This is a genomic window from Pseudomonas sp. PI1 (genome assembly GCF_000812405.1).
Classification (GTDB): domain Bacteria; phylum Pseudomonadota; class Gammaproteobacteria; order Pseudomonadales; family Pseudomonadaceae; genus Pseudomonas; species Pseudomonas citronellolis.
Genome location: NZ_JWMC01000003.1, coordinates 52,417 through 99,744 on the forward strand (window position 1 = coordinate 52,417; position 47,328 = coordinate 99,744).

The window sequence follows — 47,328 nt, forward strand, 5'->3', positions numbered from 1 at the left end:
ATGTGACGGATGATGAAGGATTCATTGCGTTTCGAGTTGATCGGCATGTACGAGCGGCAGTAACGGTGATGAAATTTCAACGAGCCATCTCTCGTCTCAATAGGATCTGAGCTCGATCGCGTTGCCTTACCGATGCGGTATCCATCTCAAGGACGAGCTTGGCGTACTCGGCCACACCTTCGAAGTCACCGACAACCAGTAGCTGGTCTGCTAGCTGGAGGTTCATAGCTGCATCATCACAATCCACCTCGGGCCTGGTGACGAGTACGGGCTCTTCCACACGTACTTCCGCTTTCGCCAGTTCGATCACCCGTTCAGGCTCTGTAGGTGAAGTCTGAATCGGCGTAGCAGATACATGGGGAACCATGTTGATTTTCGGCTTTGCTGGAAGTGTTTCCTCCAGATGGTGGTTACTGCTATGCGCTTCTTCGCCAGCTGAAGCCTTCCCCGCGGCACTATTCAGTCGTCCGATCCATAGGGCGGCTATGGCACCGAGAAGAAGCACTGATCCGATGACGCCCAAAATCTGAGATTCCACGTTTCTATCCTCATTTTCCTTGTCCTAATAGTGTCTCGAGGGTGCCTCTTTTTCGGTCACGCTGGTGGCACACCTGAACATCTCCAAAATGCGCATCATCAGCCACAGGAGTAGTTCTATGCGTGACAACGACGATGCGTTTCAGACAATCGAGGCACCGGTAAACCTCAACGGAACGGTGAAGGTGCGTGTGCCCAGTCACTGCCACCCAGAAGAAGTGGAAAAGCTGGCGCTGGAGCAGTTCAAAGCTCGACTCAACCAGCCCGTGACTTTTGGTGAGTCTGGCTACTGCTCCTATGAATTCCGCGGAGAGGCATGGAGCACCAAAGGCCAGGCCCGGGTAGGGAGCCTTGAATTTGAGGTTCGCCATGACATGGCCTTGAACGTCTCTGGGGCCATGGTTGCTCTAGCACCTGCGGCAGGACAATTCGGGGCTGACAGGCTCCGAGCTCGACTCACAGCCTACGTATCCCGGGAAGCGGTCTACATCACGGGTCGTAAACCTGGTACCGACCTAGAGCATGTAATGGTGATGGTCGACATCCAGGACGGAGAACCGACGGTGAACGTGATGTCGCCAGACGGCGATGACCAGTTTGACGCTGACGGTAGCATGCCGATGGTCAGTGTGGGCTTCCCGGGTATGTGCTGGAACCTCAACTGAGGGGCACTCCCAACCCACTATTAGACCAAACCCTTGTTCTGTAGGTGAGTGAATTGGAAGTCTCCCGTCGACGCTTCGTGAAGATGTCGGCTGCAGCCAGCGCTGCAGCCGCCATTGGGTTTGGGGTGAAAACTCAGGAAGCAGCCGCGATGAGTGCCAGCATCGCCACTCTTCTTTTTATCGACCCCATCACCCTCGAGTACAAAATTTTCGGGCCATGCTGCCATTTCTGCCCAGACCATCTGATCGTCTCTCATTACCAGCCAGTAGCGTTGGTGGAAGTGATCAAAGGGGGTGGAGATACGGTACTCGGCCAACCCATTGGTGGCCCACTCAGTGTGGGCACGGACAACAACGATTACACATCGATGGCAGTCCGTATCTGGCAATTGCCGGACTGGGCGATCGACATCGCAATGGGCTATCAGTCGTGCAAGCTTTGTGGTGTTGATGCTGCTCGCACTACTAACTTTTCCCTGACCTCTAAATTCGACATGTGCGGTGCAGTGGCCAACCCTATCGTGTCAAAGGGCGTCAGTGCGTTCAATTCAGCCCTGCCGAACTGCTTCCCGAAGCTGCTCTACAGCACCGAGTTCGACCCGACTTGGAACACCGGATGTCGGGACATAGCAGCAGCAGAAGCCATTGCGGGAGTGATTTGCAATCCGCTCACTGGCTCATTCTCCATCCCTGGAATGGAGATCTGCATTGGACAATGGGGTGGTCTATATCCCCGGCAAATGGCTTCCCATAACGACAACGCGGCGATCGCTGCCGGAATTGCCGCATACCGAGCAATCCACCTCAGCGGCTTCACAATCGGCACCTTTCCCTTCAGCGCGGCCCTCTCTGTTGGGAAGCTGCAGCAAACTCAACCCTGGCCAACCGTCGGTTTCAAGGCCGGTAGCGCTCTCCTGGACACAGCCATGAGGCTATACCCCGTCTCCCTTGAGGAGCTGTATGCCTTCGTTTGGTGGACTCCTGTGGTCTGCTGCAAGGAGTACGAAGAGATCATGGGGGTTTGCTCCCCAACAATCTGCGGTTGAGCCGCTTCTGCCACATCCAGATATCCATAGATTGGTCTCAAGTGCCACATGAGGACCAATCTATGGACAGCTTCCAAATCACCACCTCTCCCCTTCTTCGCCAGTTCGCAACACGCCTCGACCCACGGACCATCCAGGTAACGACCAAGCTGGGCGTGGCAACGATTATTCGCGCTGATTTCGATCCAGTGTCCTTCCCAGCAGATGAAGATCTGCAGGAGGACTTTTTGCGCGATCTGATCAACCGGGCAAACCCTGGAGCTCTTGAGTTGCTCAATCAATCACTCGGCAAATGCCTTGGTGATCAAGCCAAGGCAATTCGACAAGTCTTGGGTTCTGGCACATCTGAAACCGGCCGAAATTGATCTCACGCATCCCGCGTCCACAGAACGGAGAAATTCCATGAATGAGCAACGGAACAAGGCCCTTCAGGCGGCACTGGGCCAGATCGAAAAACAATTCGGCAAGGGCGCTGTAATGCGCATGGGCGACCACGAGCGCCAGACCATTCCGGCAATCCCAACCGGCTCCATGGGGTTGGATATCGCCTTGGGCATCGGGGGCCTGCCGAAAGGTCGGATCGTAGAAATCTACGGCCCAGAATCCTCGGGCAAGACCACCCTGACCCTGTCGGTCATCGCCGAAGCCCAGCGGCAGGGCGCCACCTGCGCCTTCGTCGACGCCGAGCACGCGCTAGACCCGGATTACGCCGGCAAGCTGGGCGTCAACGTTGACGACCTGCTGGTCTCGCAGCCGGACACTGGCGAGCAGGCTCTGGAAATCACAGACATGCTGGTGCGCTCCAACGCGGTGGACGTGATCATCGTCGACTCCGTGGCGGCGCTGGTGCCCAAGGCCGAGATCGAAGGCGAGATGGGCGATGCCCACGTCGGCCTGCAGGCCCGCCTGATGTCCCAGGCGCTGCGCAAGATCACCGGCAACATCAAGAACGCCAACTGCCTGGTCATCTTCATCAACCAGATCCGCATGAAGATCGGCGTGATGTTTGGCAGCCCGGAAACCACCACCGGGGGTAACGCCCTGAAGTTCTACGCCTCTGTGCGCCTGGACATTCGTCGTACCGGATCGGTGAAAGATGGCGATGAGCAGATCGGGAACGAAACCCGGGTGAAGGTGGTGAAGAACAAAGTTTCTCCACCATTCCGCCAGGCTGAATTCCAAATCCTCTATGGGAAGGGTATCAACAAGCTCGGTGAGATTGTTGATCTTGGGGTAGCTGGTGGCTTGATCGAGAAGTCGGGGGCTTGGTACAGCTACGCAGGTCAGAAGATCGGCCAAGGCAAGGCGAATGCCTGCCAGTATCTGCAGGAGAATCCCGCGGTCAGCGATGAGATCGAGGCGAAGCTCCGCAGCCAGAAAATCACCGGTGTTGCGGTGATCACCGACTCTCCTGGTGATGACGATCAAGAGGTTGCATAAACCAACTGAAAAGGCCGCCAATTTGGGCGGCCTTCTGTTTTGTGATCAGTGATTCCCGATGCCGTACATCCGGTACATATGTCGGGCAAGCTCGGCCGGTTTACCCGAGAAGGATACAGCCCCAGTTTCCCTAGCAGCATCAGGCATCGAACGGGCCTGGCTGGACTCCGCATCCTGGGCCATAACGATCTTCGCCTTTCCTTTCAGATCACGAATTCCCGAGGCACCGTCATCCCCCATCCCGGTGAGGATGATCACTCCAAGCTTCCCTGCAATCGAACTGAACACAGACCGAATCACGCTGTTAATCGACGGGCTGTAGGTGTTTGGCTTGACCGGCCGGAGTTGGATCACCCCGCTTCGTACTTCAACTGTGGTGTCACGGGGGACAACGAAGATGGTACCGGCCTTAAGCTTGGCGCCATGCTCGGCCGCGACCACCTCCCACCGCGAGGTACATTCGCGTACCCGCTGGACATAGGTGTTGAATGCAGCTTCGGTGAGGTGCTGGACCAGGAAAATACTGACTGGCAACGTGGGTAACTCGCCAAGAAAATCACGGATAGCTTGAGGCCCGCCAGAGCTACAGCCGATCACCCAGGTGTCGTTCGCGTTTCGGGATTCAATCTCGGCTTTCCTCGCATCTAGGCTTTCTGCGAGGTCGGGGATGCTTCGCTTAAGCTCATCGACAAGCTTGTTGCACCAGGCCTGACGTTCTGCAGCGCTCATCGAATACAACTCACGTTCGTTGAGCACACAGACAGGCTCATCTCGTCCCAACATTTCGAGGACATCTTCTGAGTTGAGAATCGCCTCGTCGCTGAAGTCGACGATCAGTGCGTGAACGCCAGTCGCTGACAGGTCTCCATTCTCCACGTGGCTCATGTCATAGACCGTGAGTTCTCCGACAACTGGCGAGAGAACCTCTTGGATGAGAGCCACTTGGACGTTGCTAGTTGAAATGATACCGACTCTCATGCAGCGGACCCTTGCAATGCTTGTTCTGGGCGAACTTCTGCAATCGCGTTATCGAGCGCGATGCTGTCGCACGGCTTGTTCAGATAAACGTTTACGCCAGCTCGCAGGGCCTCGTCCTCGAGATTTGTGCGAGTGGTGAGCATGATGATTGGTACCTCATTGAATTCAGCCCGGGCTCGCAGTGCCTTTGTGAGTTCCAAGCCAGTCATTCGAGGCATTTCCATGTCCACCATGACGATTTCGGGGAGTCTCTCGAGAGGGAGCATGTCCATTGCGTCCTGACCGTCGCGGGCAGTAATGACCGTATACCCACGAGCCTCGAAGTGCTTCTGCAACAGCTTGCGATAACTCGTAGCGTCGTCAACGACGAGGCAGACCGGTTTTAGATCTCGTTTCACAGACTTGACACGGTTTTGCCGAACCTTGAAGCCGGTGTCTGTCCGCTTGAGGTTGAGCCTCACCAGCTCCATGACATCGATGACGAAGACCGGCGAACCGTCTTGCATCTCTGTCTCGCCAATGATCCCGCGCACTTTGGAAAGGATGCCGTCCAGCTTCCTGATGTGGATCTCGGGCATTGAATCAGTGCTGTCGACCTCAATACCAATAGCCATTTCGCCTTGTTGACACAGAATGACCAGGACCTCCTGGTCCAAATCGTGAGTGGAACGCATCTCAGGCATCGCAAGAAGGTCGGCCAGATGCACAACCTCGAAGGACTTTCCTTCGTGATGAAGTACCGCTTTCCCCTTCTCCAACCGCTGTTTTTCCAGATCGGCTCGGGAGCACTGGATGATCTGGTACATGGTGTAGCTGGGAATCGCAAACCATTGACTGCCCGTACGGCAGATGAGAGCTCGGTTCGAGCCGATAGTGAATGGCATTTCCAAAGTGAAGGTCGTACCCCAGCCTACCTTGCTCTCAATTACCAGCCGGCCGCCCATGCTTTCTACCGTCGTAGCGACAATGTCCATACCAACACCGCGGCCGGACAGCTGAGAGACTTTTGCTGCAGTAGAGAACCCATTGTGAGTGATGAGTCTCAGGAGATCCGATTCGGTCAGTTGATCATCCTGCCTGATGATGCCTTTCTCCAGTGCCTTAGCCTTGATCATCGCGGTATCGATGCCTTTGCCATCGTCCTTGACAGTGATGACGATGTTCTTAGCTCGTCGGCAGACGTTTACCTCCAAGCTGCCATGCGCGGATTTCCCTTGAGCAATCCGCTGTGCTTCAGGCTCGATACCATGGTCGAGAGCATTGTTGAGTAGGTGGACCAGTGGATCACGCACAGCATCGAGCATGACTTTGTCCACGATTACGTCGCCACCGGTGAAGACGGTGTCTACTTTCTTCCCTAGTTTTGAAGACTCACGCTCGATGAGATTGGTCAGGGCTGGACGAATGTTTTGGAACGGTACCAGGCGGCTATCGAGAAGATCTCGTTGCAGGCTGCTGATGAGCCCCGCCTGTTGACGGTAGGAGTCTTTGATCAGCTTGCCCTGTGCGAACATTTCCTCGACGTCTTGGATGGTCTGGGCCAGTTGAGCCCCCATGGTCACATTGAGAGCTGAAAGATCATTGAATCGCTCAAGCTGAAAATCACCTGCCGATTGATGGGCCAAGGCGGTTGGAACGGGTTGGTTTGTGTGAAGACGCAGGGCGCTGGTGAACTTCATGTGGTTCAACTGTTGCGCCTCGAGCTTCTCCCGAATGATGGTTACGATCATCATCAACTCGGCATGCAGCGCCTGTTGGCGATATCGGGCTGCGGTCAGCTCGCTGGACTGCTCGACTGCAGTGTCCAGTAGTCGCTGATCCACTTTGATTTTTTCCGAACCACCGCTTCGACGTTTGCTGCCGACACCGTGGATGGAGTCATGGGCTTTCGCCAGAATCTCGCGAATCACCGAGCTGCTGACAGGCTTGGTTGGGGCAGATTTAGAGGTTATGCCTTCGACCGAGTCGCGAAGAGTTCTGCTTTGCCGCTCTGGCTCATGGTGTACTTCCTGCTCTTGTGCAGTAACGGCAGAAATTGACGGTGGGACTTCAACGAGTTCGGGAATTGCTACAGGTGCCGGCACTGACTTGCCAGACTCTTCGGGGGTAGCTTCCGGGACGGCGGGCAAAGCTGGACTCTCGACCTCGACTGAGTCTTCCGGCTCCGAGGACACCACCAGACTGTCTTCCTGAGCGGGTTGAGCGTGAGCTGCCATACGGGCCGCGTGTCGTTTTGCACCACCTTTTCCTCGAGACCTGCGACGAGTCTTTTTGTGTCCTGACTCTTCCTCCGCCAAAGAGTTTTCCTCACCCTGAGGATGGACGATGCCTTGCTCGAACTCTTCAGTCTTAGGCGTTTCTTCTTCAAGCTCTGCGATAGATTGTGCTTCACAAGCTTCTAGGGTTTCGGCCCTGGCATCTTGGGTGGCCACCTTCTCTAGCTGGATATCTTGAAGGAGGACCTCGCCGGCTGTGCAGGGCTCTTGAGCAAGAAGGCCAAGATCCACTCGATTATGCTGGACTGCAGCTTCAACGCAACGGATCAGGGCCGAGGGAACTTCGTACCCGACAGCGCGACGCATCGCGCTAGTCATTTGATCCAATGCGACCAACACATACTCGACCAGCCTGGCGCAGTCATCTGATGCAGGAATGATGGACAGGGAAAGACTCTCGAAGAGGCTTTCCATGTAATGGGTAATCTCTCTGATCGAAGCTGCCTCTGCCATCGCTGCAGCGCCCTTCAGAGTATGCATCTGCCGCTTGATGGTGGTAACCAGGTCATGGTCATCCATCTGGCCCATCCAGCGGTCTACGTTCAGCTGAAGCTGAGGGAGAACTTCCTCGGCTTCTTCAATATAGAACTCAGCCATCTCCGGGTTGTATTCAATCGCCGGCGGGGCAGAAGGCTGCTGCGCATGCTTGGTGGTGGACTCTTGTACATCATCGCTTTCAGAGTTTCCCGGTTTAGCATGCGAAACTGGGTTCAAATTTTCCGGCTGATGACTTTCCTGCGGAGCATCCGGTTCCGGTTTAGCATGCGAAACTGGAGTGACCTGAGCGACCTCAACGTACTCAGCCTCTTCCGCTCCGCACCCCAATGCCTGGACAACCTCTAGCCAGGAGTGAAGTGCGGGAGTTTCAGTCTTCCAAGGGAAAGCTTGCTGGAAACGTTCAGCATCTGCCAGGAAATCCAGGAGGGCTTCTACATCACCCTGGAGCAGTTCGGCCTCATCACTTCTCAACTGGAACAGGCGAGTCTCTAGGGCTGCAAATGCACTTGCAAGCGGGAGGCAATCAGCACTGGACGAAATTCCATGAAGGGTATGAGCGACACGGCAAAACGCTTCGTTGACGTCTTTTCGCCCGCTTTTGAGATACGCACTCATTGCTGCGTATTGCTCGGTGAACTCCTGACGGAAGATATCGATCAGGACCGGATCGACGCCCTCGGGCATTTCCCGTTCTTGCTCATGGGCCAGTATCACTGCATCCGGCTCGGCAACGACTTGCTCGAGCTTGTTCTGGACTGCAGGCTGATGAGTTGCGTTAGTAGACGATGCCGGTATCTCTGGATGAGACGTGTATGCCAACTGCATTTCCGGATCAGCTTTAGCCATGAGTGCATCGGCCACATCTTTCACAAACAAGGAGACCTTGTTCCTGAGAGAGTATTCATCCATGCAGCGGAGGCACATCTCCACGCCGGAGCGCAGCAAGTCATGCTCCTCCGCATGGTCGAAATCCTCTTTGAGGGCTCGGTTTGTTACGCCTTTGCTGAAGGCAGCAACACCACTGGCGATCTTTCCGAACGACTCATGACCGTGCATACGGGCGGCCATGGAGAGGCGGTCTGCAGCCTTGTAGAGTTGCTCAATGGACGAACGACTACGCAGGTCGAGGCTCGTGAAGCTATCTTCGAAGACGCTCCTCAGCTCGAAAAGCTCGGTGAGGAACGGATCATCGTCTTCGCGTACCTCTTCCTGGGCTGCCTCAAATTTAATCAAAAGTTCGTTGGTGGTTACCGGAGCCACCTCCGTGAAATCTATCCCGAGTTCGCGGAGAGCTTCAGCTGCCTTCGTCAGGTTTTCGGGATCAGGTTCAAGTTTGGATTTGATGGCTTCGAGGTACATCTCAATCGCCACCAAGGCTTTCGCCAGCAGATCCAGCTCCGGGCTGTACGTGAGTTCCGCATTATCTAGGAGACCTACCATCCCAGAGCAGACTGCACCGAGCAAATCACCAACCTGTTCTGCTCCCGAAAACTTCAAGGCCGCAGCAGTATTGACGAGAGATGCAAGTCCGTCCTTCAGTTCATCCTGGCCAATGCCACTTTCTACGTGAACCGAAACGGAACGACGAGTCTTCACCACTTCGATCAAACATTCCGAGACGAGTGTGTCCAGAACGTCGGCACCGACACCCTCAATGTTCAGTGCCTTTGTCGCGTCATTTTCATTGATGAGATTGATGCGCTCGTCGAGGTAGAGGATGTAAGACTTCAGATCGTCTACCACCTCGGCAGCGATGGCAGAAATACCTTCCTTGCCAGCCACGAGTGCGATGGACTTATTGGCAACCCCTGCAAGCTCATCCTCGCCCACCATATAGAACACGTTCGCTACTGAACGCATCGCCGCGCTATATGCAGACAGCTGGACACTGAAGATGTCGTCAGAGCGTGCCCCCAGGGCCCGCCCCAGAGAGACCATGGCTGCATCCAGAAGAGGCTTCAGCTCCAGGACGACGTCAGCAATGGTTGTAGCCTCAGTAGATTCGAGCTTGCTCTGAAGCTTTGCCAACGAGTCGGTGTCGACTGACTTCCCGACATTGAACACCCTCAACGCGGCTTCGATGCTAGGCGTGCTTTTTGAACTTAGGCTCAGTACGTAGAGCAACGACTTGAAGCGATCGATACCCAGGACTTCCAGGGCGGCTTCTTCACCACCTAGACCGATTTTCTGAACCGCGACAGAGAGCATGCGGACCTGGGAGACGGTGTTACCGCCACTACGAAGGCCCCCGATGGCAAGTGCCTCGAGTAGACACTCACCAACCCACCAGAAATCGCCCACTTCCGGCTTATGAGAAACTTCCTGGAGTTCTCGGAGGACCTGGCGCATGTCCGCCAGCGCCCCTTTGTTCTGGGTCCCAATGTAGGAACTGAAGGCTGTCTGGAAGCGACGAGATGAGGTCGAGAAGACCTCCTGCTGCCGGGCATCGTCAACGTTATGAATCTTGCGGGGAGGATCAACAAACTCGAATGAGAGCATGCTAGGGGGGAGGCTGTCCTCGACAAGCAAGGGAACGCCCCTGACCTCACGGATTTCATTGATCTGCCTGGAGAGGATGCCAGGAGCATCAGGGGCTCCATCAATGACCATCTTGAGATAGTTTGGCAGCATGATCATGCCGGACATCATGGCGAGAATTGCGGGGGCCACCTTCTCCTCTTCGAGGAGTTTTTCTTGGACACTGGTGCAGACTACCCGCATTTCAACCGATAAAGCCGAGCCTCCGGGGCTATCGCAGACAGTCAGCGCAGAGTGAATCAACTCTACGTGTTCACTGACGTTGCGGAATGCATCGGCCATCGCCTTCTTCTGGTTGGCAAACCATTCAGCCTGTGCCCCTTGAGGAGGATTCTGTAGATCAGCATGTTTTTTGAAGTAGGTGTCGATAGACGCCTTGGCGATCTCGACGCTCTTGATGATCGGGGGCCGAATCCAGGAAAGATGTGCCGCGTGGACATTCTTGGGCATTGCTAAGCAACCCTTACAAAGAGATTGAGAAGGTGGTTAGGGAGTCGCTTCAACCCCAGCGGATTCCAGTTACCGTCCTCTGCGGGGCCGGTCAGTAAGTACCCCCCAATCGGCAACATGGCCGCCAGCTTCTGCAGTATTAGGTGCCGCGTTTCGACGCGGTAATAGATCAGCATGTTCTGGGTGATGATCACGTCAGGAGCGGTGAAGTTCACCGGACGCTCAGCAAGAATGTTGTGCTGCTCAAAGGTGACCATGTCTCGTATCCAGGCGTGAAACCGGACCTCATGCTGGCCTTGTGGTGCAGCGACATCGAGTCGTATCTCGGGGTGCCCGCGGTAGATCCCCTGCCGCGCTTTATCGATACATGGCTGGGACACATCGGTGCCATGCACATGAAATGCTGCATGTCCAGCGCGAAGCAATGTGCATGCGATGCTGTAGGGCTCTTCACCTGTTGAGCAACCGACTGACAAGACTCTGGGAGGTCTACGAATATCAGCACAGGCGTCACGGATAGCAGATAACGATGGGGGATATCGGAAAAACCGAGTTTCGTGATTGGTCGCCAGGTGCAGAATCTGGAATCTCTGCGCTTCCTCCAAACGCCCAGACACGAACAGCTTGAACAGGCTTTCGAGGGTCTCACCAGTTTCGCATGCGAAACTGGTAAGGGCCCTCGCAAAGGCAACACGCCGGTGCTCGTCAATTTCGATGGCAAAGCGCTCCTCGATGATCTTCATCCAAGAGTTGGCCATCCCCTCATCGAGAATCAGATCATCGACTGTATTCATGCGCGTTCGCGTTGCTTGCTGTAGAAGTCTTGAATGCCACTGTGCAGGTTCTGAGCTTGGCGATTCAGGTTGTTCATTGCAGATGCAGTCTGCTCGCTCGCAGCCGAGTTTTCGGAAGCGTAGTGACGAATAGAGCTCATCGTCTCGGATACCTCGGACGACTGAGAAATGAGGCTATTGGTCCGCTGATTGACGTCGTCAACACTCGTGGTGAGGCTCTCAGTAATGCTCTGAATGTCTTTCAGGGAAGCGAGCGCCGCATTGGAGCGGGTCAGCAGGCCCTGCATTTCGCTCAGTGATATGTCAACAGCGGTCTGGGTATCGCGAGCAGCTTCATTCATGTCCTTGAGCAGTTGCCCAATCTCGCTCACCACAGCTTTCGACTGGGTGCTGAGGTCCTGGACCGCTTCACCGCTCTTAGCCATCGCACGGGACAGCTCGGTATTGCCCTCGACTTGGTCCGATACCAGGTAGGCGTTGTAAGCAACCAGCTCGGACTTTGTCGCAACCTCTTTTACGAACTCACTGATCCTTTCCAGCATCTGGAACCGTTCGATCAGATGCTTGTTTCGATGCTGGATAGAGTTCAGGTGCTGGGTCTGGACCAAAATACCTTCGTGCACACCATTCACAGACTCACTGCCGGCGTGGACTTTGTTAGCCACGCTGTTGGCAACGCGCTGGGTATCACCCATGAGCTGCTGGATCAGATTGATGAAGGTATTCATGTCTGCGATCAGAGAGCTGATGTGCTCGATCGCCCGGAATTGCTCGTCACGATTGCGGTCAACATTGCGAGCTGTGGTGATGGTTTGTTCCGTCGCCGCAGCAAGCCCCATTACGGTCTGGCTGGTTTCGGTGAAAATCTCATGGAACCGCGCGAATACCTGGTTGAGCAGTTTCGCGATCTCTTTGGTGGAATCGCGATCATCTGTCAGGGTAAGGTCCAACTCTCCCCGCCCTACTCGCTCAATTTCAGTCAAAAGGAGACTCAGCTCCTTGGACCGTTCACGCTGACTACCCTCAATCGTGCTGCCGCGGGTTTCAACCGCCTGAGCCCGAGAAGCAGATACACGAGCCACCAAGAGGACACTCAGGATCGCGAGACCGATAGTTAGAGCACCCAGGACTGCCACGAGAGTTGGGTTGATGGCCCGTGCATCCGGCAAAGCCTTCACCGAAGCGATCAAGGTATCTGTCGAAGACGCGATCTTGTCCCGTGCCTGCCAGATTTCTTTAGCATGCGGAAGATTCTGGGCCGAGTTGGCGGAAAGGCCGCTTGCCTGGCTGATCAGGCTCTGAGCGGATTGAGCGCTTCGGTAGCTTTTGATCAACTCATCCATCATTGCCTTGTCACGAGGCAACGAATTCCCGAATGCGGTGAGCGCGCCTAAATACTTGCTAACCCCTGCCTCTGCGCCTTGCAGCCCGGTGGCATCGACCACTGTAGTAGCAGTGACTCCCGCTACGTCAGCTTCCAGCTCAGTGAGGGCCTGAGCCAGCTGGCTCTTCTGCTGGGAAGTAGCATTCAGCTTAGATAGCAGCGCTTCAGCCGAGCGGCCACTCTCAATCACTTTCACAACGGCCGTCTTCGCCTCCTTGGCGGATCGGCTGAAGGCTTCGGTCCCAGACTGTCCACTGATCAGTTTGGCGATCGAGGGGGCAATGCCATCCCAGGAAGCACTCAGGGACTCCAGGCTACGCAGTACCGATTCCGGTGCGCCGGGAATACCCTTGATTGGGTCTCCATTCCGAAGATGCATCAGGGCGCGCTCTACCTGACTTTCCGCCTCGACGAGCTGGCTTGCATATGCACCATCAGCCGCTGCTTTGTCTGCCAAGTAGATGGTTTGCATAGCGGCGGACTTCAGTTCGTAGGTTTCAGCCACATAGAAGGAATCAGCCCGAGTGTCTTTAAGGAAGCTGTATCCAGTCCATGCAGCCGCGCTGCCAGTTGCGATCAGCAGGACCGCGGTAAGGGGAACGAAGGAAAAATTGTTGCTCATGCGGTCCTGTCTCATGTGAGGTCAATCGTTTGCATTTTGGGATCGGCAATTAGCGCCTGAATGTCGATGACAGCCCACGTCCGGGCGTCGCCTGTTACGACTCCGACTAGGCAAGCACCTAACCCGGGTGGGATCTTCAAATTGGCATTTGGGGCGTCAGTGAGGTTGCCCGAAGGGATGAACCCAACCACTTGATCTACGATGACGCCTACGTCACCCACATCAGCTCCGCCCCGGACGATCAAAGCCACTGGGTTACTGTGTTCTGCCCTGGACATGGTCTGAGGGATCGAGAGGAACCGAGCTATGTTCACGAAAGGAATGATGTCTCCATCCAGCTTGGTTGCCCCGAGCAACCAGGGCTTCGTTCCGGGCACTTGCGTGGGACTAACAGGAACCTGAGTGATGGCGTTTACCGCCAATGAAGGGCTCAAGCAGTAGGTATCGCCGATCCGATACCCAATGCACTTGTAACGACCGCTGGAGATATCACTGCTCATCGATAATCGCTTCCATATCAATGAGTGCTTTCGCGATCTTGTCGCCTGTGAACGGCTTGGTCAGGTAGAGATCTGCGCCTGCCAAGAGCCCTTTCTGTATGTCGAAAGGTGAACTCGCACTGGAAAGCATGGCGATGGGTAGGTGCTTGAATTGAGTCGAAGCTCGTAGGATTGAGGCAAGCTTCAATCCGTCCAGGTTAGGCATTTCGATGTCGATGAAGCACGCATCAGGCCTAGCCTCGCGAATAACACGCAGGGCCTCGTACCCATCCTTTGCGAGGTGAACCTCGATATCAGCTTTCTGCAGAAAGCCGGCCCCCATCTTCCGCATTCCGGGGGAGTCGTCGACGATGCAGACAGATCGAATATTGGACATGGAACAACTCCTGATTCATGCCCTAATAATGTTCAGGAGGTGCCCTCTTCTGGACGTACCTGCCCTTACCGACCTCAAGCAGGTAAAAACTGGTCATATCTCAATGCACGGTTATGGTCCTCCCTTGTTTCTGGAGGACCTATGCGTAAGTCAAACCACCGGGCTGCATTCGCCAGTGATCCCAAATTTCTGGAGCGGATTGCAAGGCAGCTCCAAAGCGAGCCAACATCTACCCCGCCCTCCCCTGCTGATAAAAAGCCGAGCAAGGCCGTCCAGCGCCTCGAAAAAGTCCAAACCGCCAATATGGATGGGAGGAAAGACAGGATTAGCCTGGAATCTACATCCAGGGTACTGACCATTTGCTTCCCCGGGGCGAAGCTGGTCTCTCTCAACACCATGCTCCGCGTCCACGACGCCAAGGCCACCCGCCTGAAGAACACATGGCTGAAACGAGTGGAGGCCCTTCGATACACCTACAAGGCTGTTCTCGAGGAATGGATAGCCATTGCGACCTATCCTCTGTTGGTCGAGGAGGTATACATCACAGGTGAGAGCAGCTTGCTCGACCCAGAAAGTGTTACCGCGGCCTGCAAACCGGTTATTGATGCACTTGTTTCGAATGGGTTCTTGCCGGACGATGATCCATCCCACATTGCTCACCCCCTACCCTACACTTCCAGAGGCGAGTCTCCTGGCCTGGTGATCTGCTTACGTCCTGCAGGGCGGCCTTGGGGACTAATCGAAGATGCAACGATTCAGGTGGCCAGCTCATTAGGGCGTTGATTTTTGCGGCCAATCCGTTATCCCTCGTGTATCATGTTTCACGAACGCACGAGGGTTTCACGTGTATCAATCAGAGACCGGAATCAACCCCACAGAGTCCCATTGCCTGGGTATCAACCTAGTACCTGTTGAGCACCGAGACGTCGATGTTGATCTCATGCAGCCTGGCATCTGGCAAACCCGTCGGAACTTCACTCTTGCAGAGCTGGAAGAGCTAGGTGACAGCATGGTCAAGGCCGGGGGGAATGTAACCCCGGTGGTGCTATGTCCCCGGGCTCAGGGCGGCTACTTCATCATTTCCGGCGAACGACGTTGGCGCGCGGCGCAACTCAAGATGATCCCCCGCCTGCATTGTCGGATCGGGCACTACACGGATAACCAGGCCCGTTTCATTTCTGCTGTAGAGAACGTTCTCCGGGTGCAACTCAACCCGATCGAAGAAGCTCAAGCCTATGCAGACATACAAGAAACCGGTCTCTCCCACGAGCAAATAGGCAAGGAGCTGGGTAAAAGCAGGTCGCACGTCTCCAACTACCTGCGGTTGCTCACCTTGGACATCACTGCCAAGGACTTCCTGATCCACGGCAAACTCACGGCGACTCAGGCTCGCCCGCTGTGCTCACTCGACTCGAAAGGCATCCAACGTGAAGTCGCGACGAAAGCCGTAAGGCTGGGGTGGAGCGTTAAGAAGATCGAAGATGAGGTTGCCAAGCACCTCAACAAGCCTAAGCCAAAGGTCAACTTGCCCAAGCAAGACGCCGACATCGCACGTCTGACCCGGCTGGTATCCGATCACACGGGGTATCCCTGTGTGATTCAGAAGACACCGAGTGGCAATTGGCAGATGGGCTTTCTCATGACAGGTGACGATCAATTCGCAGGGCTTCTGGAGCGGCTAGGCATCAAAGTCGACGAGTGTTAGCCCCTACCCTCGAATTTGGGCACTCCGTTTCCATTATTACGACAGAAGCCATTGTTATGGCCCTGCCGAACCTTGCCGACCATCCTGCGGGTAGCCAGAGGCCGAAGGTATAATTTCGCATGCTAAACCGACCATTCCCGGTGCCAACTCTGCTGGCTATCGCTCTGACGGCAGTGTTAGCCGGTTGTACCTCCACCCATGAGCCGGTGGAGCTAGCTTCCATCGAGCCTCAATCCCAGTACGATCAACGTATCCAGGATGGTCTCGGTAGCCAGAAGTACACCGAATCGCAGATTCTCTACATGCGCCGCCTGAACGAGTTCAAGGATCAGATTGATTCGCTCGAAAAGCAAAAGCAGGCCTTGGAGGCGTCGCTTTCTACAACAGCCTACGAACAGGATCTAGGCTCGGGTAAAGCTCCCTCAACTGAGTCGAGCCGGATTGAAGAGTTCCAAGCGGCAACCCAGGCCTCACAGGCCCGGGTTGCTGAAGAGAATTCAAAGGCGGCCATACGCCAGTCCATCATTGAGAATGACCGTGACCGCGCATTACTCGAGGCTGAGAATCGAGCAATGGCTGAGATTGAGCAGTTGAAAGCTGCTGATGCAGCCAAGCAGGCCGATCTGGCGAAACTGAAAGCTCAGCTTGCGGAACAAAAGGCGGAAAGCTCCCGCACTCTTGAGAAGCAACGCTTTGCAATGGCGGTAGCTAACGCGGACGCTGAACGGCGAGCAGCAAATGCGGTTGTTGAAATCAATAACCAGATTAGTGAGCTGAAAGGGCAACTCTCCCAGCTTGAGACGAAATTGGCAGCGGCTCAGAAAGAGCATGAACGATTGGCTGATCTCTCCCGTCAGCTGCAGACACCTGTGGCGGTAACAGCAGCAATTACGGATCAGCCTTCGCCTGAGATCGGGAGCTTAACAGAGAGCCGAATCGCCGAAATCAAAGCACGACTCGCGCGTGAGAAAACTGAAATCACCGCCAAAGCCCGGACAGAGGTAGCGGCCTTGACGGCCGGCGCTGAAATCAAAAAGGCTACAGTCGTGGCCCCGGTCGTCACTGGTCGAGCGGTCTACGCAGGCTCCTATGGTGAAAAGCCAACCACCTACGCCAAGGTTGACGACAAGCCGGTCAAACAAGATGCGAAGCCTCTGGCTATCGCATCCAAGCAGGCACCAGTAGTAACTGTGGCCAAGTTCGAGCCTAAGATATCTCCGGTTGTGATTCAGAGGGGCTCAGATGCTGGTAGCGCGGTGCTTGCCGGCGGCCCTGTGACATCTTCAGTACAGTCCCCAGCACCGATCGTAGTATCCCCAAAGTCACGTGTGATCTACGACGTCCTCTACGTTTATAAGGATGAAGGTAGCTGGCAGAAGTTCCAGCGCTACCTGGAAGCTTACGGGATCAAGGATTTCGAACCGGTACACAAAGGGAGCACGTACTACCTTTACATGGGGCGCTTTTACGACAAGCTCGCTGCAGCGAAGCGCGTCGAGTATTTAAACCGCACGACCAATACCAATCATGCGACCGTGCACCCGCAAGAGGTGCCGATGTAACGCCGGTTTAGCATGCGAAACTCAGTGAGAAGGGGCGAGGGGATTCGCCCCTTTTTGTTTTTAGATTTCGCAATGCGGTCGCCGCCATGAAAAAAAGCTGCAAAGCAGGTGTTTTGACTTGAAATGGACTGCAATGCGGTTAGAGTGGACTCCATTGCAGACAAGGAGCCTCACATGGCCGCAATCCCGTTCAAGAAGAGAAAACTGCTCGCCGACGTCCATGCTGTTACTAACCAGAAGGGCGGCGTAGGCAAAACGACGATCGATTTCCATTGGCTGGTTTACTTGGTAGAGCAGGGATACCGCGTGCTGGGTATCGACCTGGACAGCCAAGGCAACTTCTCCAGTCGACTCGCGCCTGATTCCCGCAATGGAGGGCTCCGCAGCGCGCATCTCTTCAAAGAAGAACTGCCTGATCTCAAGCCCCTCCAGACGGCACTCGGCGCCGACTTGATTTATGCCCTGAACAAAGACGATGAGTTGAGTTCAGTAGAGCAGATTGGCTTGTCGGCGGTAGGTCCCTTTGCCAAGCACATCCAAAAGTTGGCAGAGGATTACGATTACATCGTAATCGACACCCCACCTACCAATGGGGTGCGGATGATTGCGGCATCTGTGGTATCGGATCACATCTTTGTACCTGTGGAGCTGGCGGCGTTCGCTGTAGATGGCGTGATTTCTCTAATCGAGACGTTCGATATGGTCGGGCCGTTGTTCGGCACTCAGATCACTCCTACTGGGATCATCTGCAACAAATACAACACTCGCGTGAACGCTCACCGCGAGTCGTTGGAGGACCTGCGAAAAGTAGTTGGTCCCAAAATTCTTCAAAACAGTCTCTCGATCCGAGGGGCAATTGATACCGCGCTGCGCCAATGCAAGCCCGTTTGGAGCATGCGAACCAATGGTGCTGAGCGTGAGACCGGCGTAGAAATGATCAGGCTGATGGAGGAAATGGCGCACCGAGCAGGCGTAGAAATCACGCCTGTGGTGATCGCACCGAAGGTGCCTCGGAAGAAAAAGCCGGTAAAGAAAAAGAGCCAATCGCGCGCTAAGAAAGTGGGGGCAATCTAATGGCTAAGACATTAGACCTAGGGAGTTTGACTCGACTGAATGACCTGATGGACCTTGGCCGGGCCGCACAGGAGAATCAGATTATTCTCCTCAGCGTAGATCAGATCGAAGTCAAACCTCAGGTGAGGAAAGACTTCAAGGAGATCGAGGAACTGGCAGCTAGCTACGATGACGAAGGGCAGCAAACCCCCATCATCGTTGGTCCGATGAATCCTGAAACTCAGAAGTACCCCTTGAAGAAAGGCGGTCGTCGCTATGCCGCTGCGGTACTTCGCCCAGGCTTTAAGCTGAAAGCTATCGTTGACGGCAAGAAACGCACGCCGGCCAAGGAGATCCTCTCGCAGCTGATCGAAAACGAGCAGCGGCAAAATCTCAACCCCTATGAGGTTGGTCAAGCCTTGGCTGAAGCCAAAGCTGAAGCTAAGGCTGCTGGGGAGCCCCTGTCCAACCAGGACTTGGCTACCTACATGGGGAAAAGCGAGACCTACATCTCCATTCATTTGGGACTCGCAGACCTTCCCGAGGAACTGGTTGACCTGATCAAAGGAGGCATTACGAGCGACAGCGAAGTCTTACGGGAAATGAAGCAACTGAAGAACCTTCAGCCCGAGACGTTCACTGCATTCATTGAAAGGGCAAAAGCGGAAGGCTCCATCAGCAGGCAGCAAGTACGTGATGCGGTCAGAGCAGCAAAAGGCAAGACAGTGCCCACGAAAGCTCCTCCGGCACAAGAACCGCAAACTGAACACCAAGCTGGAAAAGTCGGGCATCCAGCTCAAGATGGGGTAGGGAAGGGTGGTAATTCTTCTCAGGCGAACCCTCCTGGTCAGACCGACCAGTCCCCAGTTTCGCATGCTAAACCCGAGGGGCAGTCAAAAGCCCAGGGCCAGGGCGAGACAAATACGCCAGCAGTTGTAACCACCCCTTCGCAGGAACAGGGGCCGGCCGCTGCGCCGAATAGTTCTTCGAAGAAGAATGGTAAGGGATACATACCGATTACTGCGGAGCGTCAGGTAATCGGTATCAAGGTTGCACTGGACAGTGCGGTAGCGTCCGGGTATTTGATGAATGATCGCGTCAGCGAAGATCCTTCCAAGGCATGGTGCATGCTGATGATCGGCGGATCACAACAGCCCAAGCAGATAAAGGTGGATCAGATCGATATCGTCAGCGTCGCAGCGATGGAGACCGATGGCTGAACTAAATCTTCAGTAGGGGAATAGGGCGCTTCAAGCAATTGAGGCGCCCTTTTTCATTTTGGGACACGGCGTACTTGAATGGCGGGGTAGGGCGACCTATCGTGAAGGCGTTTTCTCGTGATCTCCCGCTGTTGGTGAACTCACTGATAGCTGATCACAACCCGCCCCCGCCTTTGAATTCAAGGGTTGTGGTGGGAGATTGGTTCAGTGACTGTATTCAGTCGCCGTTCTGATCATCTCGCTTCAAGGTGAACCTGGTGCTTTTCACTTGGTTCATCGTTTTGCGATGTTCCAGGTGCATTGCATCTTGATCATCGTGATCTACCTGCTTCACGTTCTTTAACAAGTCAGTGTCGCGTGAGTTCGTAAAGGACTTCACTCTGCGATTTTGCGTTTTGGTGTGAACACGCCCATTCGCCAATTTTGCTGAGCTGGTTGCTGCGTTGTGGTGACATTCGCTCGGTTTGGTGTTTGGTGTGTGCCCCCTTGGCCTCATCATTCGCTATTCCGTCGCAGAGTGTTTTCTAAGCAAATCTCACTCGACCCCTAGGGCGATCCACATCGCCTTCGGGAGGGTAGTGGTCGTCTCAATTCACATTGAGGACCACGACATGAAATATGCACTCACCTTTGCCTTTGCGCTTTCTGCTGCTCTCTTCCTTTTTCAGGGAGATGATGCGCGAAACACAATGACGAAGGTCCAACACGACAGATGTGCTTCCTTTGAAGCTGCTGGAGTTGAATGCTGATCTCGTGCCCTATGACTTAGTCAAGGGCACCCCTAATACAACCTTTGCAGGCTGTATTAGAGGTGCCCTAGACAGATGAGACGAAAGGCCCGGCGCAGCGATGCACCGGGCCTTTCTGCATTTGTAGACTTCATGTCCTTGATTTCAGCTGGGGGCCTCCTTAGCGTTGGAGGTGATCTTTCCCCCAGCTTTCGCATGCGAAATTCCGCACGGATGTCTGGAGAAGATTCCAGTCCCAGAATTCTGGAGCTGGGTTCTTTAAAAACTCGCGCTCGCGCAATTCCCACCCTTAGGGCAAGCCATCCCTAAGGGGACGTGGCTGCCTTGCAATTGGAGGTAGCTATGGATCGTCAAGACGACAATCGTCCGAAACTGTCTGAGGAAGTCCTGGAGCTGGTGAAGAGCAACGGCGGTTGGCTTAACGTGATCCCACGTTTGACTAGCTCGTTCGATGCTGCACTCAAGAACCATGGACATCTGGTCGACTGCCCTTTCCCACACCGTCACCGGAATGGGGGAGGGAAGAGTGATTTCAGATTCTCAAACAAGCCGGGCTACGAAGACCGCGCTATCTGCTCCTGCTTGCAGGACGGTGGCCGGGACCCAGTAGAGCTTCTGATCCTGGACGGCGTCGGTCGCAACTTCACCGACGTAATGTTCAAAGTCAGAGATGCACTAACAAACGGCAAAAGCTATACCCGTAAGGTCACTCCTGTAGTGGTCAATTCACGGGCTGGCATAAGTCCGGAGGATGAGCAGAAGCGGAAGGCGAAGCACATCAAGACTGCAGAAGGTTTGATCTCGCTAACCCACCCGGATGCTCTTCCTGGCCGTTTGTACTTTCAACACCGCGGTATCCCGCTTAACAGCAACCTTGGTGACGTGAAATTCCACCCGGCCCTCGAGTATTACGAAACCCGTAAGAAAGATGGTCAGGTTGTGAAGGAGCTCATCGGTCGGTTCCCGGCCATCGTGTCGGCGTTTCGGAGCAGGACTGGTCGAGTGGTGAATTTCCACAAGATCTACCTGACTCCGGATGGTCATAAGCTGGAAGGTGTCTCGAAGGTGAAGAAAATTGATTCCCCGTTGTCTGGCTTCAAAGGAGCGTCAATCCGAGTAGCAAACGTTGAAGGTTGCAGGACGCTGCATGTGACCGAAGGCGTAGAGAAAGGATGGGCAATCCACCTGGCAACAGGCGAGTCTGTTCGAGTAGCGCATGCCTGCACCACTCTGGCGACGTTGTTTGTCGATCGTGCTGAATTCGATAGGGTAGTTATCTGGTCTGATAACGACCCATACAACGAAGCACGTGGGAAATATGGCGATGGACAAACCTTTGCGTGGAAGCTCTTTATTGAGCTGATGCGTAAAGGGTTCGAGGTGGCCTTCATGCTGCCCGATGTGATTCACACTCCTGGAGCCAAGGGCCAGGATTGGGAAGATATCATCGTGGTTGAGAAGGTCGTTGGACAGCCATTGCCGCAACGCTTCCACCTCCTGCGTGCGAAAGCATGCGAAGGTGGGATCTTCATGGGCTTCAAGCCAGTCAACGCAGATGGCTTGCTCAGTGCCTGTGCGTGAGCGCTCAAGAAACCCCGGTCCAGCTTTTGCTGGTCTGGGGTTTTTTTTCGCATGCTAAACCCAGAGTAGCTTGTTTCGACCTTGGACATCTTGACTACTAGGATGTGCTCGGCTAAAAAGTGTCTGTCCCATTTGCCTTTCTCCGAAAGAGCAAACCCAGACTACGTTGGTGAATTCACCGAGGTTTTCTGGGGTGCGACTCGATACTCGAATTCGAGTTAGATGAGCACAGACATTGTTGGAACAGACTGGACGATCGTCTGATCAGTCCACAATCTCGAGATACCAGGCATGTCCTTTGCTCCTGCAAGGTAGACGTGTTCCAGGAACGTGTATCTCCCCGCCATTTCGGTATGTGTGTTCGCACGCTAACCAGTCAAAGGCACCCTCCAGCTTCAATGCTTACCCCTGCACGGGATCTCTTCGCGAGCTTATTCCCGGTGCAGCGGGGATATAGGAGGAAACACCATGACAGGCCAAGTTGAACTTCTCGAAGCTCCATCCTTGTGGCAACAGCCGGAAGGTGAGCAATTGGAAATTGCGCAAGGGCGTTTTTTCCGTGGAGAGGATGACCAACCTGAAAAAGAATCTGAAGTCGTAGACTTCTAAACCATTCAAGAACCCACGAGGGCGACAAGATTGCCCTCGGGTAGTCGTGTGCGCCTAGAAAAGGTGATCGCATGACTTCGTTCGTGAATCCGCATTACATCTTCAATCCACTCCCGGATGAAGTAGACATAACGCTGTCTCCAACGCAGATCATGAAATCCATGGTTTGCACTCGGCTGCTGGGGTACTACCGAGCTCGTGTAAAACCCGAGGCAACCCCGCTCAACCTACTGTTCGGCTCAGCCTTGCATTGGGTGATCGAAGGGTTCGTCAAGGGATACATTCCAGAGGAGGAAATGGCCACTCAGTTTATTAACAAGTTCGAAGGTTTATCCGACGGAAAGTTGATAAGCATGGCCAAGTCTAAGTCTCGGGAAACAGCAGAGGTTCTTGGTAAACAATTAGCTGCAGGCTTTCCGTCTTACTTCCGTAATCTTGGCCTCAAGCCACTGATTATTGAAGGACAGTTCAAGTTGAAAATCGCTGAGCGTACCTTCATCACGCTAGTAATCGACTTTGTCGGTGAATGCACAAAACCAATATTCAACCCGAAAGGGGAGATGTTGGCTGATGTTGGCGACGTCGTGATCTTGGACTGGAAAACCGCTGCACAGCCTGAGGGTGAGTTGTTTTCCCGATACGGGTATCAGCTGACCTACTACTGGCTGGCAGTGAAATTAGCATGCCAGCAGTTGGGAATCAGAGAGCCAAAGCTTTGTGGTTATGCCTCAGGGCAGAAGCCCAACATCACGAAACCGGACTCCAAATCAGTTGTGAACGCCATCTGGCATCCAGTCCACTGGGTAAAACGGACGGCGGCCGACATTGAGGAAGCAGTGGAATATGCCCGCGTAGTTGCCAAACGGCTTCGCGCAGGTGAGTTTTTCCGTGCCCCTCATATGGCCTACGACTCACCCTGCGATAGTCACTCCAAACGGTGTGACATGGCGGGGCTATGCCTCGAAGGTTGCTTGTCGGGATACAGCGTTAAAGCAGGTCTGACACTTGCAGACCTAATCTGAATTTAAACAACCCTGTGGGGCAAAACAGCCCTACGGGGCTGGTGCGCCCTCGAGGAGGCTACATGCGTGAGTCTTATCGAATGGAGCGCTACGCTCAACGTGCTGTACGAATTCGCCGTGACAAGGAAGCTGAGGATCTCGCCAGTCGTAAGATTGGTGATTTCCTGATGCGGAATTACTTGGCCGAAGGCGCCTTACTAGCTGAAGAGTTTGGGAGGGTGTCGTACCACGAGCGTTTACAGCTTATTGCCAACTCCTCTGAACTCATCATGAGCTCCGACGGGGAGGAAGGCATCAATGTGGTATGGGGCTCGAATAAGCAGGTACTAACGCACAGGTTGCTGTCTCCGAGGATTCGGAGCGACTTCCACGGTGCGCATTACCTCGGTTCGTGGTCCCGCTCGATGCCCAAGTGGAAACACAATGAGCTTCGAGATGAAATCAAAGCCAAGTTAGAAGCCAGAGTTAAGGACCGAGTTGAACTGCGTAAGCAGGGCATGCTCGACTTCTCTCTGGATACTGACGATATGCCACCGCTATTCCTCCAACCGGAGGGCTAATTTCCAGCCCTTTCGGGCCGGAAGTTCAACACTTCCGGCGGGACGCCCTGGTCGTGTTTCACATAACACGCGACGGCGTAACTTTGGAGGCAACATGAGCTACATAAAAAACCTGATGGTCGTGATCATCGCGTCCATCATGGGTGCTTCTGCCTCCTCCCTGTTCGTAGGATGGTCTACTAATGAACTTCGCATAGTCTTTGTGGTTTCCATATTGATGACTGCACTCATTACGTTGAACTCAACGGCTCAGGGACGGAAGAAGCGTCCTAAAATGAAGCCGACGCGCACGGTAAAACGTAAATCGCGTCGGGCAAAGAAGCGTGCACGTAGCCCCTAGGTGAGTAGAGGATCGAAAGAATCTCTTATTACTCATCGCGAGGATGCGACCATGTCTTTCAGTGTGACTCTCGGAATCCTGTTTCTTGCATTCGCAATTTACTGGGGTTGTGACTACGTTGAGCGCCGGCGTGCCGGTGGCGACGTAGCTGGTACACGAAGCAGCACGCCATAAATTCCATGGACATACCCTGGGGGTGAAATTCCCCTTAGGGATGATCACCTCTGGGGTTAGGACAGGAGAAAAACCATGAACTAACTAAACTAGAAGGTGAATACCATGAAAACCAAAAAATCCAAGTTCGTTTCTAACCTAAAGCTATCAGTCGGGTTCGCCCTGTATGTTGGCTGCGGGGGAGATATACCAGCACCAAAAGCAATTGTTCCGATGATGTATTGGTCGGTGATCATTGCCGATTACGTGCTGCGGACAACGAACATAATTCGAAAATTGCTCAAACCGATTCTTCTCCACACCCCACTGGGGATGGCTTTCCTCGCTACGAGGTTTGCCCTGGATCTGGCCCTCGCGGCCTGTCATGCGGAAATGAAGCACATCGGAAAACCGGCCCGGTGATCGGGTTTCGGGTGGCCATCACCCGGATTTCGGGAAGGAGCATTCAATGAAGGCGTTTCAACAAGGCAAAGAAGCATATCGTTCGGGCAACTCCAACCAATCCAATCCGTACCCATCCATGTCCCAAGAGGGCAGGGCATGGGCAATGGGCTGGTTGGTAGCGAAAGAACCAGGCAACTGGGACGACATCGCACGCCTCTACGACGACCAACCAGGCTAAGCCAGGTCGGACCCTCCCGACCTGCAGGCGGGAGTGAACTCTTCAATTCTCCCGTCTGCAGCGGGTAGGAGCTTTTAGCAATGCAACAACGCCAATACAGCGACAACGAACTGTTCGGGATCATCCAGGAAGTCTATTTCGGGGCAACCAGCTGGGAGCAAGGCCGTCAGGCTGCGCTACGAGGCCGGACCTTATCTGACAACCCTGAAACTCCCGACACCATCTCCTACGACGAGTGGAAGAAGGGGTTCGTTCATGGAGCCGTCTACGACGTTCCTCAGTCAGAGCAAATCGAAGAGATCGTGATGGTTGGCATCCTGCCGGTCATTGAGGTCCAGGTATTGCCAGCACGCTCCTTCTGGGCCGTGCTGAACAACCTGCAAATCGATCTGCATCTCTCGGTTCCCGAGCTGGCTCGGAGAATCGGACTCGCAGAAGAGCGACTGTGCGCTGGGATGATCATGTTCGGGTTTTACGACTCGGATGCGATCCCCATGTACGACCGCGTAGCCGTCTAATAACGGGCCCCTTAGGGGCTCTCCTTGCTCTGTGAGCTGGACCAAACATCCAGCTCAGTGCTGGGTGTTTGCTCGAGGTCACCGATCTCACAACACCCGGCTCCGCGCCCGGGTGTACATCTCAATGCCCCGTGCGCGGCGGGTGCGAGGAAATACAAATGAACAACGTAGCCAAGAAGAACATCACCGTCGAAGAGATCAAAGCCGCTCACATCCAAGCTGTCACCAGCCAGAAGTTCGAGCCGGTAATGGTCCACGAGCTGTTCGGCTTCTCTACCCCTCTGAAGGGTTTTGAGAAACCGATCCCGGTACCGGCAGAGCGTCATCCGCTTTCGCCGAGTGTCGACAGCAATTACGTGTTCAATGAGAGCCTGGTTCGCCGGGTTCTCCTGAGCATGGCGACGAAAGACTCCATCATGCTGGTAGGCGAGAAGGGGACCGGTAAGTCCTCCCTCATCAACCAGATCAATGGCCGTCTTAACCGTCCGTCAATCGCAATCAATGCCGGCCCCGGTGTTGATGAAGGTTACCTGGTAGGGTTCCGTACCCTTGGGAAGGACGGTGTGAAAAGTGTTGATGGTGTGCTGAGTTATGCCTATCGCCATGGGCTGAGCTGCACCATCGACGAAATCTGCAGCCTGAATCCCGGCGTGCTTCTCAGTCTGAACGACATCCTCCAAGGTGATGAGGTCGTGACGCTGAAACACCACGGGATTGACCCTGAACTGGACCCGAGGGAACTCCTCGGCCTCGAAGGTGGGATGAACATCGTTCGTCACCCGTCGTTCCGGCTGTTCGCAACCGATAACACTGGTGGTAAGTCCTCGCGTGATCCCCGGTATGCCGGCACGAAGGGACAGAACGCTGCAGTACGTAGCCGCTTCACCTCCTTCAAGGCCAACTTCATGTCGGCTGAGAAAGAGATGGCTGCTCTGCATGGTCTGAACACTGGAGTGGATGATCTCAACATCCAACTGATGGTTGAGTTCGCGTTCCGGTTCCGTGTTGCGTTTTCGCAGGAGGAGGCGTTCGACAACATCTCCTTCCGTGAGCTCAAACGCTGGGTTACCAAAATGGCTCTGTATGATGATCTGGATGAATCCTTCGTCGACGCTATCTACGGCAACCTCGAAGAAGCGGACCAGGCTCTGGCCCGCGAACTCTTCGATGAAACCTTCGATCGCGACCTCGTACTTCCGGAAGAGTACACCACCTCGGTGGCGGACCAGCTGGATGCGCTGACGAAAGCTGCGGTTAGCAATGCGGCTCAGATAGCGTAAGGAGGTAGGTGATGTTCTACCTGACGAACGATTCGGGACGTTTCATCGCTGTACGTGGGGACGTGAATACGTTCCTCGTGACAGTGTGGGAAGGTTCAGTCATGCGAGGTGTTTCCGGTAAGAAGGAGTTGCTCTGCGGAACAGCGGAGGAAGCCTGGGAGCATGTTTGTGCCCAGGTTGCCGACGCTCGAAGCAACGGCTATTCGTCGCAGCCAATCGATCATTCCCCCGTGGAACTCGATGCAGCCCAGTCGATAGTCGCTGAGTTTGACCTCCTAAGCCGGGGAATCTATGTCCGTGTCAAAAGCTGCACTGCAGAGCAGTTCAATGAGGGGCTTGCCCACTTAGAGAATGTAGTTCGGGTGCTCATCGATGCGGGTCATCCCCTAGCTTTCAGGATGGTAGGCAATGAGTTTGAAGTCGCTTTGAACGGGGCTTCGATTCGTAAAGGCATCGCCTCGGTACGGGACTGGGAAACCATGTCCCCGAAGGGGCGAGAAATTTTCGAGGAAAGGGGCTTTATCGACAGCACCAACCTGCTGCCAAGCGGGAAGGGGTTATGGCGATTTAGAACCCAAGAGTCGGTTTTGGATGTCTGTGCACGGGCTTTTCTTGCCGAGCTCAACAAAGCCGGAGCCGAGTTCTCGGTAACGAGTGACTCTGACTACACCCTCGATTTCCAGCGACCGTTCCAACGCCAGTCCGTTCAAGAAATGGACTGGTACAAGACGTTCCCTGGCCTTCTGAAGGTGCTTGAAGATGCCAGTCTACTAGGTGGCTCCAGGACCAAGGTTTCGGTGCCCACCAACATCGGTATGTCCCTGTTCCTATAACTAGGCCCCATGGGCCTCCCTCCTTGTGAGCTGGACAAATCCGGCTCATGCCGGGTTTGTTCTAACGAGCCCGGCACCGCGCCCGGGCTTTTTTCTACATTGCCCGTGCGCGGCGGGTGAGAGGTAAGACCATGAAAATCGCAATCGCGAAACTGGATGCTGCTCTGGATAAGTTCTGGATTGGCGTTGTGCTGCATGCCTACCACCGTTTGATGAGTGCGCATTACCGCCGTAAGGCGGCGCGCCTCGCCCAAAAGGTTCAAGGCCGTGCAAACGAGATCCAAAACCCCGCCTACCAAGTGCGGGCCAAAGATCAGTTTTTAAGCCATCGCCACCAAGTCCTGCGTCATGACTTGGAAGCAAAATTGATCCGCGGGGAAACCTGCTGATCCATGCGGACTGCCCCTTCGGGGGCAGTCACTCCGCTCAGTGAGCTGGACCAACAATCCGGCTCACAGCCGGGTTGTTGTTCGAGGTCATTGATCTCAAACCACCCGGCTCCGCGCCCGGGTGTTCATCTCGATGCCCCGTGCGCGGCGGGTGCGAGGAAATACCCATGAACCTGATTCAGAAAGCAATCAAAGCAGCAAAAGACAAAGTCCTGCTCAAGTACCACCGGGTTGCCGCTCGGATGTACCTGAAACGGGCCACGTACGTTGCAGACCAAGTGATCTACACCCGCTTTAAGGTCCCCACTCAAGCACTTCGTGTGCTGCGAGAGAAGGCCAATGAGCACGCCCAGAAAGCCTACGCAATCCGGAAGGGAGTCTGATCATGAGTAAGCTGCAACGTACCGCGAAACAGTTCCAGGACGGTTGGATTTCCTTCCTTCGTGTTCTGGCAAGAAACTCCAAGATCAAGTTCGTGATTCGTCCGAATGTCAGACCGTGCACCGACGGTAAGGTCGCGTACCTGCCGTCTCTGCCGGCGAATTTGACAGAGGAAGACTTGATCCTGTTCAAGCGTTGGGGTTACCACGAAGTCGGCCACATCATGCACAGCGATGTGCCGTTTTTTCAGGAGTTCAGCATGGAGCATGGTGCCTTCGCGGGCCTGCTGCTGAACGCTGTCGACGACGTGTATATGGAATACGCTCAAACTCGGTCTTCTCGACGTTCTGAGCGTTTCTTCCGTCAGGGAGCAGCGATCATGTTCGATCGCGGCATGTTCCGGGACGGAAGCCAAAGCCCCCAAGAAGCATTTGCAAGCTACACCTTGTGCTTCCTTCGCAGCCGTCGGTGGAGTGAGTACCAGCAGCCTCTAGCGGCTGTTCGGAAAAACTTCGATGCCCACTTCGGTGAGCATGCCGACCAGGTGCGCGAAAACCTGGAAACCATCCTTCTGGCTGAGTACCCGAGCGTTCGTTCCACTCAAGACGCCGGCGATCTCACCCTTCGGCTGATCGAAATGCTGAAGCAGCAGCGTGACCAGCAGGATGAGCAGCCCCAAGAGGAGCCTGAAGACGACAATTCGGAAGGTGACGAAGGGGATGACCAGGACGATCAGCAATCCTCGCAAGGGGATGATGAGAGTAATCAGGAAGACGATCAGACCTCTGACAACGGCCAAGGCCAGGGCCAGAAAGATGATCAAGAACCTACCAACGGTGACACCGGTGGTCAGGGTAGCGATGACGGTAAAGCTGAAGACGAGTCCGACTCCAAGGCTGATGGCCAAGGTGCGCCGGGCGAGGATGACGCTGATGCCAATAACCAATCCGAGAATGCCCAAGGCGACAGCCAAGGGCAAAACGGGGTCGACCTCGCCGAGTTGATCGAGCAAATGCTCAGCAGCAATGGTGGTGACGATTCCGAAGTCCTGGATATGGACAAAGTGATTCAGCAACTCGCGACTAGCATCCAGAACGGTACCAACCCGGACTATCAGGATGCTGCTCCGGTTCCAGCTTTCGAAGTTGAACCGAGCGATGTGGAGAACCAACCCTCACTGGGGGCTGGAACGGTCAAGGACCTGGTCGAAGGGATGCTTGTTTGCCCTGCTGACAAGGAACATGCACGTGAACTGGCTGATGCGCTAGACCGCAAGGTCAATGTACTGGCCACGAAACTGCAGGCCTACCTGTTAAACCGAGAAGAAGCGGACGTCTACTCGACGCGCCGCGGTTCGCTCGGACAATCTCACCTCTACCGTGCAGGTATGGGAGACAGCCGTATCTTCGAACGTAAAGAGGAAACGGTATTCCCTACCGCAGCGGTCTCTGTTCTTGCAGATCTTTCCAGCTCGACAAGCTGGGTTGATCCTAGCGTTCTCGCGACGTTGGCGAAGGCGAAAGCCAAGGCCATTGCTGCTGGGGAAGCTATCAATGAAAAAGAGTACGAGGTGCAGACAGTTGCCAAATCCATCCAGCAGAGCCTGCTGATCATGGAGAAGGTGTTCCACAGGATCGACACTCCACGCGAGTTCTTGGGCTTTGCTCCAAAAACTGGCCATCTCAACACGGTGGTGAGGACCTTCGGGGACTCCCATCAAAACGCGGTTGACCGCATTGGCGGTCTGGACAGCATCACCGGCGGGAATCACACCCCGATTGGTGAGGCGGTTTTCCAAGCAGCCCAACGCCTGGCAAGCCATCCGGCACAGAGGAAGCTGATGTTTGTCCTCACGGATGGTGCTCCGTCGTGTGCGACCCTGGCTACAGAACAGACTGCGTTAGCGGTCGACGCTGGAATCAAGGTGGTGTACCTCCTCATCGGCAATGAGGTCCGAAAGGACTGGCTGGAAGAGGCGGGTATCCCGTACGCCGTTGCTGCAACCGCAGATGACGTTGGTCCAGCTCTTCTGGAGCAAGCCAAGCAGCTGCTGATGTAACCACTGATGCCGCCCTTCGGGGCGGCCTCCCTCTCTCCAACGAGCTGGAAAACCATCCGGCTCGCGCCCGGGTGTTCTCAATGATCACCCCGTGCGCGACGGGGGAGGGCAATTCAATGGCAACTCAAACTCAAGTCTACGGACGGTCAGTAGACAGCGTTTTGCACTTTCGTCGCGAGTCCACAGGAGTTCGTCTTACCCAAGCCGAACTCCAGGGCTACATCGAGGAGGTAGGAACATTCGCGCGCGATCTTCGGGTCCGGGATGAGGGCAACACCCTCGTCTTGAGCTTCAGCTGGATGCGTGCAACCTACAGCTATGTGCTGGACAAAACAGAGTACGGCTATTCCCAACGCACTCCGCTGGGAGAGGGCACGATTCTACGTCTGCTGTAACAGTGGCCCCCACGGGGGCCTTCCTTGCTCAGTGAGCTGGACCAAACATCCGGCTCACTGCCGGGTGTTTGTTCGAGGTCATTGATCTCAAACCACCCGGCTCCGCGCCCGGGTGTTCATCTCAATGCCCCGTGCGCGGCGGGTGCGAGGAAATACCGATGACTCAAGTAATCAGCGCTGCAAATGACAACAAAGTAGTAGTAATCAACCTGCTGGTTTCCGCGATGGCGGCCGATCGTCAGATCGACCTCGACGTGCTGAATATCAAGGTTGAAGAGTTGCACGATGAGATCCGGAAGCTGGTGACTGAGAAGATCTTCCCGAAAGACTTTCTCCGTAACTACGCCCGGCTTCGTGAAAACGGCGAAACCCTCCTGAAGCAAGACGGCTCCATCATGTGCTCCATTGGGGCGGTGATGAGCCGCAGCGAAGCGGTCATCAAGATCCGCGAGCTGAACAAGATCAAGGAGGAGTGGGCTCAGCAACTCGCTAAAGATGAACCTGGCTATCAGGCAATGTGCGACAAGCACCTGCTGGAGATGAGCCAGAAGGCAATTGCGAAAGGTGCCGACTCTGCCCAGGTAATGCTGCTGGCCGAACACCTTCGTAAGCGCCAACCAACTTGGGAAGAGGTAGCCGCACGGTTCAAATTCGAGTTTGTCGTCACTCCGGTAACAATGGAGGATGGCGAGTTCGATGCGGACCTGTATGAAGCACAACGCGACAGCGTTGTTGCTTTGCGGGAGGGTGTCCTCGGAGCAGTCATTCAACACGTCTGCAAAGAGTCCATGGAGATCCTGGAAACCCTCGACAAGAAGACAACCGGGAGCCAATCGGGCGAAGTGAAGGTTAACCCCCGAACTGTCCGTCGTGCTCAAGCGATGTGTGTGAAGCTGAATTCCCTGGCTTTCATTCACCCGCTTATCCGTCCCCTCCATGACGCCCTGAAAAGCGAAATGGACAAGGTGCCGGCTAACGGTTTCCTTACTGGTGGTGAATTCCAAAATCTGCGGGAATGCCTGAAGTCTCTGCGTGACCAGACCATCGTTTGGGACCGCTTGAAGAATGGCCAACCCCTGATCCAGGTAGCAACCACTGCTGCTGTGAGCAACATCACTCAGCAAGCTCCTGCGACTGCTCAAGCCAATCTTGGGCAAGCCCAGCAAGCAACTTTGAACCAGCCTGCTTCGACCGCTTCGGCGGCCGCGGCGTCCATGCCTGCAACTTCGGTTGCGAGCACTGTACAGGCTGGCGCTGCTGCACCTGCAGCAGCTGTAGCTCAAACCACCGCAACTCCGGTTGTTGTGGCACAAGCTACTGACGAAGAGGACGAAACCACGGTCCCGGACGCGGTTGAGTCCACGCCTGTTGTGCATGAGGAGCCGAAACCGGCTCTGTCGCAGAACTTCGCGCTGTTCCTCTAAGCAATACCTCCCTCCCACCCCTGACGGGCCACCACACCCCGTCAGGGGAGTGGTGCGCCCTATGGAGCGCACTATGCAAGTCGATCTCTTTGGTGAACCCATCCTATCCAACCCCATTCAACCCTCCTCGGAGGCGGATGCACCGGTGGATTTGTTTGGAGTAGCCATCAATCAATCAACCGCAGTTGAGAAACCCAAAGCAGTTCGAAAGGCCCCAACTAGGCTGGTAATCGACAGGAAGGCCCTCTGGTCCTCCTCCGGTTATTTGCCTGGCGTGAAAGAGTTGGATGAGGATGATGATTTGTCGGATGCACTCTCGACGTCGGATACCCGTTCAGACAATTCCACGATCGAGCGCCTGGAGAAGGCTCTCGGAATGGCACCGGTCATCAAAGATGGCAAGTGGCAAACCGACGAGCTCGGATACCAGTACCGCCGAGTAGGCAAGCCGTTCAAGGGGAGTCGAGTTTTCGGAAAACGAGGCTCGATGATCTGGGAACTCAATCGCCAGTTCGTGCTGACCTCCGCGAGGGATGCTCTTGAACCGGTGTTCACTGACCCCTGCTGCTGGCTCATCATCAACTCCGTCCATGTGCTCGCCATCCGGCTGCGCATGATGGAGGAGGATGAAGATCCGTATGCATGCCTGCAGGCCTTCCTGCAGGTCATGACGCAGCACGACTTCATCGATAACTCCCGAACGGGGGAAACGATCCGCAGGTTGACCAAACGGGACCAGATGCGGGAGAAGCGTGCAGCGGCACGGAAAGCAAAAGAAGAGAAACCGGTTTCCGACTCGCTCATGCGAGAGATGGAAAACGACGACTTTGATTGCGACGAGTAACTCACTGCGAACAGACCCCTGCGCCGGCGGGGCCTGAAAATTCATTCAGCCACCCTCGAGTGTGCGAACTGGGCTCCGGCTCCCAGAGGAGAAACATCATGACTCATGTTCTGAAAGCAAAGCTGACTGCTGTTGCCGATGTGGTTGTTCTGAAACTGGCTGGTGCTGTCTGGAAACTGGTGAAGGTCTTTGACCCGAGGCCGGTCCAGGAGCACTTCGCCGCGCGACCACCTGTAAACGGCGTGACATTCGGCAAAGTCTTCAGCCTCCCTCGGGAGGATGCAGGCCAGTCGATTGTTCGGTTGGGCTGGCAGCACATCAAATCGGAGAACAAGAAAACAGGGATCGTCAGCCGTAAAAAGCTGGTGAAGATCTTCAACCCTGCAAACGGCCACTTTGTGGTTCTGTGGGCAATGGGAGCAAACGAAGGTCGTCCTTTGCCCCGGGATGCCATGGCGATCGATTACGACGCTAAGTTGGCCCTGGGGATCTCCAAGAAGGAAGAGGAAGCGGAACTGATTGTTGGCGAAGCCAACCTCGGTGACCGCGAATTCTTCCATATGTACACCGACCATGACGCATCCAGTCGTAGCGCTCGCGCTCTCGGCTGGTATCTGTTCATGGCTGGTATCGGCTGGTCCGTGGGAGTAACCGTCGAAGGATTGGTTACCGCAGTGCTGCGGATGTTCTAAGCCTGAAGTGACACCGCCTCTCCCTTAGGGGAGGGCGGACGTCACCTCCAAGCATCCTCGACGAGGGCGTTTGGAGGTGGCGTCCGCCCTTTACCGAAATCGAGAGGTGAATCATGAACGGTGTATCGAACAGAGCCTACGACCTGCTGAAATCCTTCGGGAATTCTGGGCTCACACTCGAGAGCCATTTCCCCAAAGGGGTGGAAGGCAACATAGCCCGCCACACAGCGCCCAAGTTGATGTTTCCAGACTCAATGCCGCTTGAACTCGTTCGCGATCACATCGAGCGCTGGAACCGGAAGCTGCAGGGGCTGTTTCCTGGCATGGGTTATTACGCTTTCAGTCCTGCGGACGAGATGGCGAATCCGGGGAACCACGTGCTGGTTCTCTTTGCCGATGATTCCTTCTTCAAAGCTTTTATGGGCGGCGTCCAGAAAGTCGACGTACTCACTTCGCTGTGGGACTTCGATGCCTGCGTTCGGCTGTTGCGGTAATTTCCGCGGCAGATCGGAGCGGCCAAGGGCGCGCGTGGACCTGGTCACGCTGAAGGGGGCTGAGAATCAGCCCCCTGGCGCTCAGCCCCCCGTTTTCACTGGAAGGCCAAGTCCTTGCCGGTAACCTCTAGGGCATCCCATTTGGAAGCCCTACCATGCTCGATCTTGCTGACCTCGATCACACCCTAATCTACTTCGTTTCATTCCTCGCAGCCTTCCTATCCATCCGACCAACTCTGCGTGCCGCCGGCACTTGCGGAGCGCTTTTGCTCGCCTGGACATTCGTAAAACTGGAATTGACTTTCGACCTGGCCGACCTACTGCTGAATGAAGGTACAAATCCTCAGTTCATCACCGCAGGAGTCGCGGCATTGGGTATCTTCGGCCTGGCGATCAGGGTTTCCCGCTCTCGGTGGAGAACAATGGACCGTACCCTGATCTTGGTAGCTCTGATCAGTGTTTGTCTCACCACTGCCGTTTTCCACCTCGTCCTCGTGAACCGTGTTCTTCCTCTCTGGGCAAAGGATCTCGCTTGGACGAACTACAACCTGGTTGAAGCCTCTGCAGAGTCTTTCGCCCCCAAATGTGAGCAAGCAAAAGTGACCTGCTGGCGGGGCACCGCATTCGAGGATGGGGCCTTCAAACCCGAACTTAGGGAGCAATTGAAGGGGGTTGATTCCTTTTTCAGGGCTCACCCCAAGCCATTCCCGCAAGGACATGGTTTCGGTGTGTTCAACGACCTCTCGGATGATGGCGTCGCAGCTGTGCTCTATTACCTGGACAAGGGAGAGGCACGAATCGTGATTGATAGCGCGGGCGCCACCCGGGTCCATCATTTGGTTCGAGAACTGTTCTACATGCTTTGCGGAGTCGCCCATTCGGTCTGGATTGCTGGTGCGCTGTTCCTCATCGCGTTCCACCGCCGGCGTTTCATGAAAAGGGGGGCTTCATGCTGATCGACTTCAAGGCCGAGCACACACAGTATCTTAAAGGGCGGCCGTCAGATTCTGGCTGGGTGTATACACCCGCCAACCCGAAGATGCCGGCCAAGGGGAAGTACCTGGCTGCTCACCAGGTGTTTAGCAATAACGCTCTCAACGCTGCGATCTACATCCGAAACGACGTGAATGCCGCCGGCGAGGCGATTAGTGTGCACACAGCACTCCGTCTCACGTTCTCCCATAAAGCGAAGGGCAGGTACCTACTAAATGACGACCCGGACAAGCTCAGTCTCAACCTTGGGCTCGGCGCGGTACGTGAGTTATACCGTTGGCTCTCTGACCAGCAGCCGCGGTTGGAATACGAAATAGTTCGTGCGAGCGCATCTCCAAAACGACTCCAGGGCTTCACTCTTCAGGACGGCCAGTTCGCCCGGATGCTTACTGCAACAGAGTTCGACTCGGAAGCAGTAGGTACGCTGACCATCCAGGTTGGGCTATCGGATGACGATGTGATCCATCTGCAATTTTACTGCCTTGGTTACGCCAAGCTGATCTATCCAACATTCACTGATGTGGCGATCCTCGAGCTGCTGAAAGCGCATACAAGCTCTACCGACCTGACAAGCATTCCCTTCCCAGTTTCGCATGCGAAATCGGACAACGTAGCCGCCCCCCAGCGAACGCAAGACGATGATCGTGGTGTGGCTGAGGATGAACCAGATCCAGTGAGGCTGGAGCGTTGCAGAAAGGCAATCTACGCCGTTGGGATGCAACGCTGGAAAGGCTCGAGAGATGTCATCGAATTCATCCAGGACTCTGCTCCTATCGCTCAGATGGACCGGTTAATCAAGGACGGGAACGCCGGGGAATTTACGGAGTGGAACCGCATCGCTGACATGTTCAAAAACTCCTAACTCGGACCTAGAGGCGGAATAGGGCACTCAACTCCCACTATTGGGGTATGAATGCCCAAATCCCCATTTTCGCCCGCATCAAACAGCACAACGCCGAATACCCACGCGAGCTCTTCGCTGCGAAGGAAATTAACCGGCTGCTGACCAACGTCGACTTCCCAGCTGAAAGGATCTGGCTGGACCTTCGTTTCGACCCCTCAATGACTGACCCAACTTCATCCGCTCTGGATGTGATGATGATCAGTGGGGAGGCGCACGGCATAGCTGTACTCCGGATTCAGCCCCTGTATCTGCAGCAGGACATGCAGACGATGGTGGACGAAGCAATCCCTCACGAGCTCGCACACATCCTGCACGCAATAGACGTCAAGCAGAAGGGCGAAGAGATCGGGAAGTTGCATGACGAAGACTGGCAGGAGTGGCTATTCACTCTGGCACCGAACGCTACGCCTGCCGCAAAGGTAAAGGGTACGTTCGACGATCGTCCCGTAAAGCTCAGTAAAGGAGGGCTTGCCGTCGAGTGCGAGTGTGGTGGAGATGAGGCCATCGCTGTTATCGCCGACACCACTGGCAATTCCGTGAAGCTTCAGGAAGAAGAGCTCGAGTGCTCCTCATGCAAGTTTCCATATCACCGGCTTTCCCAAGACTCTGCCCTGCCTGAGGGCATCGCCTCGGACCTGAAATTCCTCGAGGGAATCAAATGTATCAAGCTGCACCATCCCAACCTACAGCGCTGAGTCAGGCCATTGCCGGACTCACTCACTATGATCCCATCAGGATCGGGAGCGACAGCCGCGGCCAAACCGTGGACTGGGTGCTGGCAAAGTCCAGCAACTTTAACGTCCTCTTCGAAGGGGCAAGCGGCGCAGGCAAATCCCATACGATTCAAAATCTACTTGCGCGTGTCTACAGCCGTGGCATGACATTCCACGTCCTGGACATCAAAGGCGACTTCTCCTACGAGAGTTTCGAAAAGGCTGGTCTCAGCCACCTGGTTCGGCCGGAAGACTTCAACGACATCACGTTCAACTACTTCGAGGGCGGCAGCTCCCTCAACCCACTCCAAGTCCCGAGGACGAAAGAGGGGGGTGGGGTACTGATGACAGTCGAAGGTATGAAGCAGTTGGTGAAGGTTTTTGCACCGAATACCGGCAAGCGGCAATTGGACTACCTCGAAGAGATTCTGAACGAGGTTTACCGCAAAGCCGGAATTTCCCAGGACGACATTGAGTCCTGGATCAGACCTTCCCCGACCTTAGATCAGGTCCTTGATGAGATCGATCTCGTGTTCAACTCCATCTCGGCCAGCATGGATTCGGGGTCGGTATCCGACATCATGAAAGCCTATGGCCAGGCCAAGTCGAAGGCAGAGAAGGCCATCGTCAAAATGAAGGCGGATGGCAAAGATCCATTAGAGATCGAGGACAAGGTCAACGAGATCCTTGATGACTTGGAAGGAGTCCTGCATGGCTACGCCAAAAAGCATCTGGATTTCCAGGCGCTGCAGAACAAGTCCACTGGCAACGGAACGTTCTGGGAGTTCTGGTCCAAGGATTCCCTTTTTGGCTTGCGCAGCATCATCCAGGGCATGGTGAAATCCCGTCTATTCACTGGTAACCCTTCAAAATCACAGGCGGGCAAAATCAACCGATACGTCCTGACCGATATCTCGTCTGAACACCAGCAGATCATCATGCGTATTGTGGCAAGTCGTGTCTTTGCAATGGGAGTGATGGATACTCGAAGGTCTGGTCTCTTCAATCCCGAGTACCCAAGCCACATCCTGATCGCGGACGAAGGGAAGCACGTCAAACAAATTTCGTCCTCGCCTCTGAGTCCAGTGAACCGAATTGCGACCGAGGGACGCGGTTACGGTGTGGGTGTTTGGGCTGGGGTTCAGCAGCCAGACCAGGTCACTCCGGACCTCCTGAAAAACGTCTCAACCTACTTCCTTCTCAAGACCCCCGAGACGACTTACGGTGAAGTAAGTCGGATGTTCGGGGTCAAGCCTTCGCTTCTGAAGCAACTGCAGAACCGGCAGAACGTACTCTTCAGCGCAGGGGACGCCTTCACTCTAGTAACCCACTTTAAGGAGTAGTAGGGATGAAGAAATATGCTCTGCTTCTTTGCCTAACCCTGACTGGGTGCACTGGTGGCAAAACCATACTCCCGGTCACCGCGGCGGACATTCAGGACCGCAGCCTTATACTCGGGGCTCAGCAGGCTGTTCAACGAGGGCAGTACCAAGAGGCAGAGCAGCTCCTCTCCAAGTACGTCTATAGAACGGACAAGGGCGATCTGAAAATCCAGTTCTGGGGGCTCAACGGAGAGAGCAGGAAAATCGCAATCGACACTGTGATTTCTCTCCTCTGGGAAACCGGGAGGGACCAGACGCTGGCTCAGTTCGCAAAAGAATACCTTTCGGGAGACGAGTACAAGGTCACTATGTGCCGACTCTCGGAACGGCAGGCGCATTATCCGGAGGCGTATGCCTGCTGGAACAACCTCGGCCATGAAGACAGAGCGGAGAGGACTATTCGCACTGAGGCTGCCCTTCGCATTCTCGGGACCGAATGAGCAGCATCAAGTGATTTGAGTTTCGCATGCTAAATCGGGCGGTCAATCACCGCCCGATTCCTCTTCTGCGCCACCATCTCGAGTGGGGCGACGAACTTGAATTTTGTAGTTCGCCATACCCCAACGGTCGACAACCCCGGGTAGGAGCTCTTGCAGGGTTTCCTTGTCTAGCAATACGCAAGCATTGAAGTTGATCACCCCAATCTTCACATCAAACAGGCCCGATGGGCTGTCATGATGATTGTAGCTATGGAGCAAAAGCCCCATACCCTCGAGGGTCTCCAGCATCACCGGAATAGCAGGGTGGGTGAAGGTACGGGTATCAACTCCCATCTGAAGCTGACGGCTCAACTCCAGCGGCAAATGTGAGCCGATCGACTCAAGGATTCGTGACATCGGAATGATGACGAACTCCATGGCGTCCTTCGTCCAACCCTCTGCTTCTCCAGTCGCCCGGAACTTGTTGATGTTGGCTTCGCCGACAAATTTCAGGATGGCCTCCCTGATCAGTTCCTCAGTCTGGGAGCTTTCCTTGGCTGCGCGAATACCATCTTGCTTCTCTGCACGGATCACGAAACCGTCAGCGTGTCTCAGCGCTTGGACCAACTTCTCAACGCGCGGGCCAGAAGAAACCGGAAGCATTGCAGGATGGTGGTAGTAGCGCAGCGCAAGGGTGAGTACGTTCTGATCCTCCGGCTGGAGCTTCGCGAACTCCGGCATCTGACGCACGATGTAAGCGCTGTAAGTGTTGTGGTGTGTTGCGTCCTTGTTCTTAACCCACTGGCCAGGCGCCTTCTCGGCATATGCCAATAACTTATCCAAGTCATGAGACAGCCCAGCGAGATAAGCGAGAGGTTCCTGCACATTCTGGCGCTTCAGATAGGACAAGACCTCCTTGGCGATGGCGAGGGAATGCTCGCGTAACGTGGCATCGGCATGGTGAGCGCCGACACTGGCTGGGACTGTGGGATGAGCAGCTAGTAACTCATGCACGGCCAGTTCGAGGTGTTCAATGGGCGTCGACGGCTCCCGGCTCAGAGCTACCTGTTTTCGGTTGCATCGGAAGAAGCGTTGGTTGTAGGGGTTGAGGTCTGTTACCCCTCCAATTTCCTCTCCGGTTCGAGGGTCCTTGTTGTTCCTGAGCAGGATCATCATGGTCGATCCTGGAATAGAGCATTCGTACTCGAAGGGATCGTCGCTCACCGCAGTGGCTTCAGTCGAAGTGTTCCGCGGTCGGAAATACCTGGAAGCTGCAACCCTGGCAATGGTGTAGACCATAGCGGCCGCGAAAATGCAGTGCAGCACTTCTACCAGGACTGCAACCAGCGTCCCTACGTAACCACCAGATGCGATGAGCTGAACCACTGCATGAGGCTTGAACATGTAGAAGTGGGGCGACAGGGCTTCAGCCTGGAAGTCCAATGCCTTATGCGTGGATTCTAAGTAGGCCGCATAGCCCAGGATGACAACTGCAATCATGACGATCAGGGCAACAACCCCAGATGAGGCTTTGACCTTTGGTGTAGAAGCGGACATGACTATCTCAACGTGGTGAACACAAGATCACGATGCAGGTTTTAAAAAAGATTTTCCAACCAAACCCCGGATTTGGAGCACTGCCTTCCCACTATTGAGGTAACAGAAGCCTCTATGGGACTCCGCAGTGAAAAAATCGATCCTCATCCTGGGCGTCAGCCTCCTGAGCCAGGGCGCCTACGCTTCCGCCTTTGATGATTCTCACCTCGCGCGGAGCGAAACTCTCTCACCGTTCGATCGCACTTATGAAGCCGGCAGGGCGCAGCAGGTGATGCAGCCCATCGACTACAAGCGGTCTACGCAAACGCCTTCAGCACCTGCGGCAATGATCGACCTGTCGATCGATAACCCCGTTGCCTCGGTAGAAGAAACAGAGACCGAACGGCAATACAGGAAAACTCTCGAAGACCTGGAACGAAACCGCCAGGCCCTGACTGCCGCACGTAGCGAAGCAGAACGCAATCTCATCGCTGCGCAGAAGACGGCGATCGAGGCTGCTGCAAAGCGTAAGCAGGATCTGCTGGCGCAAGAGGCCGAGATTCGTAAAGCCCTGGAACTGAACCGAGCGGCGCAGTCGAAGGCTGATCAGGTACAGGTCGCACAGCTCACGGACATCGAACAGATCCGCACAGAAAGCAAACAGCTTCTCATGCTGGCCGAGAACAACGCGGAGATGATCGAAACGGCTGCTCGCAAACGAGTGACCCTGGAGCGGGTAGACCCGACCGTGGTGATCAACGAACCGGTTGAGGCCGAATACCAAGGGGCAACTCTGAAGGAGATTGTGGAAGGGATCATGCCGGTCGGATGGCGTGTGAAAACAGCCTTCTACAACAAGCCTGAGCTTGAGACCCGCCGCTACGAGTTCATTTCCACTGACGCCCGTGACATCGCCCTGCGCAAGCTCACGGCTTCCGTCCGGGACGCCCGTGTTCGCTACCAGTATTTCTGGGACCTGACTGACGAACAGGGAAATCCGTCTCCCATGATCCTGATCACCGACCGCCCGAACTAAGGCAGCCACACCCATGAAGATGAAATCCATTGCCCTGGCTCTGCTGGTTGCCACCGGCCTGTTGGGATGTACCAGCAGCTTCGACATTTCCGAAGAAGCGAAAAATGCCCCCCTGCGACCCGAAGCGAAAGATGCTCTTCAGGCTGCCCGGGGTAACACTTTCGTACGCGAGATCAGGACTGAAGATATTGCGAAAGCCCGGCCGATTTTCCTAACGGCACAGAGCAAGCCGCTTCGAAGCGTGCTGCAAGACACGCTGCCTGGGTACGCGATCATTCCGAAGGGCAAAGTCAACCTTAACGATCCAATCGATGTAGCTGCTGCTGGGATGACCCTTGCAGATTTCATCGAATACATCGAAGGGACCCGAGACCTGAACATCGAGATCGTAGGAAAGCGTGTAATCGTTAGCGACTTCGAAACCCGCGAGTGGAACCTTGCCACTTTTGCGTCGACTCGGAACGTCAACAACGTCATCGCATCCACTCAGACTCGGGGTGCTAAAGCAGGCGACGACGATTCCAACAACCAACAAGACTCCAACGTCTCGACTGGCACAACCATCGGTCTGCAACTCTCTGAAGATGAGTGGCTGAAAGTGATGGAAGGCGCTCGGACGATTATCGGTGCCGAGAAAGAGTCTGATAAAGGTAGCCGTGGTCGCACGCAGGGTTCTGCAGGTGCATCGAGTGCGGCTGTCGGTGGAAACAGCAACGGCAGCAGCAACAATAATGGCATGACGAGCGGTTTGAACTTCGATGCGCCCTCGCCAGCAGATTTCGGTCTCCTGACCTCGAGCGAAGAAATTGAGCCCTACATCGAGGGGATTCGCTCCGTTGGCATTATCACCGCCGGCGGCAAGCCCTCGAAAATGAAAATCCTCGACCGCTTCCTCAAGCGAGCGATCGGCGAAGCCACCAAAATTGTGAACGTGCAAGTTGAGGCCTACGACGTCATCCTCAACAACGACAAGCAGAAAGGGATCGACTGGGATCTGCTTGTTAAGAGCACAGTAAACGGTAACCCGCTGGGACTTCATTTCTTCAACACGAAGACTGAAACCACCGACCCTTTCTGGAATGTCCAAGGAACCTACGAATCTGAGCATGTCAAAGCCGATGTTCTGATCCGATTCCTGGAAACCTTCGGTCGAGTTGAGCTCACCGACCAGCCCAACATTACGGTCCGGAATGGTGTCCCGGCCCAAATCTATGCGGGCGAAGAACTCACCTACATTGTTGACGTCGAGCAATCCCAAGATGAGTCGGGCAACGTAACCGTTACCCCGAAATTGGGCCGTTTGAAAGTCGGCGTGACCCTTAGCGTGACTGTGCGGGTGCTCGATAACGACCAGCTCCTGGTTGATATCTGGCCGGTGATATCGAACCTGAGTGGCAACGACACGATCGCCATCGGTGATTTCCAGTTCGAAACTCCTCGTGTGAATCTCAAGGAGTTCAGCACACAACTGATCACAAGTTCTGGTCGCGCAGTACACCTTGGCGGTCTCATCACCAAAAAGATGAACCAGGCTCTCCGCCATTTGCCTTGGCAGAATCTGGTCACCAAAGCAGTGCTGAACCCTCTTACCCAGGACATCAACAATCAACTCGACAGACGTGAGCTGGTCCTGGTTGTCACCCCCACATTGGTGGAGGGTGCTCTCTAATGAATCAGTTGCTTCTTGGCGTACCAATCCAGATTGGTGGCGAAGAGGTCATCATCTGCCGTGACTCCATCGGCTCGCAGGCGCTCAGCAGCTCCCGCGAGTCGGAGGTGTATACCATCATTGAGGGGCCACGCGAAGACGGCCGGCCAGCGATCTACATCGACGAAGATGAACTAAAGTCGATGCGAGAGTCGTACCCGGGCATTAACGTGTATGGACTCTGGCAGCTCCTGTTCGCCAACAACCTCGTTCCTCTGGGGAACGAGGTTATTATTTTCCCCATGGGTCCTGACCGCGGGCTTTATCTGCGGTTGGACTCTAGTACGGATGTCCATAAGCCTTCGAGCATCCTGAGCTCTTCTGAGTTTGTAGATAATTTCATCCCTGAGTGGATGGACTACGACCTCTCAAATGCTTCTCGCATTAGTCTTGATAATCTTGATCTGGTGTTACCCACCAGTCCGGCATATACCCGACAAGAACTATTCGAAAAGCAAAGGCACGATCAAACCAAACGCTGGTATATGGTCGCAAGCATCTGCGGCCTGATGCTGATCGCCACACTTGTATATAACTACGGCATGTACACGCTGTATAACGCTGATATGGCGGTCTATAAAACCAAGCAAATTCAAAGAGACGAGTTAGACACCAAGATTGGCGAGCTACTGCGTGAACGACTGGATAAGTGGCCGGACAACTCTGCTGAGCTCGGCAAGATCAGTGAGCTGGTTGCTTACGATAACAACCTTGAAACTTCACCTGATGGTGAAACTCATGTCGGGTTCACGACGCTGCACCAATTTGTAACGAGCAAATACTTGCCATTCGATCCGGCTGAGAAAGTCCGAGGCATAGTTTCGGAATTCACTCCCCACCTGAATTACGTCATTCGAATTGACCCTTCGGAAATTGGCGGGAGCGACAACCAATGATTATCAAGCGCTCAAAACTGTCTATTTCAACCTTTGGCTTTTCGAATCTGATGTTGATTGTCATTGCAGCCGTGGCAGTTGGCGCCGTTCGATTCAGCATGACCATGGGGGAGAGCCGCACTCTCCCAAGAGACTTCGATCAGATCGATGCAGTAATTGAAACTTCAAGACAAGACGTTCAGCGGTATACGGAGCTAGAAAAGCTTCCGAAACTCGTGACCTCTTGGAAAAAGGCTACTGCATCATTTGAACTCGATGGGCTCAAGTTCGAAACCTTCGACGCGAACAATTCTTCGGAGATGGGGAATACTTATTCAGGCCCGCTAAAAGGCTGGCCGGGCCAAGTAATAGGCGATCCGCAGGTAGTGATATCAAGTGTGCGGTCGCTTCAAAAGGAAATTCCCCTATATCTCTACGATTACTCCATTGCGAACGGAGTGATGAAACTTAACTTTGTAGTCGTGGGTACCTGATTATGAAAAATCTTGTCATCGGCACTCTTATGGCAGCTCAATTTGTGCTCCCTATCTATGCTCTTGCAGATGCGGACGATGCAGACACTCATCGTGACCGCAGTCGGAAGATTGGAGACATGGAGTACAAGCGCGATCAGCTGAAACTTCAGGCTGAAATGGCTGACTCCTACAAGAAAATGTCGGATGCCGGCTTCATTGTGGACGAAAGTGGCTCTCCACTGGGTGTAACAGATATCGCAACTCTGGGTAAAGAGGTGCGCAAGGCAGGCACTAAACCCGATAAAGCTGACCTCCCGTTCGGTCAAAACCCAGTCATCCCCAATGCCGCACCGTTCATGCTCGACCAGCCTACGTTAGGGATGAGCGGACCAAATGGACAGGCTGCTCCAGGCGGTCCAGTCCAGCCTGGCTCCTCTCAGAAAAACGTCCCCGACGACGATGAAGACAAGGCCAAACACTTTCTGGCGCTCCTCGAGGTTCGGGCTGACTCGATCGTAGTAATGACCAGCCAAGGGCGCCGAATCGTACGCAATGGCGAAAAGGTCAACGACTACACACTGCAGCGATTTGGGCTCGACAAGGCAGTTTTCAAAGGTCCTGACGGCACTCGGGAACTGGTAATCGATTGGACCAAATCCAAACGCTATGCGGACGACTGACCATGAGCAATAACATCCAGGGGATTCAACGAAAGATCCTGCGGAATCTGGTTGAGGCGGGGAAAATCACGCAACAGCAAGCAGATACGCAGCCAGTATCCGAAGTCATCGAGCAGGTTGTTCCCGACATCCTCCGCGTCTGCAAGGACGACGAAGCAGTTGCCCATGCGATCGGCAAGGCGCTCGGCCGTGAAGTGTTCTTCGAGCTGGAGGAAGGGCTCTCGATTACTCAGGGCCCTGAAGGGGAGCCATGGTTCATTTACGGTAACACCATCTTCATGGCCAATCCGTTCCACAAACGGATGCACGAGCGTGCCACAGGGTTCGCCAGGACCAACAACATCCACCAGCCGAAGGTTGGTGTGGTGAGCCTGACCCGCTTGGAAGCGATCAAGGCGATCGAAACTGAAGATGACGATAGCGCGGTCCATGACAGCGAGCAGCTAAAGGCCCGCGCGACACAGCGAGTTGAAGACCTGGTGCGCGAGGCGGCAAAACTCAATGCCTCGGATATCCACCTTCAGCCTACACAAGGTGATCAGGTTCAAGTCCGGTTGCGAATCGACGGCGAACTTCTGACTCGCAAGCTCTACACGTCCAAAATTCACGAGGCCATTTGCCGAGTGATCATCGAGAACAACTGCGGCCTTACCCTGGAACTGAACGCAGCCCAGGATGGGAAGTTTGATTTCGCGGTCTCGACCCATAAGAAAATCAACCTGCGGGTTAGCACGCTTCCTGTCACCAAGGGCTCGGAGAGTACCCCCAAGGTCGTGGTTCGTCTATTGGGCAACGACACGAGTTTGGCCAACCTGGACAGACTGGGCATGTCAGCCGAAAACAAGGCGCTGCTCCGTCGGTTGGGTGAGGCCCCCAATGGCTTGATCATCGTTACAGGCCCTACTGGCTCAGGTAAGACCACAACTCTCAATGCGATGCTTCTGGACATCTATGGCCAGGACCCGAACCGGAACTACCACACCATCGAAGAGCCGGTGGAGATCCAGCATGAGGGCATGTCGCATACCGAATGCGGTAAGCACTTGTCGTTTGCTACCGCTCTCCGAGCGTTGCTACGACAAGACCCCGACGTGATCTTACTTGGCGAGATCCGCGACAACGAAACCGCCGAGTACGCTTTCAAAGCCGGCCAAACTGGTCACCTGGTCTTGACCACCTTGCACACAAACAATGCCCACGAGTCGATGGATCGCCTCGGCAGGATGGATATTCCGACAGACATTATCGCAACCAACACGCAAGCCATCATGGCCCAGCGTTTGGTCCGCAGCCTCTGCAAAAGCTGCAAAGTCGAATACCTCTTCCGGTCTGATGAGAAGCGATTCGCCTTGTATGGCTCGAACCCGGTGTTTGGCAGCAACGGCGATCTCAAGCTCTATCGAGCAAACCCCAAAGGCTGTCAGGTGTGTAACAACGGATCGCACCAATCTGGCGGATTGAAAGGGCGGCGCGGTGTCATCGAGGTACTCGAGCTTACGCCGGAAATTCAGGAGGCCATTTTGAATGGAATCTCCCCCAGTTTGCTGAGACGCTCCCAAATCGCAGAAGGGACCTTCAAGGACCTCTGGGACGATGGTTTGCGCCTAGTGTTCGAAGGTGTGATCGGGTTCGAGCAGCTCGAAAAAGAGCTACGGCCCTACCTCTCGGATCGAGTTGGCGCACCGAAGAATCGACATGAGAAAGCGGGTATTCGCCCCATCCGCGAAGCGAGCACTTCATCGTTGGTGCCACAGCTGTAACCGCCAGGTCCATCCCAGGAAAAACACAGAGAAAGGAATAGATCAATGATCGAACGTAATACCAAGCGTGTGCGCCAGAAGGGCTTCACCCTGATCGAGCTGGCCATCGTGCTGGGGGTCATCGCGATCCTGACTGCTTTCTTCCTGCCGGGCATGCTCAAGGCGCGTGAAGACTCCAAGCTGAGCACTGCGATCACTCAGTTGCAGAAAGACTTCCCCGGTGCAATCGCCCGGCA

49 protein-coding genes (1 of these 49 only partly in view) are annotated in these 47,328 nt (G+C 54.8%); 41 read left to right on the plus strand and 8 right to left on the minus strand.

The window, feature by feature from the left end; translation table 11 throughout:
* Positions 1-110, plus strand: partial view of a hypothetical protein gene (locus RN02_RS31930; RefSeq protein WP_019437341.1) — the final stretch only. Its footprint begins 244 nt before the window's first position; 110 of the gene's 354 nt are visible here — the last part of the coding sequence; its start codon lies off the left edge, out of view; the stop codon is at positions 108-110.
* On the opposite strand, the gene RN02_RS00870 is transcribed toward RN02_RS31930, so the two are convergent.
* Positions 77-538 carry a hypothetical protein gene (locus tag RN02_RS00870; protein WP_021018435.1) on the minus strand — a complete coding sequence of 154 codons (462 nt, stop codon included), beginning with the start codon at positions 536-538 and terminating at the stop codon, positions 77-79. The genes RN02_RS31930 and RN02_RS00870 overlap by 34 nt on opposite strands.
* A gap of 118 nt (positions 539-656) precedes the next feature.
* On the opposite strand from RN02_RS00870, the gene RN02_RS00875 reads away from it, so the two are divergent.
* From RN02_RS00875 to recA, 4 genes are all read left to right on the plus strand, one after another.
* On the plus strand, positions 657-1,202 hold the full coding sequence (locus RN02_RS00875) for a hypothetical protein (protein ID WP_043312597.1): 546 nt from the start codon (positions 657-659) through the stop codon (positions 1,200-1,202).
* An 83-nt stretch (positions 1,203-1,285) separates the two neighbouring features.
* Positions 1,286-2,248 carry a TraU family protein gene (locus RN02_RS00880; RefSeq protein WP_079278433.1) on the plus strand — a complete coding sequence of 321 codons (963 nt, stop codon included), beginning with the start codon at positions 1,286-1,288 and terminating at the stop codon, positions 2,246-2,248.
* A gap of 62 nt (positions 2,249-2,310) precedes the next feature.
* Complete coding sequence (locus RN02_RS31935) at positions 2,311-2,613, plus strand: hypothetical protein (protein ID WP_021018432.1); 303 nt, start codon at positions 2,311-2,313, stop codon at positions 2,611-2,613.
* A 37-nt stretch (positions 2,614-2,650) separates the two neighbouring features.
* Positions 2,651-3,688 carry a recombinase RecA gene (gene recA / locus RN02_RS00885; RefSeq protein WP_010792603.1) on the plus strand — a complete coding sequence of 346 codons (1,038 nt, stop codon included), beginning with the start codon at positions 2,651-2,653 and terminating at the stop codon, positions 3,686-3,688.
* 45 nt (positions 3,689-3,733) lie between these two features.
* On the opposite strand, the gene RN02_RS00890 is transcribed toward recA, so the two are convergent.
* The 6 genes from RN02_RS00890 to RN02_RS00915 all read right to left on the minus strand — a co-directional run bounded on the left by RN02_RS00890 (position 3,734) and on the right by RN02_RS00915 (position 14,104).
* Positions 3,734-4,573 carry a chemotaxis protein CheB gene (locus RN02_RS00890; RefSeq protein ID WP_223198329.1) on the minus strand — a complete coding sequence of 280 codons (840 nt, stop codon included), beginning with the start codon at positions 4,571-4,573 and terminating at the stop codon, positions 3,734-3,736.
* 89 nt (positions 4,574-4,662) lie between these two features.
* Positions 4,663-10,428: a response regulator gene (locus RN02_RS00895; RefSeq protein WP_010792601.1), complete on the minus strand. Its 5,766-nt coding sequence runs from the start codon at positions 10,426-10,428 to the stop codon at positions 4,663-4,665.
* A 2-nt stretch (positions 10,429-10,430) separates the two neighbouring features.
* Complete coding sequence (locus RN02_RS00900; RefSeq protein WP_019439029.1) at positions 10,431-11,222, minus strand: CheR family methyltransferase; 792 nt, start codon at positions 11,220-11,222, stop codon at positions 10,431-10,433.
* Complete coding sequence (locus RN02_RS00905) at positions 11,219-13,228, minus strand: methyl-accepting chemotaxis protein (RefSeq protein WP_021018430.1); 2,010 nt, start codon at positions 13,226-13,228, stop codon at positions 11,219-11,221. Before RN02_RS00905 ends, RN02_RS00900 begins: the two co-directional genes overlap by 4 nt.
* An 11-nt stretch (positions 13,229-13,239) precedes the next feature.
* On the minus strand, positions 13,240-13,728 hold the full coding sequence (locus RN02_RS00910; RefSeq protein WP_019439027.1) for a chemotaxis protein CheW: 489 nt from the start codon (positions 13,726-13,728) through the stop codon (positions 13,240-13,242).
* A complete protein-coding gene (locus RN02_RS00915; protein ID WP_010792598.1) occupies positions 13,718-14,104 on the minus strand; it encodes a response regulator in 387 nt (128 codons plus the stop codon). The genes RN02_RS00910 and RN02_RS00915 overlap by 11 nt, the downstream gene beginning before the upstream one ends.
* A 141-nt stretch (positions 14,105-14,245) precedes the next feature.
* Between RN02_RS00915 and RN02_RS31940 the strand changes: the two genes are divergently transcribed.
* The 29 genes from RN02_RS31940 to RN02_RS01025 all read left to right on the plus strand — a co-directional run bounded on the left by RN02_RS31940 (position 14,246) and on the right by RN02_RS01025 (position 39,042).
* Complete coding sequence (locus tag RN02_RS31940) at positions 14,246-14,887, plus strand: hypothetical protein (RefSeq protein WP_019439026.1); 642 nt, start codon at positions 14,246-14,248, stop codon at positions 14,885-14,887.
* A gap of 61 nt (positions 14,888-14,948) precedes the next feature.
* A complete protein-coding gene (locus RN02_RS00920) occupies positions 14,949-15,809 on the plus strand; it encodes a ParB/RepB/Spo0J family partition protein (RefSeq protein ID WP_010792597.1) in 861 nt (286 codons plus the stop codon).
* Between the two features lie 140 nt (positions 15,810-15,949).
* Complete coding sequence (locus tag RN02_RS00925) at positions 15,950-17,371, plus strand: hypothetical protein (RefSeq protein ID WP_223198330.1); 1,422 nt, start codon at positions 15,950-15,952, stop codon at positions 17,369-17,371.
* A 174-nt stretch (positions 17,372-17,545) separates the two neighbouring features.
* Positions 17,546-18,445: a ParA family protein gene (locus RN02_RS00930; RefSeq protein WP_010792594.1), complete on the plus strand. Its 900-nt coding sequence runs from the start codon at positions 17,546-17,548 to the stop codon at positions 18,443-18,445.
* Positions 18,446-18,492: 47 nt separating this feature from the next.
* Positions 18,493-19,644, plus strand: coding sequence for a ParB/RepB/Spo0J family partition protein (locus RN02_RS00935; RefSeq protein WP_223198331.1), 1,152 nt, complete (start codon positions 18,493-18,495; stop codon positions 19,642-19,644).
* 611 nt (positions 19,645-20,255) lie between these two features.
* Positions 20,256-20,393 carry a hypothetical protein gene (locus RN02_RS33660; protein WP_153274579.1) on the plus strand — a complete coding sequence of 46 codons (138 nt, stop codon included), beginning with the start codon at positions 20,256-20,258 and terminating at the stop codon, positions 20,391-20,393.
* Positions 20,394-20,735: 342 nt separating this feature from the next.
* Positions 20,736-21,974: a DUF7146 domain-containing protein gene (locus RN02_RS00940; protein WP_010792592.1), complete on the plus strand. Its 1,239-nt coding sequence runs from the start codon at positions 20,736-20,738 to the stop codon at positions 21,972-21,974.
* 468 nt (positions 21,975-22,442) lie between these two features.
* Positions 22,443-22,583: a hypothetical protein gene (locus tag RN02_RS33665; RefSeq protein WP_019439024.1), complete on the plus strand. Its 141-nt coding sequence runs from the start codon at positions 22,443-22,445 to the stop codon at positions 22,581-22,583.
* A 71-nt stretch (positions 22,584-22,654) separates the two neighbouring features.
* Positions 22,655-23,605, plus strand: coding sequence for a PD-(D/E)XK nuclease family protein (locus tag RN02_RS31945; protein WP_010792591.1), 951 nt, complete (start codon positions 22,655-22,657; stop codon positions 23,603-23,605).
* Positions 23,606-23,667: 62 nt separating this feature from the next.
* The gene (locus RN02_RS00945; RefSeq protein ID WP_010792590.1) at positions 23,668-24,165 is read left to right on the plus strand and encodes a hypothetical protein; all 498 of its coding nucleotides are present in this window, start codon (positions 23,668-23,670) and stop codon (positions 24,163-24,165) included.
* A 94-nt stretch (positions 24,166-24,259) separates the two neighbouring features.
* Complete coding sequence (locus RN02_RS33670; protein ID WP_010792589.1) at positions 24,260-24,505, plus strand: hypothetical protein; 246 nt, start codon at positions 24,260-24,262, stop codon at positions 24,503-24,505.
* Between the two features lie 279 nt (positions 24,506-24,784).
* Positions 24,785-25,081: a hypothetical protein gene (locus tag RN02_RS00950; RefSeq protein WP_010792588.1), complete on the plus strand. Its 297-nt coding sequence runs from the start codon at positions 24,785-24,787 to the stop codon at positions 25,079-25,081.
* A gap of 46 nt (positions 25,082-25,127) precedes the next feature.
* A complete protein-coding gene (locus tag RN02_RS33820; RefSeq protein ID WP_010792587.1) occupies positions 25,128-25,301 on the plus strand; it encodes a ribosome modulation factor in 174 nt (57 codons plus the stop codon).
* Between the two features lie 80 nt (positions 25,302-25,381).
* Positions 25,382-25,819 carry a hypothetical protein gene (locus RN02_RS00955; RefSeq protein WP_010792586.1) on the plus strand — a complete coding sequence of 146 codons (438 nt, stop codon included), beginning with the start codon at positions 25,382-25,384 and terminating at the stop codon, positions 25,817-25,819.
* Positions 25,820-25,977: 158 nt separating this feature from the next.
* Positions 25,978-27,099, plus strand: coding sequence for an AAA family ATPase (locus tag RN02_RS00960; RefSeq protein ID WP_010792585.1), 1,122 nt, complete (start codon positions 25,978-25,980; stop codon positions 27,097-27,099).
* Positions 27,100-27,110: 11 nt separating this feature from the next.
* Positions 27,111-27,932, plus strand: coding sequence for a hypothetical protein (locus RN02_RS00965; RefSeq protein WP_010792584.1), 822 nt, complete (start codon positions 27,111-27,113; stop codon positions 27,930-27,932).
* Between the two features lie 131 nt (positions 27,933-28,063).
* Positions 28,064-28,321 (plus strand): hypothetical protein, encoded by a 258-nt coding sequence (locus RN02_RS31950; RefSeq protein WP_010792583.1) that lies wholly within the window; start codon positions 28,064-28,066, stop codon positions 28,319-28,321.
* Between the two features lie 167 nt (positions 28,322-28,488).
* Positions 28,489-28,704, plus strand: coding sequence for a hypothetical protein (locus RN02_RS00970; protein WP_010792582.1), 216 nt, complete (start codon positions 28,489-28,491; stop codon positions 28,702-28,704).
* Between the two features lie 2 nt (positions 28,705-28,706).
* Positions 28,707-30,761: a hypothetical protein gene (locus tag RN02_RS00975; RefSeq protein ID WP_043312600.1), complete on the plus strand. Its 2,055-nt coding sequence runs from the start codon at positions 28,707-28,709 to the stop codon at positions 30,759-30,761.
* Positions 30,762-30,841: 80 nt separating this feature from the next.
* Positions 30,842-31,156, plus strand: a complete 315-nt coding sequence (locus RN02_RS00980) for a hypothetical protein (protein WP_019439022.1) — start codon at positions 30,842-30,844, stop codon at positions 31,154-31,156.
* 158 nt (positions 31,157-31,314) lie between these two features.
* The gene (locus RN02_RS00985) at positions 31,315-32,580 is read left to right on the plus strand and encodes a DUF3150 domain-containing protein (RefSeq protein WP_010792579.1); all 1,266 of its coding nucleotides are present in this window, start codon (positions 31,315-31,317) and stop codon (positions 32,578-32,580) included.
* 73 nt (positions 32,581-32,653) lie between these two features.
* Positions 32,654-33,424 (plus strand): hypothetical protein, encoded by a 771-nt coding sequence (locus RN02_RS00990; protein ID WP_010792578.1) that lies wholly within the window; start codon positions 32,654-32,656, stop codon positions 33,422-33,424.
* A gap of 98 nt (positions 33,425-33,522) precedes the next feature.
* Complete coding sequence (locus RN02_RS00995) at positions 33,523-34,116, plus strand: hypothetical protein (protein ID WP_010792577.1); 594 nt, start codon at positions 33,523-33,525, stop codon at positions 34,114-34,116.
* A gap of 113 nt (positions 34,117-34,229) precedes the next feature.
* Positions 34,230-34,610, plus strand: coding sequence for a hypothetical protein (locus tag RN02_RS01000; protein ID WP_010792576.1), 381 nt, complete (start codon positions 34,230-34,232; stop codon positions 34,608-34,610).
* Between the two features lie 155 nt (positions 34,611-34,765).
* Entirely contained in the window at positions 34,766-35,566 is an 801-nt protein-coding gene (locus tag RN02_RS01005) for a hypothetical protein (RefSeq protein WP_010792575.1), read from the plus strand.
* Positions 35,560-36,465, plus strand: a complete 906-nt coding sequence (locus RN02_RS01010) for a hypothetical protein (RefSeq protein WP_010792574.1) — start codon at positions 35,560-35,562, stop codon at positions 36,463-36,465. The genes RN02_RS01005 and RN02_RS01010 overlap by 7 nt, the downstream gene beginning before the upstream one ends.
* Positions 36,466-36,512: 47 nt before the next feature.
* Positions 36,513-37,202 (plus strand): hypothetical protein, encoded by a 690-nt coding sequence (locus RN02_RS01015; protein WP_010792573.1) that lies wholly within the window; start codon positions 36,513-36,515, stop codon positions 37,200-37,202.
* Positions 37,166-38,563: a helicase HerA domain-containing protein gene (locus tag RN02_RS01020; RefSeq protein ID WP_010792572.1), complete on the plus strand. Its 1,398-nt coding sequence runs from the start codon at positions 37,166-37,168 to the stop codon at positions 38,561-38,563. The genes RN02_RS01015 and RN02_RS01020 overlap by 37 nt, the downstream gene beginning before the upstream one ends.
* 5 nt (positions 38,564-38,568) lie before the next feature.
* On the plus strand, positions 38,569-39,042 hold the full coding sequence (locus tag RN02_RS01025; protein ID WP_010792571.1) for a hypothetical protein: 474 nt from the start codon (positions 38,569-38,571) through the stop codon (positions 39,040-39,042).
* Between the two features lie 42 nt (positions 39,043-39,084).
* On the opposite strand, the gene RN02_RS01030 is transcribed toward RN02_RS01025, so the two are convergent.
* A complete protein-coding gene (locus RN02_RS01030) occupies positions 39,085-40,578 on the minus strand; it encodes an HD domain-containing protein (protein ID WP_019439020.1) in 1,494 nt (497 codons plus the stop codon).
* A gap of 127 nt (positions 40,579-40,705) precedes the next feature.
* Here RN02_RS01030 and RN02_RS01035 point away from each other — a divergent pair, with 127 nt between their 5' ends.
* The 7 genes from RN02_RS01035 to RN02_RS01065 all read left to right on the plus strand — a co-directional run.
* Positions 40,706-41,593: a hypothetical protein gene (locus RN02_RS01035; RefSeq protein WP_021018427.1), complete on the plus strand. Its 888-nt coding sequence runs from the start codon at positions 40,706-40,708 to the stop codon at positions 41,591-41,593.
* 13 nt (positions 41,594-41,606) lie between these two features.
* Positions 41,607-43,262: a type II secretion system protein GspD gene (locus RN02_RS01040; RefSeq protein WP_010792568.1), complete on the plus strand. Its 1,656-nt coding sequence runs from the start codon at positions 41,607-41,609 to the stop codon at positions 43,260-43,262.
* Entirely contained in the window at positions 43,262-44,197 is a 936-nt protein-coding gene (locus RN02_RS33675) for a hypothetical protein (protein ID WP_010792567.1), read from the plus strand. Before RN02_RS01040 ends, RN02_RS33675 begins: the two co-directional genes overlap by 1 nt.
* Complete coding sequence (locus RN02_RS01050; RefSeq protein WP_010792566.1) at positions 44,194-44,670, plus strand: hypothetical protein; 477 nt, start codon at positions 44,194-44,196, stop codon at positions 44,668-44,670. Before RN02_RS33675 ends, RN02_RS01050 begins: the two co-directional genes overlap by 4 nt.
* Positions 44,671-44,672: 2 nt before the next feature.
* Positions 44,673-45,332: a hypothetical protein gene (locus tag RN02_RS01055; RefSeq protein WP_019439018.1), complete on the plus strand. Its 660-nt coding sequence runs from the start codon at positions 44,673-44,675 to the stop codon at positions 45,330-45,332.
* 2 nt (positions 45,333-45,334) lie between these two features.
* Positions 45,335-47,092, plus strand: a complete 1,758-nt coding sequence (locus RN02_RS01060) for a GspE/PulE family protein (protein WP_043312604.1) — start codon at positions 45,335-45,337, stop codon at positions 47,090-47,092.
* A 45-nt stretch (positions 47,093-47,137) separates the two neighbouring features.
* On the plus strand, positions 47,138-47,328 hold a 191-nt coding region (locus tag RN02_RS01065; protein ID WP_010792563.1), incomplete at its 3' end, for a type IV pilin protein.

Excerpts from the sequence above, each read along its gene's own strand:
- RN02_RS00875 (WP_043312597.1), top strand. The coding sequence starts at position 657 with ATGCGTGACAACGACGATGCGTTTCAGACAATCGAGGCACCGGTAAAC.
- RN02_RS00880 (WP_079278433.1), top strand. The coding sequence starts at position 1,286 with ATGTCGGCTGCAGCCAGCGCTGCAGCCGCCATTGGGTTTGGGGTGAAA.
- RN02_RS31935 (WP_021018432.1), top strand. The coding sequence starts at position 2,311 with ATGGACAGCTTCCAAATCACCACCTCTCCCCTTCTTCGCCAGTTCGCA.
- recA (WP_010792603.1), top strand. The coding sequence starts at position 2,651 with ATGAATGAGCAACGGAACAAGGCCCTTCAGGCGGCACTGGGCCAGATC.
- RN02_RS00890 (WP_223198329.1), bottom strand. The coding sequence starts at position 4,573 with ATGAGCCACGTGGAGAATGGAGACCTGTCAGCGACTGGCGTTCACGCA.
- RN02_RS00895 (WP_010792601.1), bottom strand. The coding sequence starts at position 10,428 with ATGCCCAAGAATGTCCACGCGGCACATCTTTCCTGGATTCGGCCCCCG.
- RN02_RS00900 (WP_019439029.1), bottom strand. The coding sequence starts at position 11,222 with ATGAATACAGTCGATGATCTGATTCTCGATGAGGGGATGGCCAACTCT.
- RN02_RS00905 (WP_021018430.1), bottom strand. The coding sequence starts at position 13,228 with ATGAGCAACAATTTTTCCTTCGTTCCCCTTACCGCGGTCCTGCTGATC.
- RN02_RS00910 (WP_019439027.1), bottom strand. The coding sequence starts at position 13,728 with ATGAGCAGTGATATCTCCAGCGGTCGTTACAAGTGCATTGGGTATCGG.
- RN02_RS00915 (WP_010792598.1), bottom strand. The coding sequence starts at position 14,104 with ATGTCCAATATTCGATCTGTCTGCATCGTCGACGACTCCCCCGGAATG.
- RN02_RS31940 (WP_019439026.1), top strand. The coding sequence starts at position 14,246 with ATGCGTAAGTCAAACCACCGGGCTGCATTCGCCAGTGATCCCAAATTT.
- RN02_RS00930 (WP_010792594.1), top strand. The coding sequence starts at position 17,546 with ATGGCCGCAATCCCGTTCAAGAAGAGAAAACTGCTCGCCGACGTCCAT.
- RN02_RS00935 (WP_223198331.1), top strand. The coding sequence starts at position 18,493 with ATGGACCTTGGCCGGGCCGCACAGGAGAATCAGATTATTCTCCTCAGC.
- RN02_RS33660 (WP_153274579.1), top strand. The coding sequence starts at position 20,256 with ATGAAATATGCACTCACCTTTGCCTTTGCGCTTTCTGCTGCTCTCTTC.
- RN02_RS00940 (WP_010792592.1), top strand. The coding sequence starts at position 20,736 with ATGGATCGTCAAGACGACAATCGTCCGAAACTGTCTGAGGAAGTCCTG.
- RN02_RS33665 (WP_019439024.1), top strand. The coding sequence starts at position 22,443 with ATGACAGGCCAAGTTGAACTTCTCGAAGCTCCATCCTTGTGGCAACAG.
- RN02_RS31945 (WP_010792591.1), top strand. The coding sequence starts at position 22,655 with ATGACTTCGTTCGTGAATCCGCATTACATCTTCAATCCACTCCCGGAT.
- RN02_RS00945 (WP_010792590.1), top strand. The coding sequence starts at position 23,668 with ATGCGTGAGTCTTATCGAATGGAGCGCTACGCTCAACGTGCTGTACGA.
- RN02_RS33670 (WP_010792589.1), top strand. The coding sequence starts at position 24,260 with ATGAGCTACATAAAAAACCTGATGGTCGTGATCATCGCGTCCATCATG.
- RN02_RS00950 (WP_010792588.1), top strand. The coding sequence starts at position 24,785 with ATGAAAACCAAAAAATCCAAGTTCGTTTCTAACCTAAAGCTATCAGTC.
- RN02_RS33820 (WP_010792587.1), top strand. The coding sequence starts at position 25,128 with ATGAAGGCGTTTCAACAAGGCAAAGAAGCATATCGTTCGGGCAACTCC.
- RN02_RS00955 (WP_010792586.1), top strand. The coding sequence starts at position 25,382 with ATGCAACAACGCCAATACAGCGACAACGAACTGTTCGGGATCATCCAG.
- RN02_RS00960 (WP_010792585.1), top strand. The coding sequence starts at position 25,978 with ATGAACAACGTAGCCAAGAAGAACATCACCGTCGAAGAGATCAAAGCC.
- RN02_RS00965 (WP_010792584.1), top strand. The coding sequence starts at position 27,111 with ATGTTCTACCTGACGAACGATTCGGGACGTTTCATCGCTGTACGTGGG.
- RN02_RS31950 (WP_010792583.1), top strand. The coding sequence starts at position 28,064 with ATGAAAATCGCAATCGCGAAACTGGATGCTGCTCTGGATAAGTTCTGG.
- RN02_RS00970 (WP_010792582.1), top strand. The coding sequence starts at position 28,489 with ATGAACCTGATTCAGAAAGCAATCAAAGCAGCAAAAGACAAAGTCCTG.
- RN02_RS00975 (WP_043312600.1), top strand. The coding sequence starts at position 28,707 with ATGAGTAAGCTGCAACGTACCGCGAAACAGTTCCAGGACGGTTGGATT.
- RN02_RS00980 (WP_019439022.1), top strand. The coding sequence starts at position 30,842 with ATGATCACCCCGTGCGCGACGGGGGAGGGCAATTCAATGGCAACTCAA.
- RN02_RS00985 (WP_010792579.1), top strand. The coding sequence starts at position 31,315 with ATGACTCAAGTAATCAGCGCTGCAAATGACAACAAAGTAGTAGTAATC.
- RN02_RS00990 (WP_010792578.1), top strand. The coding sequence starts at position 32,654 with ATGCAAGTCGATCTCTTTGGTGAACCCATCCTATCCAACCCCATTCAA.
- RN02_RS00995 (WP_010792577.1), top strand. The coding sequence starts at position 33,523 with ATGACTCATGTTCTGAAAGCAAAGCTGACTGCTGTTGCCGATGTGGTT.
- RN02_RS01000 (WP_010792576.1), top strand. The coding sequence starts at position 34,230 with ATGAACGGTGTATCGAACAGAGCCTACGACCTGCTGAAATCCTTCGGG.
- RN02_RS01005 (WP_010792575.1), top strand. The coding sequence starts at position 34,766 with ATGCTCGATCTTGCTGACCTCGATCACACCCTAATCTACTTCGTTTCA.
- RN02_RS01010 (WP_010792574.1), top strand. The coding sequence starts at position 35,560 with ATGCTGATCGACTTCAAGGCCGAGCACACACAGTATCTTAAAGGGCGG.
- RN02_RS01015 (WP_010792573.1), top strand. The coding sequence starts at position 36,513 with ATGAATGCCCAAATCCCCATTTTCGCCCGCATCAAACAGCACAACGCC.
- RN02_RS01020 (WP_010792572.1), top strand. The coding sequence starts at position 37,166 with ATGTATCAAGCTGCACCATCCCAACCTACAGCGCTGAGTCAGGCCATT.
- RN02_RS01025 (WP_010792571.1), top strand. The coding sequence starts at position 38,569 with ATGAAGAAATATGCTCTGCTTCTTTGCCTAACCCTGACTGGGTGCACT.
- RN02_RS01030 (WP_019439020.1), bottom strand. The coding sequence starts at position 40,578 with ATGTCCGCTTCTACACCAAAGGTCAAAGCCTCATCTGGGGTTGTTGCC.
- RN02_RS01040 (WP_010792568.1), top strand. The coding sequence starts at position 41,607 with ATGAAGATGAAATCCATTGCCCTGGCTCTGCTGGTTGCCACCGGCCTG.
- RN02_RS33675 (WP_010792567.1), top strand. The coding sequence starts at position 43,262 with ATGAATCAGTTGCTTCTTGGCGTACCAATCCAGATTGGTGGCGAAGAG.
- RN02_RS01050 (WP_010792566.1), top strand. The coding sequence starts at position 44,194 with ATGATTATCAAGCGCTCAAAACTGTCTATTTCAACCTTTGGCTTTTCG.
- RN02_RS01055 (WP_019439018.1), top strand. The coding sequence starts at position 44,673 with ATGAAAAATCTTGTCATCGGCACTCTTATGGCAGCTCAATTTGTGCTC.
- RN02_RS01060 (WP_043312604.1), top strand. The coding sequence starts at position 45,335 with ATGAGCAATAACATCCAGGGGATTCAACGAAAGATCCTGCGGAATCTG.